40 protein-coding genes, 2 tRNA genes and 2 pseudogenes (1 of these 44 cut by a window edge) are annotated in these 44,054 nt (G+C 67.2%); 26 read left to right on the forward strand and 18 right to left on the reverse strand.

The genetic code is table 11. The features are described from left to right. Both glnA and O4G76_RS15150 read right to left on the reverse strand, forming a co-directional pair. Window positions 1-465 carry the 5' portion of a type I glutamate--ammonia ligase gene (gene glnA, locus O4G76_RS15145; protein WP_085897459.1) on the reverse strand. 942 nt of this gene lie to the left of the window's left edge, so 465 of the gene's 1,407 nt are visible here — the first part of the coding sequence; the start codon lies at window positions 463-465; its stop codon lies off the left edge, out of view. Window positions 466-527: 62 nt separating this feature from the next. Then, on the reverse strand, window positions 528-866 hold the full coding sequence (locus O4G76_RS15150) for a P-II family nitrogen regulator (protein ID WP_021693083.1): 339 nt from the start codon (window positions 864-866) through the stop codon (window positions 528-530). Between the two features lie 212 nt (window positions 867-1,078). Between O4G76_RS15150 and O4G76_RS15155 the strand changes: the two genes are divergently transcribed. From O4G76_RS15155 to tig, 3 genes are all read left to right on the forward strand, one after another. Then, complete coding sequence (locus tag O4G76_RS15155; RefSeq protein ID WP_269398105.1) at window positions 1,079-2,560, forward strand: NAD(P)H-hydrate dehydratase; 1,482 nt, start codon at window positions 1,079-1,081, stop codon at window positions 2,558-2,560. A gap of 104 nt (window positions 2,561-2,664) precedes the next feature. After that, window positions 2,665-2,749 (forward strand) — tRNA-Leu (locus tag O4G76_RS15160). A gap of 28 nt (window positions 2,750-2,777) precedes the next feature. Then, entirely contained in the window at window positions 2,778-4,106 is a 1,329-nt protein-coding gene (gene tig, locus O4G76_RS15165; RefSeq protein WP_269398106.1) for a trigger factor, read from the forward strand. 81 nt (window positions 4,107-4,187) lie between these two features. On the opposite strand, the gene O4G76_RS15170 is transcribed toward tig, so the two are convergent. Next, complete coding sequence (locus tag O4G76_RS15170) at window positions 4,188-4,685, reverse strand: lactoylglutathione lyase family protein (RefSeq protein ID WP_269398107.1); 498 nt, start codon at window positions 4,683-4,685, stop codon at window positions 4,188-4,190. 99 nt (window positions 4,686-4,784) lie between these two features. Between O4G76_RS15170 and O4G76_RS15175 the strand changes: the two genes are divergently transcribed. Beyond that, entirely contained in the window at window positions 4,785-5,681 is an 897-nt protein-coding gene (locus O4G76_RS15175) for a LysR family transcriptional regulator (RefSeq protein ID WP_269398108.1), read from the forward strand. Window positions 5,682-5,750: 69 nt separating this feature from the next. On the opposite strand, the gene O4G76_RS15180 is transcribed toward O4G76_RS15175, so the two are convergent. After that, window positions 5,751-6,323, reverse strand: a complete 573-nt coding sequence (locus O4G76_RS15180; RefSeq protein WP_085897455.1) for a DUF882 domain-containing protein — start codon at window positions 6,321-6,323, stop codon at window positions 5,751-5,753. Between the two features lie 395 nt (window positions 6,324-6,718). Between O4G76_RS15180 and O4G76_RS15185 the strand changes: the two genes are divergently transcribed. From O4G76_RS15185 to O4G76_RS15200, 4 genes are all read left to right on the forward strand, one after another. Further along, window positions 6,719-8,260, forward strand: coding sequence for a murein L,D-transpeptidase (locus O4G76_RS15185; RefSeq protein WP_269398109.1), 1,542 nt, complete (start codon window positions 6,719-6,721; stop codon window positions 8,258-8,260). A 27-nt stretch (window positions 8,261-8,287) separates the two neighbouring features. After that, entirely contained in the window at window positions 8,288-9,358 is a 1,071-nt protein-coding gene (locus O4G76_RS15190) for a UDP-3-O-(3-hydroxymyristoyl)glucosamine N-acyltransferase (protein WP_269398110.1), read from the forward strand. A gap of 81 nt (window positions 9,359-9,439) precedes the next feature. After that, entirely contained in the window at window positions 9,440-9,706 is a 267-nt protein-coding gene (locus tag O4G76_RS15195) for an acyl carrier protein (RefSeq protein ID WP_085897452.1), read from the forward strand. Beyond that, on the forward strand, window positions 9,703-10,923 hold the full coding sequence (locus O4G76_RS15200) for a beta-ketoacyl synthase (protein WP_269398111.1): 1,221 nt from the start codon (window positions 9,703-9,705) through the stop codon (window positions 10,921-10,923). Before O4G76_RS15195 ends, O4G76_RS15200 begins: the two co-directional genes overlap by 4 nt. A gap of 76 nt (window positions 10,924-10,999) precedes the next feature. On the opposite strand, the gene O4G76_RS15205 is transcribed toward O4G76_RS15200, so the two are convergent. Next, complete coding sequence (locus O4G76_RS15205) at window positions 11,000-11,725, reverse strand: invasion associated locus B family protein (RefSeq protein ID WP_306467331.1); 726 nt, start codon at window positions 11,723-11,725, stop codon at window positions 11,000-11,002. 519 nt (window positions 11,726-12,244) lie between these two features. Here O4G76_RS15205 and O4G76_RS15210 point away from each other — a divergent pair. Further along, window positions 12,245-12,670, forward strand: coding sequence for a hypothetical protein (locus tag O4G76_RS15210; protein WP_269398113.1), 426 nt, complete (start codon window positions 12,245-12,247; stop codon window positions 12,668-12,670). Between the two features lie 68 nt (window positions 12,671-12,738). Here the strand turns inward: O4G76_RS15210 and O4G76_RS15215 are convergent, their stop codons facing one another. From O4G76_RS15215 to O4G76_RS15230, 4 genes are read right to left on the reverse strand one after another with little or no spacing between them, the layout of a single operon-like run. Next, window positions 12,739-14,046 (reverse strand): HlyC/CorC family transporter, encoded by a 1,308-nt coding sequence (locus O4G76_RS15215; protein ID WP_269398114.1) that lies wholly within the window; start codon window positions 14,044-14,046, stop codon window positions 12,739-12,741. Window positions 14,047-14,101: 55 nt separating this feature from the next. Then, entirely contained in the window at window positions 14,102-15,043 is a 942-nt protein-coding gene (locus O4G76_RS15220) for a tyrosine recombinase (protein ID WP_269398140.1), read from the reverse strand. A gap of 20 nt (window positions 15,044-15,063) precedes the next feature. After that, window positions 15,064-16,617, reverse strand: coding sequence for a hypothetical protein (locus O4G76_RS15225; protein ID WP_269398115.1), 1,554 nt, complete (start codon window positions 16,615-16,617; stop codon window positions 15,064-15,066). After that, window positions 16,614-16,784: a hypothetical protein gene (locus O4G76_RS15230; RefSeq protein WP_165761491.1), complete on the reverse strand. Its 171-nt coding sequence runs from the start codon at window positions 16,782-16,784 to the stop codon at window positions 16,614-16,616. Before O4G76_RS15230 ends, O4G76_RS15225 begins: the two co-directional genes overlap by 4 nt. 142 nt (window positions 16,785-16,926) lie before the next feature. Here O4G76_RS15230 and O4G76_RS15235 point away from each other — a divergent pair, with 142 nt between their 5' ends. The 3 genes from O4G76_RS15235 (at window position 16,927) to O4G76_RS15245 (ending at window position 19,445) form a co-directional block, all read left to right on the forward strand. After that, window positions 16,927-17,511: a shikimate kinase gene (locus O4G76_RS15235; protein WP_269398116.1), complete on the forward strand. Its 585-nt coding sequence runs from the start codon at window positions 16,927-16,929 to the stop codon at window positions 17,509-17,511. After that, window positions 17,508-18,641, forward strand: a complete 1,134-nt coding sequence (gene aroB / locus O4G76_RS15240; RefSeq protein WP_269398117.1) for a 3-dehydroquinate synthase — start codon at window positions 17,508-17,510, stop codon at window positions 18,639-18,641. The genes O4G76_RS15235 and aroB overlap by 4 nt, the downstream gene beginning before the upstream one ends. A 189-nt stretch (window positions 18,642-18,830) precedes the next feature. Further along, complete coding sequence (locus O4G76_RS15245) at window positions 18,831-19,445, forward strand: outer membrane protein (RefSeq protein WP_269398118.1); 615 nt, start codon at window positions 18,831-18,833, stop codon at window positions 19,443-19,445. 53 nt (window positions 19,446-19,498) lie between these two features. Here the strand turns inward: O4G76_RS15245 and O4G76_RS15250 are convergent, their stop codons facing one another. Next, the gene (locus O4G76_RS15250; protein ID WP_269398119.1) at window positions 19,499-20,716 is read right to left on the reverse strand and encodes a pyridoxal phosphate-dependent aminotransferase; all 1,218 of its coding nucleotides are present in this window, start codon (window positions 20,714-20,716) and stop codon (window positions 19,499-19,501) included. A gap of 211 nt (window positions 20,717-20,927) precedes the next feature. Between O4G76_RS15250 and cysS the strand changes: the two genes are divergently transcribed. Genes cysS through O4G76_RS15265 form a run of 3 tightly spaced genes read left to right on the forward strand, consistent with a single transcriptional unit; the run spans window position 20,928 to window position 24,821 of the window. Continuing rightward, the gene (gene cysS, locus O4G76_RS15255; protein WP_269398120.1) at window positions 20,928-22,382 is read left to right on the forward strand and encodes a cysteine--tRNA ligase; all 1,455 of its coding nucleotides are present in this window, start codon (window positions 20,928-20,930) and stop codon (window positions 22,380-22,382) included. Next, window positions 22,379-24,007: a citramalate synthase gene (cimA, locus tag O4G76_RS15260; protein ID WP_269398121.1), complete on the forward strand. Its 1,629-nt coding sequence runs from the start codon at window positions 22,379-22,381 to the stop codon at window positions 24,005-24,007. Before cysS ends, cimA begins: the two co-directional genes overlap by 4 nt. A gap of 43 nt (window positions 24,008-24,050) precedes the next feature. Beyond that, window positions 24,051-24,821, forward strand: coding sequence for a squalene/phytoene synthase family protein (locus O4G76_RS15265; RefSeq protein WP_269398122.1), 771 nt, complete (start codon window positions 24,051-24,053; stop codon window positions 24,819-24,821). Here O4G76_RS15265 and O4G76_RS15270 read toward each other — a convergent pair. From O4G76_RS15270 to cobA, 3 genes are read right to left on the reverse strand one after another with little or no spacing between them, the layout of a single operon-like run. Further along, the gene (locus O4G76_RS15270; RefSeq protein ID WP_269398123.1) at window positions 24,805-26,037 is read right to left on the reverse strand and encodes an MFS transporter; all 1,233 of its coding nucleotides are present in this window, start codon (window positions 26,035-26,037) and stop codon (window positions 24,805-24,807) included. The two genes, O4G76_RS15265 and O4G76_RS15270, sit on opposite strands and share 17 nt — an antisense overlap. 31 nt (window positions 26,038-26,068) lie before the next feature. Continuing rightward, window positions 26,069-27,340, reverse strand: coding sequence for a cobyrinate a,c-diamide synthase (locus O4G76_RS15275; protein WP_269398124.1), 1,272 nt, complete (start codon window positions 27,338-27,340; stop codon window positions 26,069-26,071). Further along, on the reverse strand, window positions 27,340-28,191 hold the full coding sequence (gene cobA, locus O4G76_RS15280) for a uroporphyrinogen-III C-methyltransferase (protein ID WP_269398125.1): 852 nt from the start codon (window positions 28,189-28,191) through the stop codon (window positions 27,340-27,342). Before cobA ends, O4G76_RS15275 begins: the two co-directional genes overlap by 1 nt. An 84-nt stretch (window positions 28,192-28,275) precedes the next feature. Here cobA and O4G76_RS15285 point away from each other — a divergent pair, with 84 nt between their 5' ends. From O4G76_RS15285 to pgi, 8 genes are all read left to right on the forward strand, one after another. After that, window positions 28,276-29,325, forward strand: coding sequence for a cobalt-precorrin-5B (C(1))-methyltransferase (locus tag O4G76_RS15285; protein ID WP_269398126.1), 1,050 nt, complete (start codon window positions 28,276-28,278; stop codon window positions 29,323-29,325). Beyond that, the gene (locus O4G76_RS15290) at window positions 29,322-30,053 is read left to right on the forward strand and encodes a cobalt-precorrin-6A reductase (RefSeq protein ID WP_269398127.1); all 732 of its coding nucleotides are present in this window, start codon (window positions 29,322-29,324) and stop codon (window positions 30,051-30,053) included. Before O4G76_RS15285 ends, O4G76_RS15290 begins: the two co-directional genes overlap by 4 nt. Beyond that, complete coding sequence (locus O4G76_RS15295) at window positions 30,050-30,679, forward strand: DNA-3-methyladenine glycosylase 2 family protein (RefSeq protein ID WP_269398128.1); 630 nt, start codon at window positions 30,050-30,052, stop codon at window positions 30,677-30,679. Before O4G76_RS15290 ends, O4G76_RS15295 begins: the two co-directional genes overlap by 4 nt. Continuing rightward, window positions 30,676-31,344, forward strand: coding sequence for an alpha/beta hydrolase (locus O4G76_RS15300; RefSeq protein WP_269398129.1), 669 nt, complete (start codon window positions 30,676-30,678; stop codon window positions 31,342-31,344). Before O4G76_RS15295 ends, O4G76_RS15300 begins: the two co-directional genes overlap by 4 nt. Window positions 31,345-31,529: 185 nt before the next feature. After that, the gene (locus O4G76_RS15305) at window positions 31,530-32,114 is read left to right on the forward strand and encodes an HNH endonuclease (protein ID WP_085897506.1); all 585 of its coding nucleotides are present in this window, start codon (window positions 31,530-31,532) and stop codon (window positions 32,112-32,114) included. A 139-nt stretch (window positions 32,115-32,253) separates the two neighbouring features. Continuing rightward, window positions 32,254-33,705, forward strand: a complete 1,452-nt coding sequence (gene zwf, locus O4G76_RS15310) for a glucose-6-phosphate dehydrogenase (RefSeq protein ID WP_269398130.1) — start codon at window positions 32,254-32,256, stop codon at window positions 33,703-33,705. Window positions 33,706-33,764: 59 nt separating this feature from the next. Next, the gene (gene pgl, locus O4G76_RS15315; protein ID WP_269398131.1) at window positions 33,765-34,436 is read left to right on the forward strand and encodes a 6-phosphogluconolactonase; all 672 of its coding nucleotides are present in this window, start codon (window positions 33,765-33,767) and stop codon (window positions 34,434-34,436) included. A gap of 3 nt (window positions 34,437-34,439) precedes the next feature. After that, window positions 34,440-36,041: a glucose-6-phosphate isomerase gene (gene pgi / locus O4G76_RS15320; protein WP_269398132.1), complete on the forward strand. Its 1,602-nt coding sequence runs from the start codon at window positions 34,440-34,442 to the stop codon at window positions 36,039-36,041. Window positions 36,042-36,137: 96 nt separating this feature from the next. Here the strand turns inward: pgi and O4G76_RS15325 are convergent, their stop codons facing one another. The 3 genes from O4G76_RS15325 to O4G76_RS15335 form a co-directional block, all read right to left on the reverse strand. Continuing rightward, window positions 36,138-36,485, reverse strand: coding sequence for a RidA family protein (locus O4G76_RS15325; RefSeq protein WP_269398133.1), 348 nt, complete (start codon window positions 36,483-36,485; stop codon window positions 36,138-36,140). A 36-nt stretch (window positions 36,486-36,521) separates the two neighbouring features. Further along, window positions 36,522-36,595, reverse strand: a tRNA-Gly gene (locus tag O4G76_RS15330). Between the two features lie 66 nt (window positions 36,596-36,661). Further along, a complete protein-coding gene (locus O4G76_RS15335) occupies window positions 36,662-38,707 on the reverse strand; it encodes an ASKHA domain-containing protein (protein WP_269398134.1) in 2,046 nt (681 codons plus the stop codon). 181 nt (window positions 38,708-38,888) lie between these two features. Here O4G76_RS15335 and guaB point away from each other — a divergent pair, with 181 nt between their 5' ends. Then, complete coding sequence (gene guaB / locus O4G76_RS15340) at window positions 38,889-40,337, forward strand: IMP dehydrogenase (protein ID WP_269398135.1); 1,449 nt, start codon at window positions 38,889-38,891, stop codon at window positions 40,335-40,337. A 343-nt stretch (window positions 40,338-40,680) separates the two neighbouring features. Continuing rightward, window positions 40,681-41,709 (forward strand): IS110 family transposase, encoded by a 1,029-nt coding sequence (locus tag O4G76_RS15345; RefSeq protein ID WP_269398136.1) that lies wholly within the window; start codon window positions 40,681-40,683, stop codon window positions 41,707-41,709. 305 nt (window positions 41,710-42,014) lie between these two features. Here the strand turns inward: O4G76_RS15345 and O4G76_RS15350 are convergent. Further along, window positions 42,015-42,428 (reverse strand): annotated as a pseudogene (locus O4G76_RS15350) (transposase); the annotation flags it as partial. Here O4G76_RS15350 and O4G76_RS15355 point away from each other — a divergent pair. Then, window positions 42,429-43,316, forward strand: a pseudogene (locus tag O4G76_RS15355) (IS3 family transposase); the annotation flags it as partial. Between the two features lie 80 nt (window positions 43,317-43,396). On the opposite strand, the gene O4G76_RS15360 reads toward O4G76_RS15355, so the two are convergent. Next, on the reverse strand, window positions 43,397-44,054 hold a 658-nt coding region (locus O4G76_RS15360; RefSeq protein ID WP_269398137.1), incomplete at its 5' end, for a hypothetical protein.

Raw genomic sequence — 44,054 nt, forward strand, 5'->3', positions numbered from 1 at the left:
GATCGCGTCGACCGAGAAGGAGACCTTGTTCGAGGTCACGGCGAAGCGGACGTCGTCGAAAATGAAGAACTCGGCCTCGGGGCCCATATAGGCGGTGTCGCCGATGCCGCTCGACTTCAGGTAGGCTTCGGCCTTCAACGCGGTGCCGCGCGGGTCGCGGTCATAGGGCTCGCCGGTGTCGGGCTCGACCACGGTGCAGTGGAGGCACAGCGTCTTCTCGGCGTAGAACGGGTCGATATAGGCGCTGTCATTGGCGGGCATCAGCTTCATGTCGGACTGGTCGATCGACTTCCAGCCGGCGATCGAGGAGCCGTCGAACATGAAGCCTTCTTCGAGGAAGTCCTCGTCGACGAGGTCGGCGACCACGGTGACGTGCTGCAGCTTGCCCTTGGGGTCGGTGAAACGGATGTCGACGTATTCGACCTCCTCGTCCTTCATCATCTTCAGAAGCTTGGAGCTGTCCATCTCAATGCTTTCCTTGTTTATCTCGTGTTCGTGAAAAGGGGTCGCCCCCCGCGGCGCGCGACTCAGATCGCGTCGTCGCCGAATTCTCCGGTGCGGATGCGGATCGCCTGTTCGACGGGCGAAACGAAGATCTTGCCGTCGCCGATCTTGTCGGTCTTCGCGGCATCGACGATGGCCGCGATCGCGCGCTCGACCTGATCGTCGGGCAGAACCACCTCGATCTTCACCTTCGGCAGAAAATCGACGACGTATTCGGCGCCGCGATAAAGCTCGGTATGGCCCTTCTGGCGTCCAAAGCCTTTCACCTCGACAACGGAGAGGCCCTGCACGCCGGCCTCCTGAAGCGCCTCCTTCACCTCGTCGAGCTTGAACGGCTTGATGATCGCCTCGATCTTCTTCATGTCGCGCGACTCCCTTGCATCCGCGTTCTCAGGGGTGAAACCATGACGCCCCGGCCACCTCAATCGCCGCTCCCGGCCCGGAATGGAGCCAATGCCGAAATTCCAGATCGGTGCCTAAAATTTGTGCATAATGGGTGTATTCGATGCAGTTTGAAAATTCTTGCCCGGCCGACACCCCGGAAACCGCTCGTTCCGTGAGCAGTCTCGACGGAATGGCGGTTCTGACTGCCAGTGAAATGCGCGATGCAGAGGCGCGGGCCGTCTCGGCCGGCACACCGGGCGCGGTGCTCATGGAACGGGCGGGGGCTGCCGTGATTGCCGCGCTGTTCGAGTATTGGCCGCAGCTCTCATCCGGAGGGCGCGTCTGCGTGCTGTGCGGGCCGGGCGGCAATGGCGGTGACGGCTATGCGGTGGCAAGGCAGTTGGCAATGCGCGGCTGGACGGTCCGGCTTCACGCGCTGGCCCCGGCGCGTCATGCGGATGCCGCCGGGCAGGCGCGGCTTTGGTCGGAAATGGGGGCCATCGAGGAGTGGAACCGGGCAGGGGAGTCGGTCGAGGCAGCCGACCTCGTGATCGACGCGCTGTTCGGCATCGGGCTTGCGCGGCCGCTCGGCCCCGAGTTCGACCGGGTGCTGAAGGCCGGGGCGCAGCGGGTGCTGGCGATCGACCTGCCATCCGGCCTGTGTTCCGACAGCGGGCGCGTGATCGGCGAGCGATGCTTCGACGCCGATCTCACGGTGAGCTTTCATACACCGAAGTGCGGCCATATTCTTGCTGAAGGCCCGGCCCGTTGCGGCACGCTGGATATTCGCGGCATCGGCCTCCCGGAGGAGGGCGGGAGCGTCAGGCTGACCCGCAGACCTGAGCGGTTCGGCAAGCGCGCAGGTCACAAATACGGTCACGGCCACGCGCTGGTGCTGTCCGGCGGGGTTGGGCGCGGCGGCGCGGCGCGCATGGCGGCTCGGGCCGCGCTCAGGAGCGGTGCGGGGCTGGTGACGCTGGCCTGCCCGCCCGCGGCCCTGCAGGAAAACGCGGCCCGGCTGGACGCGATCATGCTGCGGTCGCTGCGGAATGCGGAGGCGCTGGAGCAATTGCTGGAGGATTCCAGGCTGAACGCGCTTCTGCTCGGCCCGGGTCTCGGGACCGGCATGCGCGAAGGCGAACTGGTGGGGCGGGCGCTTGCGGCGGGGCGGTCAACGGTGCTCGACGCCGACGCGCTCACGCTCTTGGCCGGGGATGCGGCTTTGCGGGCTGCGCTGCACGAGGGATGCCTGCTCACGCCGCATGATGGCGAATTCGCGCGTCTGGTGCCTGACATCGCCAATCGCATGAGGGGGCCGGTCGCAAGCGGCCCGGCCTACTCGCGGCTCGATGCGGCGCGCGAGGCGGCGGGGCGGTTGGACTGCACGGTGCTGCTCAAGGGGCCGGATACGGTGATCGCGGCACCCGATGGGCGCGCGGTGATCAATGCCGCGGTTCATGGTCGCTCCGCGCCATGGCTTGCTACAGCAGGAGCGGGCGACGTGTTGGCCGGGATCGCGGCGGGGCTGATGGCACGCGGCCGCGACGGTTTCGCCGCGGGGCAGGAGGCGGCGTGGCTGCATGTCGAGGCGGCGCGCCGTTTCGGCCCGGGGCTGATCGCCGAGGACCTGCCCGAGATGCTGCCCGCCGTGATGCGCGAAATGGGACTTTGAGGCCGCTGCGGCAGTCGGCATTTTTTCCCGTGGCGCGCCGCTTCGGGCTTTGCTAGACAACGCCGAGATTTCCGGGGGGCCGTTCCGCTCCCCATGAGAGACATGCGGGTGTGGCGGAACTGGTAGACGCACCAGATTTAGGTTCTGGCGCCGCAAGGCGTGGGGGTTCGAGTCCCTTCACCCGCACCAAGAAACACGACTGAGAAAAGGACGACAGATGCAGGTCACCGAGACCCTCAACGACGGCCTCAAGCGCGGCTACAAGATCACGCTGCCCGCCGCCGAACTGGACGCCAAGGTCCAGGAAAAGCTGGTCGAAGCCCAGCCCGAGGTCGCCATGAAGGGCTTCCGCAAGGGCAAGGTGCCGCTGTCGCTGCTGAAAAAGCAGTTCGGCCCGCGCGTGCTCGGCGAAGCCATGCAGGAGAGCATCGACGGTGCGCTGTCGAACCACCTCGAGGAAAGCGGCGATCGCCCGGCGATGCAGCCCGAGGTGAAGATGGCCAATGACGACTGGAAGGAAGGCGACGACGTCGAAGTCACCGTCTCCTACGAGAAGCTGCCCGAGATCCCCGAGACCGATTTCTCCGACATCTCGATCGAGCGGCTGAAGGTCTCGGCCGACGATGCCGCGATCGACGAGGCGCTGGGCAACCTCGCCGAGACCGCGCAGAACTTCGAGGACAAGGACGGCGAGGCCGAAGAGGGCGATCAGGTCGTGATCGACTTCACCGGCAAGATCGACGGCGAAGCCTTCGAGGGCGGCGCTGCCGAGGACTATCCGCTGGTGCTCGGCTCGAACTCCTTCATCCCCGGCTTCGAGGATGGCCTCAAGGGCGTGAAGGCCGGCGACGAGAAGAACGTCGAGGTCAACTTCCCCGAGGACTACCAGGCCCAGAACCTCGCCGGCAAAGCCGCGGTGTTCGAGTGCAAGGTCAAGGCGGTGAAGGCCCCGCAGAAGGCCGAGATCGACGACGAGCTCGCGAAGAAGTTCGGCGCCGAGGATCTCGCCGCGCTGAAGGCGCAGATCGCCGAGCGTCTCGAGGCCGAGTATTCGGGTGCCTCGCGTGCTGTCGCCAAGCGCAAGCTGCTCGACATCCTCGACGAGAAGGTCTCGTTCGACCTGCCGCCGTCGCTCGTCGAGGCCGAGGCGAACCAGATCGCGCATCAGCTCTACCACGAGGAGCACCCCGAGGATCACGGCCACGACCACGGCAAGATCGAGCCGACCGAGGAGCACACAAAGCTCGCCGAGCGTCGCGTGAAGCTTGGCCTGTTGCTGGCCGAGATCGGCCAGAAGGCCGATGTGAAGGTCACCGACCAGGAGCTGACGCAGGCGATCCTCAACCAGGCGCGCCAGTATCGTGGCCAGGAGCGGCAGTTCTTCGAATTCGTGCAGAACAACCCGCAGATGCGCCAGCAGATCCAGGCCCCGATCTTCGAGGACAAGGTCATCGACCATATCTTCGAGCAGGCCAAGGTCGAGGAGAAGGAAGTCTCCAAGGACGATCTGCAAAAGGCCGTCGAGGCGCTCGACGACGAGGCCTGAGCCTCTCGATCGGACCCGGACTAGAAAAGGGCCGCCCCTTGGGGGCGGCCCTTGCCGTTTCCGCGCCCGATGCCGGGCGCCTCAGCTATAGGCGCCGGCCGAGTAGGTCAGCTCGTAGCTGTGGCTGTAGACCTCGAACACGATGCCGAACGGATCCTCGACGTAGCACATGCGGTAGGGCTTTTCGCCCGGGAAGTATTCGCGGATCGGCATCCGCTGCTTGCCGCCGGCGGCGACGATCCGTTCGACCAAGCCTTCGACATCCGGGTCCTGGATCGCGAAGTGAAAGGTGCCGTGACGGCGGAAATCGAGATTGTCATCGGGGGCGCGGTTGCCATCCATTTCGAACAGCTCGAGCCCGATCCGGTCGGCCGTGGCCATATGTGCGATCCGCAGCCGATTCCAGCCGGGCCCGAACACGTCCGTGCACATGCGGCCGATATCGCTGTCATCCTCGACCACTTCGGTCGGCTCCATGATCACGTAAAGGCCGAGTACATCACGGTAGAAGGTCAGCGCGGCGTCGAGATCCGGCACCGACAGGCCGATATGCGAAAAGCTTCTGGGATAGGGCGTCATTCATGTCTCCATCGAAAGGCATGAGAGGTAGTTAGGCTTGTCTACAGCGTTTGAAAAATTATCATTCGAGATGGTTTTGATAACTTATAGTGATGATGCATGCTGAATGCGCTTTGGCTGGAGACCTTCGCCACATTGGCCGAGACCGGGCATTTCACCCGCGCCGCCGCCCGGCTGAACATGACCCAGCCGGGTGTGTCGCAGCATCTTCGCAAGCTCGAAGCCCAGATCGGGCGGCCCTTGTTGAGCCGACATGGAAAGGGGTTCACGCTGACACCCGCCGGGGAGGCGGTGTTCGACATGGCCCGCGCGCGGCGCGAGGAGGAGCGCCAGCTGCGCGAAGCCATCCGCGCCGATGATCCGGAGGCGGGCGAGGTGGCGGTGGCCTGTTCCGGCAGCTTTGCCATGGCTCTGCAGCCCGCCTTCTGGTCGCTGCTGAGCGCCGCGCCGCAACTTCGCCTGCGGCTCGAGGCCATGCCGCAGCGGGGCGTGATCGACGGCGTCGCCGAGGGACGGTTCGATCTCGGCGTAGTCGATCACGAGCCCGGCGATCCCCGGCTGGAGGCTGAGCGGATCGGCCGCGAGGCGTTGTGCCTCCTGTTGCCTGCCGGGGTCACAGATACCCGTTTCGGGGCATTGGAGGAGCTGGGATTCATCGCCCATCCCGATGGATGGCTTTATGCCGAAGAGCTGTTTTCCCTGAATTACCCTACGGACTTCCGGGGTGCCGAACAGCTTGCCGTGCGGGCTTTCCTCAACCAGATCGGTCAGATCCCGGCGCCGGTCGCGCAGGGTGTCGGCTATACCTTGCTGCCGCGCAGCGGGTACGAGGCATTCGTTGATCGCGACCGCATCGCCGTGGCGGAACTGGACCGCCCGCGACATCGCGATCTGTGGCTGCTGCGCCGCCGGGGCCGGGAGTTGCCGGCCCGGGTCGAACGGGTCGCCAAGCTGGTCACCGAGGTCGCGGCGCGGCTCGAAGCCGCGGAGGGCTGAAGCGAAGAAGGCGCCCCGAACGGGACGCCCCTTCAAACCTGTGCAGCAGGTCCAGAAACTCGAGTTGGCTCAGCTGCCCCAGCTGCGGACCGGGCCGCAGTCCATGTGGACGAAGTTCGAGCCGGAATACTTGCCGACGCCGCCCGCCTTGCAGGCGGCTGCCGCGCGCGCCATCTGGCTCACCGAACGGCCCGAGAGCCGCAGGTCGGCCGCCTGGCCCTTGAGGTGAAGCGAGTTCTTGGCGACGCCGGAGGAGCGGCTGCGCAGCATCGCGTTGGTGGCCGGCGAGCGGTAGCCCGACAGCAGCATGTAGGGTTCGTTGACTTCGAGAAGGCTGTGGCTGGCGGCCATGATGTCGACGGTCCGGGTGTCGATATCCATCATCTGGTTGTTGCGCCAGTCGCGCATGAAGACGTTGATCTCGCGGATCGCCTCGGCGATGTACTCGCCCTCGATCCAGTAGATCGTGTCGATCTTTTCGCCGGTCCGCTCCGAATACATCGAAAGCCTGCGCACATCGCCCGCGCGCCTCAGAAAGCCGGCCGCATTCGAGTAGGTGGGTGCTGCGGTGACTGCCGTGGCCGCGAACGCGCCAAGGAGACCGCGGCGGGTCATGCCCGCCGAGCGAATTTTATCAATCATGTGAGCGCCTGTCCCGTCGCTTACCTGTGGGCCCGCATTTTCACGGACATTTTTTTGCCATCCATCCCCAGATGCAGACCCTCTATCGCACGGGAGGACGACTCGACCAAGTGTGGTTATCGGATAACATAGTGAAGAAAGCCCCAATCGGCGGGAACTTGCGCAAATGCCGCTCGGTTGAGCCCCGGTTCGGTCGATTTGCTGCGCTTTTGCCACGCCGCAGGGCTCTTATCGGCGAACCGATGGCCGGACAGAATGCCGGTGCCTATTTCTTCCCAGAGGTCCTGTCCGGATCCGTCCCGAACTCACGGTGTCTAATGTTGCCCCTGTCCCGCCCCCCTTTGGTGCCCCGTCTGCGCCATCTGGCCCTGCCCATCGGTATCACGTTGAGTGTCATGCAGCCCGTTGCCGGACAGGCTCAGGTCAGCGTGTTCCGGCAGGCCGTGGCCGAGAGTGTCGCCGGCCAGTCCGATCTCGCGCCCAGCTACAGGACGCGTGGCTTTACGGGCATCTGGACCGGTGCCGATGCCGCCGCGATCACCCGGCGCAACGCTTTGCTGGCGGCACTGTCCGATGCCGACGCGCATGGCCTGCCGGTCTCGCGCTATGATCCGGAAGGTCTGATCCGCAAGCTCCGCGCCGCACGAAGCGCCGAGGACCGCGCCGCGATGGATGTCGAGCTGACCCGGGTCTTCCTGCGGTACGCACGGGATGTGCAAAGCGGCATGCTCGAGCCCGGTCGCGTGGTCGAGATGATCCGCCGCGAGGTGCCGCTGCGTGATCCTGCAGAGACGCTTGCGAGCTTTCTCGAAGCCGATCCCGTGGCCTTCCTGCGAGACCTCGCGCCGGCATCGCCGGAATATGGCCGTTTGATGCGGGCCCGCGCCGAACTGCAGCGCGCCTTGGACGCAGGTGGCTGGGGCGCGCGGCTCTCCGAGGCCAAGATCGAGGCCGGTGACAGTGGCGCCGATGTCGTGGCACTGCGCGACCGGTTGATCGCCATGGGCCATCTGGCTCCTACGAGCAGCGCGGTCATGGACGAGGCGCTCGTCGCGGCGGTCCGGGATTTCCAGAGCCGCAACGGCCTCCTGGTCGATGGCGTCGTCGGGCCGGGGACACGCGCCGAGCTCAACCGCTCGGTCGAGGAACGGTTGCAGTCCGTGCTGGTCGCGATGGAGCGCGAGCGCTGGATCAACATGGAGCGCGGGGAGCGCCACGTGCTGGTGAACCTCACCGATTTCAGCGCCACCATCATCGACGACGGCCGCGAAACCTTCCGCACGGCCTCGGTGATCGGCGCGGAAGTGCCCGACCGTCAAACGCCAGAATTTTCGGACGTCATGGAATACATGGTGATCAATCCGAGCTGGTACGTGCCGCGCTCCATCGTGGTGGGCGAATACCTGCCGCAGCTCAAGCGCAACCGCCACGCCGCGAGCCAGATCCTGATCACCGACCGGTCGGGTCGGGAAATCAGCCGCAATTCAATCGACTTCTCGCGCTACAACGAGCGCAACTTTCCCTTCTCGATGCGCCAGCCCCCCTCCAATTCGAATGCGCTGGGACTGGTGAAATTCCTGTTTCCCAACCGCTACAACATCTACCTGCACGACACGCCGGCCAAGTCGCTGTTCGGGCGCGAGCGCCGCGCCTTCAGCCATGGCTGCGTGCGGCTGAGCGAACCGTTCGATTTCGCCTATGCGCTGCTGGCCGCGCAGGAGGAGGATCCGGTCGGCTTCTTCCAGTCTCGCCTCGCCACTGGGCGCGAGACGCGGGTGAACCTCGAGGCGCCGGTGCCGGTGCATCTGATCTACCGCACGGCCTTTACCGACGAGGAGGGGCGGCTGCATTTCCGCCGCGATGTCTACGAGCGGGACGCCGCGATCTGGGCGGCGCTTGCCCGCGAAGGGGTGGCGATCTCGCGCCCCGCAAGCTAGATCCCTCGAAAACCCGAGGGAACCGTCATGGATTTTACGCTGAGCGAGATCGCCACCGCGCTGAACGCCGAGCTTCAGGGCGATGGCAGCCTGCGTGTCACCGGTGCCGCCGAACCCGGGCAGGCGGGCGAGGATGACCTCGCGCTGGCGATGTCACCGAAATGGGCCGAGGCGCTGCAACAGGGACGCGCGCGTGCCGCGCTGGTCTGGCCCGGGGCCGACTGGCGCGAGATGGGGCTGCAGGGCGCCATCGTCGCCCCGCGTGGCCGTCTCGCCATGGCGGGTCTGACCCAGCTTCTCGATGCCCCCGGGGCCGAGACCGGCATTCATCCTTCTGCGGTGGTCGACGCTTCCGCCGAGATCGGCGAAGGGGTCTTTGTCGGTCCGCTGGCGGTGATCGGCGCGGGCGCGGTGATCGGCCCGAACTGCCGGATCATGGCACAGGCGTCGATCGGGCCCGGTGTGCGGCTGGGGCAGGGCGCGCTCATCCATTCGGGCGCACGGCTGGGGCGCAATGTGGTGGCGGGCGACCGGCTCATCGTGCAGCCGAATGCGGTGATCGGTGGCGACGGATTCTCCTTCGTCACCGAAAGCGAAAGCCACGTCGAATCCGCGCGTGCCGAGCTGGGACAGGGCAAGGTTTCGCAAGAGGCCGATCCGACCTGGCATCGGATCCACAGCCTCGGCTCGGTGATCCTCGGCGACGATGTCGAGATCGGCGCCTGCGCCACGATCGATGCGGGTACGATCCGCCCGACCCGCGTGGGCAACGGCTCCAAGATCGACAACCTCGTGCAGGTCGGCCATAACTGCGTGATCGGCGACCACTGTCTGCTCTGCGGTCACGTCGGACTTGCCGGCTCGGTGAACATCGGCGACCGGTCAGTGCTCGGTGGCAAGGTGGGCGTGTCCGACAATCTCAATATCGGTGCCGACGTCGTCCTCACCGGCGGTTCGATCGTGTTGTCGAACGTGCCCGCCGGGCGTGTGATGATGGGCTATCCCGCCACCAAGATCGACAGTCAGGTCGAAAGCTACAAGGCGCTGCGCCGACTGCCGCGGCTGATGCGTGATCTCGCGGCATCTCGCAAGGGCTGATACCGGCGCTTCATGGTTTCAATGCGGCGTCGCAGCGATTAGATCGGGGTGAGGAGAAGCACTGTAGGGGATGCGGGTCGGATGGAATTGCGCGACAAGGTGATTGCGATCATCGCCGAGCAGGCAATGCTCGAGCCGGGCGACGTATCGCTCGACAACAGCCCGGCCGATCTCGGAATCGACAGCCTCGGTCTGGTGGAGAGCATCTTCGCGATCGAGGAGACCTTCGACATCTCGGTGCCGTTCAACGCCAATGCGCCCGAGGAAAGCGAGTTCGACATTTCCTCGGTCGCCGCCATCGTCGCGGCTGTGGAGCGTCTCGTTCAAAAGCAGCACGCCAGCGCATGACCGGTGGCGCCCGACGCGTCGTCATCACCGGCGCCGGAACCATCAACAGTCTCGGCCATGATGTGCCCTCGACGCTGGAGGCGATGCGCGAGGGTCGCTGCGGCATCGGTCCGCTCGATCTGCGGGATGTCGAGCGGCTGTCGGTCCAGATCGGCGGACAGGTAAAGGGCTATGATGAGCAGGCCCACTTCAACCGCCAGCAGATCGCCCTATACGACCGCTTCACCCAGTTCACGCTGCTCGCCGCGCGGCAGGCCATGGCGCAGTCCGGCATCAGTTTCTCCGACGAGGAAAGCGAGATGTCCGGCGTGGTGCTCGGCACCGCCGGGGGTGGGGTGAACACTTGGGACGAGAACTACCGCACCGTCTATGAAGAAGGGAAGAACCGGGTCCACCCCTTCGTCGTGCCGAAGCTGATGAACAACGCGGCCGCAAGCCATGTCAGCATGGAGTACAACCTGCGCGGCCCGAGCTTTACCGTGGCCACGGCCTGTTCCAGTTCGAACCACGCGATGGGCCTGGCCTTCCAGATGATCCGGTCGGGCATGTGTCGCGCGATGCTGACGGGCGGCTCCGAGGCGATGCTGTGCTTTGGCGGCGTGAAGGCATGGGAAGGGCTCAGGGTGATGTCCAAGGATGCCTGCCGCCCGTTCAGCGCCAACCGCAACGGCATGGTGCAGGGCGAGGGCGCGGCGGTGTTCGTGTTCGAGGAATTCGAGCATGCCCGCGCGCGCGGTGCCGAGATTCTGTGCGAGGTCGCGGGCTTTGGCATGACGGCGGATGCGGCCGATATCGTCATGCCCTCGGCCCAGGGCGCCGAGCGTGCGATGCGGGGCGCGATGCGCGAGGCCGGGCTAGCGCCCGAACAGATCGGCTACATCAATGCGCATGGCACCGGCACGGCGGCGAATGACAAGAGCGAATGCGCCTCCGTCTCGCATGTCTTCGGGCCAGCGGCCGACCGGCTGATGATTTCCTCGACCAAGTCGATGCATGGCCATCTGATCGGCGGCACCGGTGCGGTGGAGCTTCTGGCCTGCATCATGGCGCTGCGCGACGGCGTCATCGCGCCGACCATCGGCTATGAGGAGCCGGATCCGGAATGCGCGCTCGACGTGGTGCCGAACACGGCGCGCGAGGCGAAGGTGAGCGCGGTGCTGTCCAATGCCTTCGCCTTCGGCGGTCTCAACGCGGTGCTGGCTCTGCGCGCGGCCTGAACCCTGCCAGCGTAAAGAGAAAAAGGCGCGGCCTCCGGGAGACCGCGCCCTTTCCATATTCGTTGCCCTTCTTGCGTTACTGCGCCCGGGCAGTGACGGCTCCGAAGCCCGCGGTGAAGCCGGACAGCGACATGTCGAGACGCACCTCCTGATCCGGCGCGGCGGCGGGGACGATGCGCAGCGTGCCGGCGCGGCCGCCCTTGAAGGCGCCGAGCTGCTGGTCCGACAGGCCGAAGCGGGCGACGCAGCCCGCGCGGTTGCAGAAGCTGAACGGGTAGCGCGCGGTCTGGCCGCTATCGACCGTGAGCGAGAGCTGCTCGGTGAGAAGGGTTTCCAGCGGCACCACGACGGTGACGCCTGCCGCCGCCTGCGCCTCGGCCGCCAGCGGCAGCACGGTGACTTCGGCCACGGCATTGCCGTCACCATCCTCGAGCAGCTGGTAGAGCTGGCAGGGCTCGGCCTCGCCCTCGGCGACGCGCATGCAGCGCAGCGACCAGTCGCCATGGGTCTCGGCCACGTAGGGCTGGCCGGGGCGCTCGGTCCCGGCTTCGGCCGGGGCGGCGGGGGCCTGCAGGTCCGCTGGCGCAGCCGGCGACTCGGCCTGCGCGGGGGCCTCGGTCTCGGCTGGCGCGGCCGGAGTCGCGGGCGCTTCCGGCGCCGCGGGAGCCTCGGTCGAGGTCTCGGCTGGCGCCTCGGTGGTGGTGGTCCGGGTGTTCGCCTGCGCGGTTTCGTCCTGCGCGGCCAGCGGCGTGGAAAGGGCCAGCAGCGCGGCGCTGGCCAGAAGTGTCAGTCGGTTCGGCATGTCGCGATCCCGTTTGTCAGTGTCCACGGGGGCTTAGCATGGCGTGGCGCGACTGTCAGGCGGGAAAGGGTCGGGAATCATGCGGGTTTCCGCCAAGATGAAAAAGGGGCCGCGATGCGACCCCCTTCCCATGTTCTCCCTGTCGGACTTGGCCGACTAATTGCCGGGACGCTACGAGAAGGCGATCCCGACGTCAACCGGTATCGCAGCGCAACCCCCGGGCGGGGCGCAAAAAAACCGCGCCCGAAGGCGCGGCAAGTCTGACAGGGAGGACGTCGGGCGACATGCCCGACACCTACATCATGCCACGGAATGGTTACCGGCGCTTTACGAGAATCGTGGCATGAGATGGATCGGCGCGACGGCTGTGTCCTCGGGGTCGAAACCGGTCGTCTTGCATCTTTGGGTGGCGCGTACGGAATAATACAAAACTTGAAAGGTAGCAGTGCTGACGGAACGGAAACAATAGTGTAACGTTTGCGCCACGGGAGTGAGGTTTTTCATAATGGGAGGTACCGCATGGATTCGAAGGTCGAGGAACTCTGGGCTTTGGAAAAGCGGCGCTGGCTCGATGGCGCCGAGTTCTACGAACGCCAGCTTGCCCCCGATGCCGCGATGGTCATTCCCTATCCGTCGGGGCTTCAGGACCGTGTCGCCGCGCTGAGCGGTCAGTGCCCGGCCCGGCAGTGGGAGGCAGTGGAGCTGCATGACCAGAGCGTCACCCGGCACGGCGAAACCGTTCTCCTGAGCTACCGCGTGGTGGCTTGGCGCGATTGCTGCCCCGAACCGCTGCGCGCCAGCTGCGCGTCCACCTATCTCGACGATGACGGCACCTGGTTGAGGCTTTCCCACGAGCGCGAGCCGCTCGATGTTGATGATACGAAGGGTAAGGTGTCCGTTCTCAAGCGCCCCACGCGCGTCGTCGCGCATCTTGGGGCCGCGTAAGGGATCTTTTCCGAAGCCCGAACTTCGAGGCCGGCTCGCATGTGCGAGCTGGCCTTGTCCTTTTCGGCTCAAGCGGCGTCGAGGGGCCGGATCTTGAGCGTCGCGAGGCGGTTCTCCTCCTTCGCGATCACCTCGAAGCGGAAGCCGTGGAAGCTGAACACCTGGCCTTCGGTCGGGATCATCTGCGCCTCGTGGATCACCAGTCCCGCGATGGTGTTGGCCTCTTCGTCGGGCAGGTTCCAGTCCTGTCGCCGGTTCAGGTCGCGGATCGTCATCGAGCCGTCGATCACGTAGGCGCCATCCTCGGTCATCGCGATCGGCTCTTCGCGCTCGGCGTCGAATTCGTCCGAGATCTCGCCGACGATCTCTTCGAGGATATCCTCCAGGGTGATCAGCCCGCGCAACGCGCCATACTCGTCCACCACGAGGGCGAAATGCGTATGCCGCTTGAGGAACTGGCGCATCTGGTCGTCGAGCGTGGTGGTTTCGGGGATGAAATAGGGCGTCATCGCGACATCCATGATGTCGAAGCTCTCCAGCTCTGCGGTGTCCACCGCCCCGTCGGCCATCATCTTGTGCATGGCGCGCAGCAGGTCCTTGGCGTGCAGGATGCCGACGATGTTCTCCGGCTCGTCGCGATAGAGCGGCAGCCGCGTATGCGGGCTCTCCAGACAGAGCGTGAGGATCTCGGTGGCGGGCAGGTTGGCGTCGATCATCGCGATGTTGGAGCGATGCAGCATCACCTCCTCGACCGTGCGTTCGCCGAGATCCAGCGCACCGAGGATGCGGTCGCGATCCTCGCGGTCGACCACCCCTTCCTCATGGCCGAGCGACAGCGCGCCGGCGATTTCCTCGCGTACCGCCAACACCTTGGTGTCGGGGTCGGTGCGCACCCCGAACATCCGCAGGAGCGCGCGGACGAGCACCTGCACCGCCGAGACGACGGGCGCGAAGATCAGGATCACGAGGCCGATCGGTCGGGCGACACGGCTTGCGAAGGTTTCGGCATTGGTGATCGCGTAGGTCTTGGGCAGCACTTCGGCGAAGATCAGCACCAGAAGCGTCATGACCAATGTGGCCGCCGCGACGCCGCTATCGCCGAAGACGCGGGTGAGAAGGGCGGTGGCCAAAGAGGTGGCGAGGATGTTGACGACGTTGTTGCCAAGGAGCACCGAGCCGATCAGCCGCTCGTTATCCTCGGTGACATGCAGCGCCTGCGCCGCGCCCTTGGAACCGCGATCTGCGGCGGAGCGCAGCTTGCCCCGCGATGCGGCGGTGAGTGCAGTCTCCGAGCCCGAGAAAAAGGCCGAGGCCACCAGCAGGAGAAGGATCGCGACGCTGGTGATCCAGAAAGCGGCGTCTAGGGCGGTGTCCATGGGGTCCTTCGCGAAATGATTGATCCCCTGAGTTATGGACGAGAGGGGCGCTTGTTCAACCCTTGCCGGGCGGGACTTGTCGCGGAGTGGCCCGGGCCAGGGGGTGGTGTTCGTGCACCAGCGCGCTCAATCGCTCGCTTTGGACATGTGTGTAGATCTCGGTGGTGGACAGATCCGCGTGGCCAAGCAACGCTTGGATCGCCCGCAGATCGGCACCGCCCGCCAGCAAATGGCTGGCAAAGGCATGGCGCAGCACGTGCGGCGTCACCTGATCGGGCGAAAGACCGGCGGCGATCGCCAGTTCCTTGACCATCACGAAAAAGCTCTGGCGCGTCAGGTGCCCGTTGCGGCCGCGCGCCGGAAACAGGAATTTCGAAGCGGGCTTGCCAGCGGCGCTGGCCGCCGCCTCGGCTTCGTCGCGCCGGGCCAGCCAGGCCGCGACGGCGGCGCGGGCGGGGCGGGACAGCGGCACCATGCGCTCGCGCCCGCCCTTGCCGCGCACCAGCAGCATCTCGGGATCGCCGCGCAGAGACGCCACCGGCAGGCTCACGAGTTCGGAGACGCGCAGGCCCGTGGCGTATAGCAGCTCCATCAGGCAAGTGGCGCGCAACGGATCGCGCGGGTGGTCGCGGGCGGCCAGGAGCAGCGCCTCCACCTCCTCGCGCGACAGCGTGCCCGGCAATCGGCGGCTGCGCCCCGGCCCCTTGAGACGGATCGCCGGATTGTCCTCGCGCCAGCCTTCCTCGAAGGCGAAACGGTAGAGCTGTCGGATCGATGAGAGTCGCCTCGCCCGGGTCGCGGCCGAAAGCCCCTCGGCCTCGCAGGAAACGAGGTAGTCCTCGACCATCGCCTGCGTGGCCGTGGCGAAATGCGCGTCGCGATACGCCAGCCAGCCCGAGAAATCCGACAGGTCGCGGCCATAGGCGAGAAGCGTGTTGCGGGCGGCGTCTAGCTCGGCGGCCTGCGCCTCCAGAAAGGCGGAGATCCAATGGGCCATCGGCACCGACGCCGCATCGCTCACGCGTCGCGCTCCAGAATGAGCATCTGCAGTGCGATGCGGCGCGCCGGGTCCTCGAGCCCGACCGCGCGCAGCGCCGCCAGGCCCTCGCTCAGCGCGCCGGTATCGCCGGCCCGGCCCTCGTCGATCAACGAGATCGCCCGCAGGATCACCTCGCCGACCCGGCCTTCATCGATCATCTGCACCAGTGCCTCGGACGGCTGCTCCGCCTCGAACCCGTTCAAAAGCGCCAGCGCGATCGGGTCGTCCTCGGGGGCGAGGTCGGATCGCGTCCCCTCGGGCAGGCCGCGCGCCAAGGCGACGAGCATCTCCTCCTCCGCATCGCGCGCCTCGTGTTCCAAGGCCACGGCCTCGTAGTCGGGACCGAGCAGGCCGATGGTGAAGGCGGTTTCGGCAACGTCCTTTGGCAGGTCCATCTCGGCGATCTGCGGGCCGAAATGCTGGGCGAAGGCCGTGCCGAGGCGCGCCTCGCGCATGATTTCCCAGACCTCCGGCAATTTCTCGGCCACGGCCATCGCGTCGGCCTTTCGCAGCGCGGCGTCAAAGGCCTGAATGGCGCTCGCACGGTCCCAGATTCCACCGGACGCGGCTGGCACCCGGTCGGTATAGATGCCGAACAGCCGCGTCGGCTCGATGGCACCGTGTCGCGCCAGCCGCTCCGCCGCCTCGATCTGAGCGCGCCACGCCTTGGTCTGTCGCAGATCCGCGTGGCTGAAGGCGCGGGGCAGGGAGCCAGAGGGCATCGCCTCGCCGACCGCTTCGCGCAGGCGATAGACCAGCGGCGTCACACGTTCGGGCTCTGCCAGCGGCGGCTCGCCCTCGTAGAGATCGGGGTCGAGAAAACGCGACAGCATCGCGTCCTCGGCATCGGTCACCTCGCCCAGCGCGCGGGCGGAGTTCAGCGTCAGGGCCGCCGCCTGCCAGTCGCCGTCACGGGCAAGACAGAAGATTTGCGCGGGGCGGGTGGGGGCGATGGTCGGCTTGTTGCGCATCGCGTGGCAGGCTTGGGTCTCCTCGCCGGTGAGCAGCGCGGTGTCGAACCAGCGCCGGAAGCGGTCCGGATCGTCGGGGCCGGCCTCGACCAGCATCTCTGCCGCAGGTTCGAGAGCGCCCATTTCGAGCAGCCGGTCGATCCGGGCGAGGAACAGGGTGCCGAGGGCATCGGCATCCACGGGCGGGTCGGCCTCGGCGACCATCAGCAGCCGCATGAGCTGTTCGATGGCGGGCAGGGTGTCGAGCTTCTGCGCGGCGATCAGCGCCGCCAGCCGCTCCTGCTCGCTGGCCGACCACAGCCCGCGGGGCAGCCCCGAAATGCGTGGCGCGACGAGGCCGACCGCGTCCGGCGAACGCGAATCGAGCGGCTGCACCGAGACCTGCGGCGCGGCCGCGCTTTCGGCCACGGGCGGCTCGACCGTCGGAGCGGGGGGCGGATTCGGGGCGACGGAACGCGACAGCCAGTCGATCGCCGACAGCGGTTCTCCGCCGGTCTCGGCATCCTGCGCCAGCAGCGGCTGACCCAGAACCAGCGCGAGAAGGAGGCCCGCCTTCCTCACCGCCCGATCTCGATGGTGACGGGCTTCACCACCTCCGACACAGGGGCCGCGAAATCGGCGGGGAACAGCATCGGCCCCACATAGGCGTAGGCCAGCAGGCCCAGAGCCGCCAGCACCACGAGGATCAACGCCGCCTTCACCAGCGCCCAGATCAGTCGTCTCAACATCCCGCTCGTCCTCTTGCCCCGGGTCACGGGCGGCCGCGCGCCGCCTCTTACGAGCGATTCATAACTGGTCTTTCGGCCGAGATCACGTCATTCAGGGCAGGAATTTGCGAGGGCCCGCAGGTCGGGCCGCGACGGGGGCATTATGGCGGCAGGAAAGGCGCGCAGGAGCGGTGACGGCAGCGCGATGCGTTTGCGCCGGCCGGTGGTGCTGGTCGGCATGATGGGCTCCGGCAAGACCGCGATCGGCCGCGCCCTCTCGGCCCGGCTTGGTTGCGGCTTCGTCGACAGCGACACGGCCATCGAAGAGGCCGCCAAATGCTCCATCGCCGAAATCTTCGCTCGCGACGGCGAAGCGTTCTTTCGGGCCCGCGAGAGCGAGGTGCTGGAACGGTTGCTCGAGGCCGGACCACGCGTCGTTTCGACCGGCGGCGGTGCGTTTCTTGCTCCGCGCAATCGCGATGCGATCGCGGCGCGGGGCGCCGCGCTCTGGCTCGACGCGGATCTCGACCTGCTCTGGGAGCGGGTCCGTCACAAATCCACCCGGCCGCTGCTGCGCACCCCCGACCCGCGCGGCACGCTGTCCCGGCTGCTCGACGAGCGGCGCCCGATCTATGCCGAGGCGCCGATGCGCCTCGTCGCCCGGCCCGGCGATTCGATCGAGGTCACGACCGACCGCGTGATCGAGACACTCGCGCAGCGGCCCGATATACTGGAGACCCGCCCATGAACGCTTTCGCCACCGCCTCGCGCATCGCCACGGTTCGCGTCGATCTGCCGGGCCGTGCCTATGACATCCATGTCGGGGCCGGGCTCGTGGCGCAGGCCGGGCAACGGCTCAAGCCGCTGCTGCGGCGCGGGCGGGTCGCGATCATCACCGACGAAACCGTGGCGCGGGAGCATCTGGGCGCGCTCGAGGCGGGGCTCGCGGTCGAAGGAATCGAGTCGGTCAGTCTCGCGCTGCCGCCGGGCGAGGGCACCAAGTCCTGGGAAGGGCTGGCCCGTGCCACCGAATGGCTGATCGAGGAGCGGGTCGAACGCGGCGATCTGGTCGTGGCCTTCGGTGGCGGCGTGATCGGCGATCTCGCGGGCTTCGCCGCGGCCATCACCCGGCGCGGCATCCGCTTCGCGCAGATCCCGACCACCCTGCTGGCGCAAGTCGACAGCTCTGTCGGTGGCAAGACCGGCATCAACACTGCGCAGGGCAAGAACCTTGCCGGGGCATTTCATCAGCCGGTCGTGGTGCTCGCCGACATCTCCCTTCTCGACACGTTGCCCGAGCGCGAATTCCTTTCGGGCTATGGCGAGGTGGTGAAATACGGCCTGCTGGGCGACGCGGCCTTCTTCGAATGGCTGGAGGCCAATGGTGCCAGCCTGCGCGACGGCGACGCCGCGGCACGGCTCGAGGCGGTGCGCCGGTCCTGCGAGATGAAGGCCGAGATCGTGATGCGCGACGAAACCGAGCAGGGGGACCGGGCCCTTCTTAATCTCGGCCATACCTTCTGCCACGCCCTCGAGGCGGCGACGGGCTATTCCGACCGGCTCCGGCATGGCGAAGGCGTGGCGATCGGCTGCGCGCTGGCCTTCGACCTGTCCGCCCGGCTCGGGCTCTGCGCGCAGGAAGACCCGTCCCGGGTCCGCGCGCATCTGGCCGAAATGGGCATGCGCGCCGATCTCAGGGCGATTCCCGGCGATCTGCCGCCGGCCGAAGCGCTGCTCGGGCTGATGCGGCAGGACAAGAAGGTGCAGGATGGCAGGCTGCGCTTCGTGTTGGCGCGCGGTATCGGTCAAGCCTTCGTCACCTCCGACGTGCAACCTGAGGCAGTGCTCGGCGTGCTGCGCGACAGCGCCCGGCACTGATCCGCTCAGAACCTCAGCAGGGTTCCGCCGATCGGCTGCGACAGGGCTGTGCATTTTTCTGCAATGGGCTCGAACTTCCGCTTCGTTCATGTGTTCTAGGCCGGACGCGCCGGACATTTTCCGGCCGTTCGCCTTGGACGCCACCTCCCAAACACGTGCGTCCAGGGACAGAAGGAACAGGAGCTACAAATGAAATTCTCGACTTCCTCCCTCGCCGTTGTTCTCGGCCTCGCAGCTGCCCCCGCCTTCGCCGGCGGTCTGGCCATGCCCGTCGCCGACCCCGTCGCCCCCGCGGCCCCCGTGGCCGTCGCCCCCGTCGTCGCGCCCAGCGCCGACTGGACCGGCTTCTACGCCGGTGGCCAGCTCGGCTACGGCCAGTCCGAGTCCGATGACCTCGGCTTCGACGAAGATGGCGCCGTCTATGGTGGCCAGGTCGGCTACAACTACGATTTCGGCCGCTTCGTGATGGGTGGCGAACTCTCCTATGTCGGCACCGAGATCGGTGACGAGGACGCCGGCGCCGAGATCGACGGCGTTGCCGCTGCCAAGCTGCGCGCCGGTTACGACGCGGGCGCCTTCATGCCCTACGTGACCGCCGGCTACGCCAGCGCCTACACCGCCGACGAAGTCGCCGGCGACGACCAGTTCGACGGCTACGTCTATGGTGCCGGCGTGGACTACAAGGTCACCGAGAACATCGTGGTGGGCGGCGAGATCCTCCAGCACGAGTTCGAGGATCTGGGCGAAACCGACAACGATCTCGACGCGACCACCGCCGCCGCGCGCGTGTCCTACCAGTTCTGATCCGGAACCGGCCCGGCGTCATGCCGGGCCGGCTTCGATCGGAACATGACCGTTCAGGCGGTTCGGGGGGTCGGTTCCGACCCCCTTTTTCGTGCCAGCTGCGCCGCGAGAGCAAGCAGTTCTTCCAAGGCATGCTCGAGCCGTGCATCGTCGACGGTGAGGGCGACCCGCACATGGCCCGCCGCCGCCCGTCCGAAGCTTTCGCCCGGCATCACGGCGATTTGCCGCTCCTCGAGCAACCGATCGGCAAATCCCTCGCCGTCGAGGCCGGTCGCGCGGATGTCGAGAAAGGCGTACATCGCGCCCTGCATTGGCACCGCGCGCACCACCTGCTGCGCCGCCAGCAGCCGCGCCGCGATGTCACGCCGTCGCCGGAACGGCGCTGCCACCTCCGTCTCGAACCCCACGCCCATCCGCAGCGCCTCCAGCGCCGCGTCTTGGATGAAGCCGGGGATGCCGTAGGTCATGTGAGTGGCAAGGTCCTCGAGCGCCGCGACCGCCTCGCTGGGTCCGACGATCCAGCCGACCCGGCTTCCGGTCATCGCATGACCCTTGGACATCGATCCCACGACCAGGGTGCGCTTGGCCATGCCGGGCAGGGCGCGCGGGCTGATATGCTCGCCTTCCCAGACCTGACCCTCATAGACCTCGTCCGAGATCAGCCACAGGTCACGCCGTGTGCAGAGTTCCGCGATCTCGGCCAGCGCCTCGCGCCCATAGACGGCGCCGGTGGGGTTGTTGGGGGTGTTGAGAAGCAACGAGCGCACCCGCCCGTCGAAGCCTGCGATCGCGGCCTCGATATCGGCCACGCGAGGCACGAAGCCGTCGCGCGCACGCGCTTCGACCGGGAGCGCCACCGCGCCCGCGCCGCGGATCGTGCCGGGATAGGTAGCGTAGTAGGGATCGATGTAGAGCGCGCCGTCGCCGACATCGCAGGTCGCGTGGTGCGCCATGAACAACCCGGCCTGCCCGCCGGGCACGACGAGCACCTCCTCGGGGGTGGTCTCGATGCCGCTCTGAACCGTCACGCGCGCCGCGATCTCGGCGCGCAGATCGGGAATGCCCGGTACAGCGGCATAGCCGGTATGACCGCCGCGGGCCGCCGCATCCATGGCGTCGAGGATCCGCGGATCGGTGCGGATGTCATGCTCGCCGATGGTCAGTTCGATGACGGGGCGGCCTTGGGCGATCATCCGGCGGGCCTTGCGGAAAAGGTCCCAGCCATCCGAGCCGCCGCCGGTGATATGCGTGATGCGATGCGAAACTGTCATGGCGCCCAAAAGGCCGTGCGGATGCGGTGCTGTCAATCGCCCGAGACGCTGGACGCGGCGCGGCCCGGCTGCTAGATCGCATGCCATGACGAGCACGAGCAACATCATCGGCTGCATCATTTCCTGCTGACTTGCGTCACGCGGGCCGCTCTCACGTTTCCCCGATGGAACACAGGATCAGCCCGCCGGCGTCACCGCCTGCGAGGCCCACATGACGACGATCCGCCTGCACGACACCAAGACCCGCCGCAAGGTGGAGTTCACGCCGATCGATCCGGACAACGTCCGGCTCTATGTCTGCGGGCCGACGGTCTATGACCGGGCGCATCTGGGCAATGCCCGCCCGGTGCTGGTGTTCGATCTGCTCTACCGGCTGCTGCGCGAGGTCTATGGCCGCGACCACGTGACCTATGCGCGCAACTTCACCGACGTCGACGACAAGATCAACGCCCGCGCCGCGGCCACCGGCCGCCCGATCCGCGAGATCACCGAGGAAACGGTGCTCTGGTACCATCAGGACATGGACGCGCTCGGTGCGCTGCGCCCCGATCACGAGCCGCGCGCCACCGATTATATCGGCCAGATGGTCGCGATGATCGAACGCCTCGCGCTGTCGGGCCACGCCTATGCCGCCGAAGGCCACGTGATGTTCTCGGTGGCGAGCTATGCCGAATATGGCCGCCTCTCGGGACGCGATGTCGAGGACATGCTCGCCGGGGCCCGGGTCGAGGTCGCGCCCTACAAGCGCGACCCGATGGATTTCGTGCTGTGGAAGCCCTCGACTGGTGACGAGCCGGGCTGGGACGGGCCGGTGATCGAGGGCCAGAGCGTCGGGCGCGGGCGGCCGGGATGGCATATCGAATGCTCGGCCATGTCGTACCAGCTCTTCGGCGAAAGCTTCGACATCCACGGCGGCGGCATCGACCTGCAGTTTCCGCACCACGAGAACGAGATCGCGCAGTCCGCCTGCGCCCATCCCGAGGGCGACTTCGCGCGGATCTGGATGCATAACGAGATGCTGCAGGTCGAGGGCAAGAAGATGTCCAAGTCGCTGGGCAACTTCTTCACCGTGCGCGACCTGTTGGATCGGGGCATTGCGGGCGAGGTGATCCGCCTCGTCACGCTGGGCACGCATTACCGCAAGCCGATGGATTGGACCGAGGAAAAACGTGCCGAGGCCGAGGCGACGCTGGCCAAGTGGTACGGGGTCCTGCACGCGCATGGCTTCACTGCGAAGATGGTGCGCGATCTCAAGACCTCGGGCGACTGGGCCATGGACGATGAGTTCCTCGGCGTACTCGCGAACGATCTCAACACCCCCGGTGCGATCGCCCGGATGCATGTGCTCGCGCAGGCCCGGACGCCTGCCAAGCTGGTGCCCTTCGCCGTCGCGCTCGAACTGATGGGGCTGATCGAGGATTGGGACGCGTTGGCCGAACTGGCCGGCGCCGATGCCGGGCCCGAGGTCGCGCCCGAGGTCGATGCCGCCGTGACCGCGCTTCTCGCGCAGCGGGCGCAGGCGCGCGCCGCCAAGAACTGGGCCGAGGCCGACCGCATCCGCGATATCCTCAACGCCGCCGGCGTGCAGGTCACCGACATGGGCGGGCAGGCAAGCTGGCAGCCCGGGCCCGGCTTCGACGCCGCCAAGCTGGGGGAACAATCGTGACCGACCGGCTCTATCTCTACGACACGACGCTGCGCGACGGGCAGCAGACACAAGGCGTCCAGTTCTCGACCCGCGAGAAGATCCAGATCGCCGAGGCGCTCGACGCGCTCGGCATCGACCAGATCGAGGGCGGCTGGCCCGGCGCCAATCCCACGGACAGCGAGTTCTTCGAGACCGCCCCGGCGACGCGCGCGCCGATGACCGCCTTTGGCATGACCAAGCGCGCCGGGCGCTCCGCCGCCAATGACGAGGTGCTGGCCGCGGTGCTGAACGCCAACACGCCGTCGGTCTGCATCGTCGGCAAGGCGCATGATTTCCACGTCACCACGGCGCTCGGCATCACGCTCGACGAGAACCTCGCCAATATCCGCGACTCCATCGCCCATATCGTGGCGCAGGGGCGCGAGGCGCTGTTCGACGCCGAGCATTTCTTCGACGGCTGGAAGGCGAACCCGAATTACAGCCTCGCCGCGATCCGCGCTGCCTACGAGGCCGGGGCCCGCTGGGTCGTGCTGTGCGATACCAATGGCGGCTCGATGCCGCACGAGATTGCCACCATCACCCGAGAGGTGATCGCGGCCGGCATCCCCGGAGATCATCTCGGCATCCATTGCCACGACGATACCGGTCAGGCCGTGGCCTGTTCGCTCGCCGCCGTCGAAGCGGGCGCCCGGCAGATTCAGGGCACGCTCAACGGGCTTGGTGAGCGCTGCGGCAATGCCAATCTGACCACGCTGATCCCCACGCTGCTGCTCAAGGAGCCCTACGCCTCGGCCTATGAGACGGGGGTGAGCTTCGAGGCGTTGAAGGGGCTGCGCCATGCCTCGCGGCTCCTCGACGACATTCTCAACCGGGTGCCGATGAAGCAGGCGCCATATGTCGGCGCCTCGGCCTTCGCGCACAAGGCAGGGCTGCACGCCTCGGCCATCGCCAAGAACCCTTCGACCTATGAGCATGTCGAACCCTCGCTGGTCGGCAACAGCCGCATCGTGCCGATGTCGAACCAGGCCGGGCAGTCGAACCTGCGCGAACGTCTCGCCCGCGCGGGCATCGAGGTGGAAAAGGGCGATCCGGCGCTGGCCCGCATCCTCGACCGGATCAAGGAACAGGAATCGCGCGGCTATTCCTACGACACGGCGCAGGCCAGCTTCGAGCTTCTGGCGCTGGACGAGCTGGGGCGCCTGCCGGACTTCTTCGAGGTCAAGCGCTATCGCGTGACCGTCGAGCGCCGCCGCAACAAGCGCGGCAAAATGGTGTCGCTCTCGGAGGCGGTCGTCGTGGTGAAGATCGGCGGCGAGAAGGTGATGAGCGTGTCGGAAAGCGCCGGGCCGGACGGTTCGGATCGCGGCCCGGTCAACGCGCTCAGCCGGGCGCTGGGCAAGGATCTCGGCCCTTACCAATCGGTGATCGACGACGTGCATCTGGTGGACTTCAAGGTGCGCATCACCGATGGCGGCACCGAGGCGGTCACCCGCGTCATCATCGACAGCGAGGATGGCGACGGCAACCGCTGGTCCACGGTCGGCGTCTCGGCCAACATCGTCGATGCCAGCTTCGACGCGCTGGTCGACGCCATCCGATGGAAGCTGGTGCGCGACAAGGCCGAGCCGGTCGCGCGGCGCTGAGGTCGTGACCGCGTATTTCAGGAAAGATGAACAGGGGAATCGCATGAGCCTCGAAGCCTGCGCGCGGCTGGTCGAACGCGGCGATCCCGAGCGGTTTCGCGCCGCGATGGCTGCTCCCGTGGCTGCGCGCGAAAAGCTGTTTCCGCTCTATGCCTTCAACCTCGAAGTGGCGCGCGCGCCCTTCGTGACCAAGGAGCCGATGATCGCCGAGATGCGGCTGCAATGGTGGCGCGACGTGGTCGAGCAGATCGCCGGCGACGGGCCGGTGCGCGCGCATGAGGTGGCGACGCCTCTGGCACAGGTGGCGCGGGAGGCGGATCTGCCGGAGGCCGCGCTTGACAGGCTTGTCGCGGCCCGGCGCTGGGACATCTATGCCGATCCGTTCGAGGATCAGGCCGAGCTTGATGCGCATCTCGATGCCACTGCCGGGGCGCTGATGTGGCTCTCGGCCAAGGCGCTGGGCGCGAAGGCTGAGGAAGAGGCCGCGATCCGTCGCTTGGGCTTCGGTCACGGCGTTGCGCTGTGGCTCGTCGCGATCCCGGGCTTCGAGGAGCGCGGCAAGCGTCCGCTCGTCGACGGGCGGCCGGAGGCGGTGGCGCAATTTGCCCGGCGCGGACTAGACGCTCTGCGCGAGGCCCGAGGCGCGCGCTTGACCAAACCGGCGATCCCGGCGCTGCGCGCGGCGTGGCAGGCCGAGGGCATCCTTCGGCGGGCGGTGGCCGATCCCGGGCGCGCGGCCCGCGGCGCGCTGGTCCCCGGGCCTGCGGCAAGCGCGGCGGCGCTGGCGTTGAAGGCGGCTACGGGGCGCTGGTGACCGCGCGGCGACGCCAGCGCAGCCAGACGAGCGCGCCGCCCGCCAGCGCCAGCCCCGGGAACATCGCCGTGTTGACCGAAAGCCAGCCCTGGGCGGGGAGCCCGCCCGAGCAGTTCATCAGTCCGCCCGAAGAGAGCGAGGCGAAGGTGACGAAGCCGAAGACCATCGTGTCGTTGAGGCCCTGAACCAGCCCGCGTTCTTCGGGCCGGTGCTCTGCGGTCAGCATCGCCGTCGCGCCGATGAAGCCGAAATTCCAGCCCAGCCCCAACAGGATCAGGTCGCCGTAGAACATCGGCAGGCCGGTGCCGGCCAGCCCGGTCAGCCCGGCAAGCCCAAGAAGCGCCAGCCCGGCCCCGACGACGTTCGCCGCGCCGAAGCGGGCGATCAGGTGGCCCGTGAAGAAGGAGGGGAAATACATCGCCAGCACATGCGCCGAGACGATGTCGTTGGCGTGGCCGCGCCCGTGCCCGGTGCCGACCACCGCCAGAGGCGTCGAGGTCATCACGAGGTTCATGAGCCCGAACGCCATCATGCCGCACAGGATCGCCACCAGAATACCGGGTTCGCGCAGCAGCGTCCGACGGGACCGGGCATGGGTCGGAGCGACCGTCGGGTCAGATGTCGTGCCGCGCGGCAGGTCGAGCCCGAGAAACAGCGTCAGCCCCACGAGGTTGAGCGCCACGACCGCGAGGTAGCTGCCCAGGAACGGCACCACGAGGGCGTCGAGCACGACCTTGTTGAGTTGCGGACCAATGATCGCGGCGCCAAGCCCGCCCGCCATGACCCAGGAAATCGCCTTCGGCCGAAAGCTCTCCGAGGCCGAATCAGCGGCGGCAAAGCGGTAGAAGCCCTGCGCCGACATGTAGATACCGGTGACGTAGGAGCCGAGCAGCAGCACCGCGAAGGAGCCCATCAGAAGGCCCAGCGCGCCCAGCGCGGCGCCAAGCGCACCGGCAAGCCCGCCGATCACGAAGCCCGCGCGACGGCCGCGTCGCTGCATCAGCGGCGAAATCCATGGTGCGGTGGTCATCGAGCCAAAAACGATCAGCGAGATCGGCAGCGTCGCGAGGCAGGGGTTGGGCGACAGCTCTGCCCCCACCAGCCCGCCGATCACGAAGAGGATCGGCATCTGCGCGCCCAGCACCGCCTGCGCTGCGGCAAGGATCGCGGTGTTGCGCTTGGCGCGGCGGTCGTCGGTGATGGGTGCGTTTGTCATGCATTACCGGTAGCGGTCACCGGCGCTCCTGTCACCTGCGATCGATCAGATGCGCGAAGGAGCCGCAGACCCGCCCTGCGCGCAGTCCCATCGGCGGCAGAACCGTTCCCTCGGCGTCGCGGGCGGTGAAGAGCGCATCGCCCCGGGCGGCAAGCGTCGTGGCATAGTGAAACTCGTGCGCCGACCAGTCGCCGGCGAATGGCCCCCGATCCGCGGTGACGTTCCTGTACCCCAGATGCAACCGCCGCTGTGCGAAGGAGGTCGAAAGATCGAGCAGCCCGGCCATGCGGTGTACCGTACCCTCGGCGTCTGTCAGTCCTTGGCCAAGCGCCATGTATCCGCCGCATTCTCCATAAATATCAGTATTATGAGATGCGACGCGAAGGCTCTGCATGAAGTTCTGGGCGGCCGCCAATCGACCGGCGTGAAGCTCCGGGTACCCACCGGGCAACACCACGAGATCCGCCTCGGGCACCGCTTCGTCGGCGAGCGGTGAGAACGGTAGGATCTCTGCCCCGGCCGCCCGCCAGTCCTCTAGGAGATGCGGGTAGGCGAAGGCGAAGGCGGCATCCCGCGCCACCGCGATGCGCTGCGCGGGGGGGGGCACGGAGGGGGCGGATACCTGCGGGCGCGGTGCGGCCGTCTCGGACAGCGCGAGCAGCGCATCCATATCGAGATGCCGCTCGACCATCCCCGCCGCCATGTCGAGGAAATTCTCGAGATCGGGGCGCTCATGCGCCTGCACCAGACCCAGGTGTCGCGATGGATGCGCCAGAGCGGCATCACGCGGCAGCGCGCCCAGCACCGGTATCAAGGTCGGCGTCAGCGCCCTGCGCAGCATCGCTTCATGTCGAGCGGATCCCACCCGGTTCAGGATCACGCCGCCGATCCGCAACCTAGGATCGAATCCCGCAAAGCCCGCCACGAGCGGGGCCACGGATTGCGCCATGCGTGCCGCATCGACCACCAGAACGACCGGCAGATCGAAGAGCCGCGCCAGATCGGCGCTGGCGCCGCGCCCATCCGGGGGAGCGCCATCGAACAGCCCCATGGCGCCCTCGACCACCAGCAGGTCGCGGTCGCCGGCCAGCGCGCGCAGTCGCTGCTCGCCCATGGCCCATGCATCGAGATTGAAGCACTGCGCACCGCAGGCCGCCTCGTGAAACCGCGGATCGATGTAATCGGGCCCTGATTTCGCGCCTCTGACCGCCACACCGCGCCGCCACAGCGCCCGCAGCAGCCCGAGGGTCACCGTGGTCTTGCCCGAGCCGGAGGACGGCGCGGCGATCAGCAGGCCGGACATCAGCCCTGCTCGGCGGGCCGTCCGCGTCCCAGCGGGTCGAGGTCGCGCGGCGTCTCGCCCGCGATCTGCCCCTGCCAATCGAGCACCTGCCGCATCAGCGCGGCGCGGCCGATGCAGATGATGGCCGGGGGCTCGAGCCGGGTATGGGCGATGTCCCCGGCCATCCGGTCGAGCCGGGTTTCGAGCACCTTCTGCGACGGGGTCGTGGCGCCCGCTACCACCGCAACGGGCTCGGCCGGGTCGCGTCCGGCGCCCAGCAGCGCCTGCGCGATCTGTGCAGCATGCTTGATCCCCATGTAGATCACGATGACCTGGCTGCCGCGCGAGATGGCACCCCAATCGATCGAGGAGGGCGCGGAGCCGGACTGGTCGTGCCCCGTGACGAAGGTCACCGATTGGTTCACGTCGCGATGCGTCACCGGGATGCCGGCATAGGCCAGCCCGCCGATACCGGCGCTGATGCCGGGAATGATGCGCAGCTGCACCCCGTGCTGCACCAGCGTTTGCGCTTCCTCCCCGCCGCGACCGAAGACGAAGGGGTCGCCGCCCTTGAGCCGCAGCACCCGCCGTCCGGCGCGGGCCAGCTCGACCAGCCTGAGAGAGATGTCGCGCTGCTTGGCCGAGGGTTTGCCACCGCGCTTGCCAGCATAGATCTTTTCGGCCTCCGGCGCCCAGTCGAGGATGCGCTCGTCGACCAGCGCGTCATAGACGATGGCGTCGGCCTGTCGCAGCGCGTTGAGCGCATGCAGGGTCAAGAGGCCTGGATCGCCCGGACCCGCGCCACAGAGCCAGACCCAGCCGGGTTCGAGAATGGGCCAGTGATGGGCGGGGAGGGAGATCGAGTCGGTCATGTCAGCGTTATTGCCCTGCGACCGGCGCGAGGGAAGCCCCGGCCGCGCTTTCCTCCCGCCTTCCACGCGCCTAATGTCGCGCGCATGAGCACGCCTGCCCCTCTTCGCCGCGGCTGGACCACCGGCGCCTGCGCAACCGCGGCGACGCGGGCGGCGCTGTTGCGGCTCTGGGGCGGTGACTGGCCCGAGACGGTGTCGATCACCCTGCCGCGCGGCGAGAGGCCGGTTTTCGACGTGGCGCATCGCGCCGAAGGACCGGGCTGGGCCGAGGCCGGGATCGTCAAGGATGCTGGCGACGATCCGGATGTGACGCATGGCGCGCTGATCGTGGCCCGGGTGCACGAAGCGGCGGGCGGGGTGAGCTTCCGCGCGGGCGAGGGGGTGGGCATAGTGACCAAGCCCGGCCTGCCGGTGCCGCCAGGAGAGCCGGCGATCAACCCGGTGCCACGCGCGATGATGGAGGAGGCGGTGGTCGAGATCGCCGCCGATCTCGCCCGCGCGCCCGATGTCGAGATCACCATCTCGGTTCCCGGCGGGGCGGCCTTGGCCGAAAGGACCTGGAACCCGCGGCTGGGGATCACGGGGGGCATTTCGATCCTCGGCACCACCGGCATCGTGCGGCCGTTTTCCTGTGCCGCCTGGATCGCCTCGATCCATCGCGGCGTCGACGTGGCGCGCGCGGCGGGGCTCTCCCACGTTGCGGGCTGCACCGGCGCGACCTCCGAGCGGGTGGTGCAGGCGCTGCATCGCCTGCCGGATCACGCGATGCTCGACATGGGCGATTTCGCCGGCGGGCTGCTGAAATACCTCGTGAAACACCCGGTCCCGCGCGTCACGATCGGCGGCGGCATCGGCAAGATCACCAAGCTCGCCCAAGGGGCGGTCGATCTGCATTCCGCCCGCAGCCAGGTCGATTTCGCGGCGCTGGCGACGCTGAGTGGCGTGGCCGACATCGCCGGGGCCAATACGGCGTTGGAGGCCGCGCGCCTGGCGCCCGATCTTGGCCAGCGCGTGGCCGAGGCGGCGCTGGCCCGGCTATCGGAACGGTTCGGAAACGCCGCTGACGGCAGCCGTATCGCCTTCGACGTGGTGGTGATCGACCGGGGCGGTGCGGTTCTGGGCCGGGCTTCATGACGGTTCTCGTCCTTGCCGGAACGCGGGAGGGGCGCGAGATCGCGGCGGGTCTGGCCGCGCGCGCGATCCCGGTGCTGGCGTCGCTGGCAGGGCGGACCCGCCGGCCGCTGGAGCCGGGTGTGCCGCTGCGGACGGGTGGTTTCGGCGGCGCGCAGGGCTTCCGCGATACCGTGGCGGCGCAGGGCATCACGGCGGTGATCGACGCGACCCATCCCTTCGCCGAGGAAATTACCGCGCGCACCGCGCGCCTCTGCCGCGAGGACGGGCTGCCGCATCTGATCCTCCGCAGGCCGGGCTGGAAGCCGCAGCCCGGCGATGACTGGACACGTATCGTGCGCGAGGCCGATCTGGCCGCGCATGTACCACGCGGTGCGACGGTGTTCCTCGCCACCGGGCCGCAGCGGCTCGAGGCATTCACCGGGCTCGAGGGGCGCCGGGTTTTGTGTCGTCGGATCGATCCGGCCCCGGGGCCGTTCCCTTATGACAACGGCGATTGGGTGGTTTCGCGCCCGCCATTTTCGGTCGAGGACGAAACGGCGCTATTCGCACTCTTGGGCGTGGACGTGTTGGCGACCAAGGATTCGGGCGGCGAGGACGGCCGGGCCAAGCTCGAGGCGGCGCGCGCGCTGGGGCTTCGGGTCGTGCTTCTCGACCGGCCGCGCCTGCCCGAGGGCGCGCGCGTGGTCGAGACGATGGAAGAGGCGCTGCATTGGGCGGAGGGACTGTGACCGAACGCATCATCACCCACGAGGATCACGTGGCCGAAGGGGCGGCATGGCTCGCCGCCAACACCGATCACTTCGGACGGTTGCTCGAGATCACCGGGCCGCTGCCGCTGCGCCGGACGCCGGACGGCTTCGCGCAGCTTTGCTCCGCCATCGTCAGCCAGCAGGTCTCGACCGCCTCGGCGCGGGCGATCCGGGGGCGGTTGGAGGCGGCTGACCTGCTGCGGCCCGAAACCATCGCCGCCGCCGACGAGGAGGCGCTGCGCGGCTGCGGGCTGTCGCGGCAGAAGATGCGCTACCTGCGGGCCTTGGCCGCTTCGGGAATCGATTTCGACGCGCTGCGCACCGCCCCCACGGAGGAGGTCGTCTCGACCCTCACCGCCGTGACCGGCATCGGCGTCTGGACCGCCGAGATCTATGCGATGTTCGCGCTGGGTCGGGCCGATGTCTTCGCGCCGGGCGACCTGGCACTGCAGGAGGGAGCGCGGCACCTGCTGGGGCTGAACGAGCGGCCCCGGGAACGGGCATTGCGCGAGATCGCGCAGCAATGGTCGCCATGGCGTGCGGTTGCGGCGCGCGGGCTGTGGGAATACTACCACCACGTGAAGGGCAGGGAAGGAATCCTATGACGCGCGCATTGCAATCGGGCCGGGTGGAGCCGCTCAGCGGCGAGATGCGCTCCGCCGTGATCTTCCTGCATGGTTACGGCGCCAACGGCGCCGATCTTCTGGGCCTCGCCGAGCCGCTGGCAGAGCACATGCCGGACACGCTGTTCCTTGCCCCGGACGCGCCCGAGGCCTGCATCGGTGCGCCGATGGGCTTCCAGTGGTTCCCGATCCCCTGGATCGACGGGTCGAGCGAGGAAGAGAGCCGCCAAGGGCTCGCCCGCGCCGCCGAGGATCTCAACGCGTTTCTCGATGGCGTCATGGTCGACGAAGACCTGTTGCCCGAGCAGGTGATGGTCGTGGGCTTTTCCCAAGGTACCATGATGGCGCTGCACGTGCTGCCGCGCCGCGAGGATCCGATCGCCGGGCTGGTGGCCTTCTCGGGCCGGCTGCTCGAGCCCGAGCTTCTGGCCGATGAGGTGCAGAACCGGCTGCCGATCCTTCTCGTGCATGGCGACATGGACGAGGTGGTGCCGCCGCAGTCGCTGCCCGAAGCGGCGCAGGCGCTGCAGGAGGCCGGCTGGACCGACCTCTATGCCCATGTGATGAAGGGCACCGCCCATGGAATCGCGCCCGACGGGCTCGAGGTGGCGCTGGCCTTCATGCGCGAACGTCTCGGTATCGCCTGACATTCGGGCGAAATCCTCCGCACCCTGTCACTTCGTTGTCATTCGCCGCTGGCATCAAGGTTGCGGCGGTGACACGACCTTGAGACTTGCCAGCTTCCTGCCGCCAGATATAGTCGAATAACGGCAGGAGCGGGGCTCCCGCTCTGGTCGTCCGAATGGGCAGCGAGAGCGAGGACGGACTCACGATGCAAGGCGATTTCAGGACCGAGTTCGTGCGCGATCCGGTGGCGCTCCGGCAGCATCCGGCGCTGGTGCTCAACGCGGATTACCGTCCGCTCTCCTATTATCCGCTTTCGCTCTGGCCCTGGCAGGAGGCGATCAAGGCGGTGTTTCTCGACCGGGTCGACATCGTCGCGGAGTACGAGGCGGTGGTGCACAGCCCGTCCACGGTGATCCGAATACCCTCGGTCGTCGTCCTCAGAGATTACGTCAAACCCCAGAAGCGCGTGGCATTCACGCGCTTCAATCTTTTTCTGAGGGACGGTTTCCGCTGCCAGTATTGCGGATCGAAGGGCGATCTTACCTTCGACCACGTGATCCCCCGCGCGCGCGGCGGCGTCACGAGCTGGGAGAACGTGGTCGCGGCCTGCGCGCGCTGCAACCTGCGCAAGGGCTCGAAGAGCCTGCGCCAGTCGGGGATGAGCCTGCAGCGCCCGCCGCGCCGCCCCGGCGCCGAGGAATTGCGAGATACCGGGCGCCGCTTTCCGCCGAACCACCTGCATGAAAGCTGGGTCGACTACCTGTACTGGGACGCAGAACTGGAAGCTTGATCGCGCGTTGGGCCGCAATGTCGGGCGATCGGGTTGCGGCTTGGTCGCCGATGCCTAGACTGCGCGCGCACGGGCCGCTAAGAGGGCGGCGTTAGCGCTAACTGCACGGCCTATGCAGGCCGCCCAGACGGAGACAGCCATGGTATCGCGCGTCATCCCGGTCGACAGCTTCGACCTCGTCATCTTCGGCGGCACCGGCGATCTCGCCCGGCGCAAGATCCTGCCGGGACTGTTCCGCCGCTTCCGCTCGGGTCAGATGCCCGCCGAGGCGCGGATCATCGGGGCCGCGCGCTCGGAGATGGACGATGCGGGCTACCGGCAGATGATCCGCGACGCGATCGCCGAGTTCGGCTCGGACGAGAAGAACGATGCCGCCGGCATCGACGAGTTCATCGAGCGTCTGCACTACGTGGCGATCGACGCCACCGGAGAGGGCGGCTGGCACCAGCTGCGCGACCTGATGCGCGAGGGCGTGATCCGCGCCTTCTATTTCTCGGTCGCCCCGTCGCTGTTCGGCGCCTTGGCCGAGCGGCTGCACCAGCACGGCATCGCCGACGACACGAGCCGGATCGTCGTGGAAAAGCCCTTCGGCCGCGATCTCGACACCGCGAAGGCGCTGAACGCGACCTTGGCCGAGCATTTCGACGAGAGCCAGATCTACAGGATCGACCATTATCTCGGGAAGGAAACGGTCCAGAACCTGATGGCGGTGCGCTTCGGCAACGTGCTGTTCGAGCCGCTGTGGAATTCGCATTACATCGACCACATCCAGATCACCGTGGCCGAAACCGTGGGCGTCACCGGTCGCGGCAGCTACTACGACAAGTCGGGCGCGATGCGCGACATGGTGCAGAACCACCTGATGCAGCTTCTGTGCCTGATCGCCATGGAGCCGCCCTCGGTCTACGATGCCGACACGGTGCGCGACGAGAAGCTCAAGGTGATCCGGGCGCTGCAGCCGGTCGAGCCGCATCAGATCGTGCGCGGCCAGTACGAGGCCTCCGCCGAGGGGCCGTCCTATCGCGAGGATGCCGAGAACCCGCGCAGCTTCACCGAGAGCTTTCTCGCGCTCAAGTGCCATATCGCCAACTGGCGCTGGGCCAAGGTGCCGTTCTACATCCGCACCGGCAAGCGCATGAAGGCGCGCTCCTCCGAGATCGCCGTCGTCTTCAAGGATCTCGGCCATACCATCTTCGAGGGCGACACGGCGCGGCACCGCAACATCCTGTCGATCCGGCTGCAGCCGAACGAGGGGATGGACCTGCAGGTGACGATCAAGGAGCCGGGCCCTGGCGGCATGCGGCTCGTCGACGTGCCGCTCGACATGAGCTTCGCCGATGCGCTGGGCCCCGATCAGGACGCCCCCGACGCCTATGAGCGGCTGATCATGGACGTGATCCGTGGCAACCAGACGCTGTTCATGCGCGGCGACGAGGTCGAGGCCGCTTGGGCCTGGACCGATCCGATCATCAAGGGCTGGGAGGCACGCAACGACGTGCCCAAGCTCTACGACGCCGGAACCGCCGGGCCCGAGGACGCGATGATGCTGATGCATCGTGACGGCCGCCGCTGGCGCGAGATCAAGAGCTGAAGGGCTCGGGTGCCGCGGCTCCGCCGTGCCACCGATACGAAACCGAAAGGAAACACGGCATGGAATTCGTCGAATACGCCGATTCCGAGATGATGATGATCGACCTCGCCGACCGGCTGGCGAGCGAGCTGCGCGCGGCGATCGCCGCCGATGGCCGCGCCAGCCTCGCGGTGCCCGGCGGCACCACGCCGGGCCCTGTCTTCGACACGCTCTCGGCGATCAAGCTCGACTGGGACAAGGTTCACGTGATGCTCACCGACGAGCGCTGGGTGCCGGAGAGCTCCGAGCGGTCGAACACCGGGCTGCTGAAGCGGCGTCTCTTCACCGGCGAGGCGGCGGCGGCGCATTACCTGCCGCTCTATGCCGAGGCCGAGCGCCCAGAGGAAAAGCTCGACGCGCTGCAAGAGACGCTGGCGCCGCATCTGCCCCTCTCGGTGGTGCTGCTCGGCATGGGCGCCGACATGCACACGGCCTCGATCTTCCCGGGCGCCGACCGACTCGACGCGGCGCTGCATGGCGATGAGGCGCTGGTGGCGATGCGCGCACCGGGTGCGCCGGAGCCGCGCATCACGCTTTCGGCGAAGGTGCTGAACGACGCGATGCGCCGCCACATCGTGATCATCGGCGCCGAAAAGCGCGCCGCGTTGGAGAAAGCGCAGGGGCTGAGCCCGGAGGAGGCGCCGGTGGCGGCGATCCTCAAGGGCGCGACCGTGCATTGGGCGGAGAGCTGAAAGATGTGGAACGAGCTGAAGACCAAGTCCGAGGCCATTGCCGACCGGCGCATCGAGACGCTGTTCGAGGATCCCGACCGGGCGCGCGACTTTTCGGTCAGCGCGCTGGGCATGCTGTTCGATTATGCCAAGACCAATATCGACGCCGAGACGCGCGAGGCGCTGATCGCCCTGCTCGACAAGGCCGATCTGGCGGCCCGACGCGAGGCGATGTTCTCCGGCGCGGCGATCAACGAGACCGAGGGGCGGGCGGTGCTGCACACGGCGCTGCGCAACCTCGACGGCGCGCCCGTGAGGGTCGAGGGCAAGGACGTCATGCCCGAGGTGCTCGATACGCTGGGGCGGATGGAGGGCTTTGCCCGCGCCGTGCGCTCGGGCGAGTTCAAGGGACAGGGCGGCGCCATCACCGACGTGGTCAATATCGGCATCGGCGGTTCGGATCTCGGGCCCGCGATGGCAGCCCGCGCGCTCGCGCCCTATCATGACGGCCCACGCTGCCACTTCGTTTCGAACGTCGACCCGGCCGACATCGCCGACGTGCTCGCGGCCTGCGATCCGACGACGACTCTGGTGATCGTCGCCTCCAAGACCTTCACCACCATCGAGACCATGACCAACGCCCGCACCGCCAAGGCGTGGATGGGGCAGGCGGTCTCGGATACCGGCGCACAGTTCGCCGCGCTCTCCACCGCCGCCGACAAGACAGCCGATTTCGGCATCGCGCCCGAACGGGTGTTCGGTTTCGAGGATTGGGTCGGCGGGCGCTACTCCATGTGGGGGCCGATCGGGCTGTCGCTGATGCTCGCCATCGGGCCGGAGGCGTTCCGCGCCTTCCTGCGTGGCGGCGAGGCGATGGACCGGCATTTCCGTGCCGCCGCGTGGCACGAGAACCTGCCGGCGATGCTGGCGCTGGTGGGGCTGTGGCACAACCAGGTGCTGGGTCATGCCACCCGTGCCGTGCTGCCTTACGACAACCGCCTCGCCCGGCTGCCCGCCTATCTCCAGCAGCTGGAGATGGAGAGCAACGGCAAGCGGGTCTCGATGGATGGCGAGACGCTGTCCTTCCACAGCGGCCCGGTGGTCTGGGGCGAGCCCGGCACCAACGGCCAGCACGCGTTTTACCAGCTGATCCACCAGGGTACCCGGGTGGTTCCGTGCGAGTTCCTCGTCGCCGCCGAGGGCCACGAGGAGGGGCTGGAGCACCAGCACCGGCTGCTGGTCGCCAACTGCCTCGCGCAGTCCGAGGCACTGATGAAGGGGCGCGATCTCGACGATGCGCGGGGCAAGGTCGCCGGCAAGTTCGAAGGCGACGAGCTGGAGCGCCAGGCAAAGCATCGGGTGTTCCCCGGCAACCGCCCCTCGACCACGCTGGCCTACCCGAAGCTCGATCCCGAGACACTGGGCAAGATCATCGCGCTGTACGAACACCGGGTCTTCGTCGAGGGCGTCGTGCTCGGCATCAACTCCTACGACCAGTGGGGCGTGGAACTGGGCAAGGAGCTCGCCACGGCGCTGCAACCGATCGTCGATGGCGAGGAGAGCCCAGACAGCAAGGATGGCTCCACGGCGCAGCTCGTGGGCTTCCTGCGCGCCAACGGCCTCTGAGGTCCGGCGTCGCTGATTGAAAGGGGCGGTCGCGATGATGACCGCCCCTTGTCGTTTCTGCGGATTTGCAGGCGTTGCGCTTGGCCAGCGCCGTCTTCAGACGGCGGCGGTGACGATGATCTCGACGCGGTAATCGGGCGAGGCGAGCTTGGATTCGCCGGTATAGCGCGCCGGGGCGTGCTCCTTGGGGACCCAGCCGTCCCAGACCTCGTTCATCGCGGCGAAATCGGCGATGTCGGCGAGCCAGATCTGCGCGGTCAGGATGCGGGTCTTGTCGGTGCCGGCCAACGCCAGGAGACGGTCGATCTCGGCCAGCGTGGCGCGGGTCTGCTCACCGGCATCGGCGCCGGGGGCTTCGACCTGGCCCGCCAGATAGGCGATGCCGTTATGCACGACGACTTGGCTCATGCGGCCGTTGGATTCGAAGCGGGTGATGTCTGTCATGGAAGGCTCCCTGTGGTGACGACCGGCGGGAGTGGATGGAGCGGGTAACGGGAATCGAACCCGTAACTGAAGCTTGGGAAGCTTTCGTGATACCTTTTCACCATACCCGCGCGCTCAGGCCCCGAGGTAGCCAAGCCCGCGGGTATCGTCAAGCCGGTTTCGCGGCCCGGAACGGTTCAGTCGCGGGCCCGCCTACGACGCCGTGCGCCACCCTCGCCGCTACCGCCCTGATTAAAGCTGGGCTCGGGCAATGGCTGCGTCTCGCGCAGCCCCGCGAAGGGGGCCGTGGCGTGCGGGATCGCGTTCGCGGCGACGAAGTGCTCCTGAAACCGCGGTTCGATCGCGGTTTCGACCTTGGTGATCTGCCGGACCAGCGCCTCCGCCTCGCGCCGTGCCGCGACCGAACACAGCGCGATCCGCGCGCCGGTGCCCGCCGCGTTGCCGGCGCTCGTCACCTTCTCGACCGCGACGTCGGGGATCATGCCCAGCACCAAGGCGTGCTTGGGGCTGATATGCGCGCCGAAGGCGCCCGCGAGCACCACCCGGTCCACCGCCTCGACCTCGCGCTCGTCCATCAGCAGTCGCGCGCCCGCGTAGAGCGCCGATTTGGCGAGCTGGATCGCGCGGATGTCGCCTTGCGTCACGGTGATGCGCGGCCCGCCCGCCTCCGAGCCGTCATGGATCAGATAGGCATGGGTACGGCCCTCGGCGATCATCCGGTCGGTGCCGGTCTGCTCGGCCGAGCCGATCAGCCCCTTGGCGTCGACCAGCCCGGCGATGCGCATCTCGGCCACCGCCTCGATGATGCCCGATCCGCAGATGCCGGTGACGCCACCCGGGCCGACCGCGTCCCAGAACCCCGGCTCGTCGGACCAGGTCTCGCAGCCGATGACGCGGAAGCGCGGCGCCTTGGTCTCGGGGTCGATGCGGATCGCCTCGATCGCGCCCGGCGCCGCGCGCTGGCCGGAACTGATTTGCGCCCCCTCGAAGGCCGGGCCGGTGGGCGATGAGCAGGCCAGCACCCGCGCCCGGTCGCCCAGGAGCAGTTCGGCATTGGTGCCGACATCGACGATGAGCACGAGATCGTCCGACTGGTCGGGCCGCTCGGACAGCGCCACGGCGGCGGCGTCGGCGCCGACATGGCCCGCGATGCAGGGCAGCACGTAGACCTGCGCGCCGGGATTCAGCGCCGAGAGGTCCAGATCGCGGGCGGGCAGGGCCACGGCGTCGGAGGTGGCGAGCGCGAAGGGGGCCTGTCCCAGCTCGACCGGATCGATGCCCAGAAGCAGGTGGTGCATCACCGGGTTGCAGACGAAGACCGTCTCGACGATGTCACGCGGCTCGATCCCGGCCTCGGCGGCCAGCTCTCGCGCCAGATCGTCGATCGCGAGCCGCACGGCGGAGGTCATCTCCGCCGCGCCGCCCTCGTTCATCATCGAATAGCTGACGCGGCTCATCAGGTCCTCGCCGAAACGGATCTGCGGGTTCATCACCCCGGCGGAGGCCTCGACATGACCGTCCTCGAGCGAGGTCAGATGCGCGGCGACGGTGGTCGAGCCGAGATCGACGGCCAGCCCCCAAAGCGGCTCCGCGCGAAAGCCCGGCCAGAGATCGATGATATGGTGCGGCCCGTTCTCGTCGGCACGGTGCAGCGCGACGGTCACCTCCCATTCGCCCTTCCGGAGCGCCTGCTGCAACTTGGCCAGAACCGGCGGGGCGGCGATCACCTCGTCGATGCGCCACTGGCCGCGCAGCGCCTCGGCAAGACGTTCGAGATCGCCCTTTGGCTCGTGCATGTCGGGCTCGGACACCGTCACGAAATACTTGCGCGTTGCCGGGTCCATGACGATGGGCCGGGCATCGGCGTTCTTGCGCACCACCTGCCGGTGCACCTGGCTCTCGGGCGGCACGTCGAGCACCACGTCCGAAAGGATCTGCGCCTGGCAGCCGAGGCGGCGACCGGGCTTCAGGCCACGGATCCGGTCGTAGCGTTCCTCGACCGCGTTGATCTCGCTCAGCGCGTCCTCGGCCACCGTCACGCCATGCTTGGAGAACTGGCCGCGCCCCGGGCTGACTTGGCACTTGGAGCAGATGCCCCGGCCGCCGCAGACGCTGTCGAGATCGACGCCGAGCCGCCGTGCGGCACTTAGCACCGTGGTGCCCTGGGCCACGCGGCCGCGTTTGCCCGACGGGGTGAAGATGACGAGCGGATCCTGGGTCATGGCGGGCCTTTCGGGGCGGCGGGGTCGTTTGCGCGGACCATAGGCGATTGCGCCCGGAGGAAAAGGGCATCCGGGCGGCAGATCATGCGGTCAAAGCGACGCGGCCGTTTCGCCCTTTCCCCTCGGGAAGATCGGTGCGATAGGGACGTGCCAAACGAAGCATCCCAAAGGAGTGGTCCCGATGGAGATTCGCGAGGCTCTGACCTTCGATGACGTTCTGCTGGTTCCCGCCGCCTCGAGCGTCATGCCGTCCACGGCCGATACCCGCACAAAGGTGACGCGCGACATCGCGATGAACATCCCGCTCCTGTCGAGCGCGATGGATACCGTGACCGAGGCGCGCATGGCGATCTGCATGGCGCAGTCCGGCGGCATCGGCGTGGTGCACCGCAATCTCGGCGTCCAGGAGCAGGCCGACCAGATCCGCCAGGTCAAACGCTTCGTTTCGGGCATCGTCTACAACCCGATCACCCTGACGCCCGATCAGACGCTCGCGGATGCCCGGCGGTTGATGGAGCAGTACAGCGTTACCGGTTTTCCGGTGGTGGGCGAGGGCGGCCGCGTCGTCGGCATCGTCACCAACCGCGACATGCGCTTCGCCGCCGATGACCGCACGCCGGTCAAGGCGATGATGACCGCTGACAACCTCGCCATGCTGACCGAGCCGGCCGATCTAGACGAGGCGCGCAACCTGATGAAGGAGCGGCGGATCGAGAAGCTGCTCGTCACCGACGCCGAAGGCCGCCTGACCGGCCTCCTGACGCTCAAGGACAGCGAACAGGCGGTGCTGAACCCCTCGGCCTGCAAGGATCGCCTCGGCCGTCTGCGCGTCGCCGCGGCCTCGACCGTCGGTGATGCCGGGTTCGAACGCTCGATGGCGTTGGTCGAGGCCGGGGTCGACATCGTCGTGATCGATACCGCGCATGGGCATTCCGAAGGAGTCGCCGAGGCAGTGCGCCGTCTCAAGCGCGAGGCGGGCGACGTGCAGATCATGGCCGGCAACGTCGCCACGGGCGACGCCACGCGCGCGCTGATCGATGCTGGCGCCGACGCGATCAAGGTCGGCATCGGGCCGGGCTCGATCTGCACTACGCGGATGGTGGCGGGTGTGGGCGTGCCGCAGCTCACCGCGATCATGGATTGCGCCGAGGCTGCCGGTGACGTGCCGGTGATCGCCGATGGCGGCATCAAGTTCTCGGGCGACTTCGCCAAGGCGATCGCCGCGGGCGCCAGCTGCGCCATGGTCGGCAGCATGATCGCGGGCACCGACGAGAGCCCGGGCGAGGTGATCCTCTATCAGGGCCGGACCTTCAAATCCTATCGTGGCATGGGCTCCCTGGGCGCGATGGCACGCGGATCGGCCGACCGCTACTTCCAGAAGGATGCGGCTTCCGACAAGCTGGTACCCGAGGGCATCGAGGGCCAGGTGCCGTACAAGGGCACGGCGACGGCGGTGATCCATCAGCTCGTCGGCGGCTTGCGCGCCGCGATGGGCTATACCGGCCATCCGACCGTTGCCGCGATGCGGGGCAACTGCAACTTCGTGAAGATCACCGGCGCGGGCCTCAAGGAGAGCCACGTGCACGACGTGCAGATCACGCGGGAGTCGCCGAACTATCGTATCGGATAATTAGTAGGTTATATCGTTTTTGGGCAGGTTTGCATCGGTGGAACTGGTGCGAACCCACCCAGAACAGGCCCAGAACTGGACAGTGCATCAGTTCTTCAACTGATGCAGAAAAGGATAGAGGTCGCTTAGGACTGATGCAGCTGGGTTGGGTAGGCATCGCATGATAAGCGAAAAGAAATCTCCTGGCTTTTCAAGGAACCCGGACGCTGGCCTGGTATGAGCCCGCTGCGGTAGATCTCGTTCCGGCATGTCCTCCGTCAGCACGGCGATGATGATGTAACCGCCCCCCGACGGCATCGGTGTGCCAAGGTGGGTTTGCAACATTCCACATTGGAGGGCGGTCATGTCGGAAGTTACCATAATCGGTCTGGATCTGGCGAAGAACGTGTTTCAGGTGCATGGAGCTGATAGCTCCGGCCATGCGGTCCTTCGCAAGAAGTTGCGCCGGGATCAGACCCTGTCCTTTTTCAGCCAGCTGCCCCTGTGTGTTGTCGCCATGGAAGCCTGCGGCGGCGCCCACTTCTGGGCGCGTGAGATCGGCAAGCTGGGCCACGAGGTGCGTCTGATCCCGCCGACGTATGTGAAGCCCTTCGTCAAACGCCAAAAGAACGATGCGGCTGATGCCGAGGCGATCTGCGAGGCCGCGCAGGGTCCGTCGATGCGCTTCGTGCCGGTAAAGAGCGAAGAGACCCAGGGTGCGGCCATGGTCTTCCGCGTCCGGGAGCTTCTGATCCGACAGCGCACCCAAGCGATCAATGCCCTGCGCGGCCATCTGGCCGAGTTCGGGGCGGTGGTGCCGCAAGGGGCCACCAACGCCGGGCGCCTGGTGGCCCTGGTGAAGGATCGGGACAGCGGCCTACCCGACGACGCACGAGGCACACTGGAAGTTCTGGTCGGAACGCTGGCCCAGCTCGACGCCCAGATCGGAAAGCTCGACGCGGAGATTGCCCGTCGCGCCAAGGAGAACGACGTCGCGCGACGGCTGATGACGGTCCCGGGCATCGGCCCGCTGATCGCCACGGCAATTGCGGTTCTGGCGCCCCCGCCAGAGACATTCCGAAGAGGTCGAGATTTCGCCGCCTGGCTCGGCCTGGTGCCGCGACAGCATTCGACGGGCGGCAAGCAGCGCTTGGGCGCCACCACGAAGATGGGGGAGCGGTCTTTACGACGTCTTCTCATCATCGGCGCCAACAGCGTCATCATCAAACGACACGTTCACAAGGAGGCGCAGCCGGGCACTTGGCTGGGCGGCCTGCTGACGCGCAAGCCGCCGATGTTGGTGCGAGTGGCGCTGGCCAACAAGATGGCGCGGATCGTCTGGGCTTTGATGGCTCGAGGCGGCGTCTACAGGTCTCCGGTCGCGATGACGTAAGCCAGCGTCGGCCACGAGGGCGTCGGAGCGAAAGAGGGCAAGGAGTTGTATGGCGCAACGGTCGTGAGACGGGATCGGGAAAACCAGAGCGCAACAAAGTGCCTTCGAGCACGCGGCGATGATTTGGACCCGACCTGCGCACACCATACGGGCCGGCGGCATGTAGGGCCGCATCAGAGGCCGGACACATGTCAGCACCCGACGACGCGCCAAGATCAGCTTTGAATATACCTCTTGCGCCCGGGGCGGTTACACATGTTGCGCAAATCAGCCCCGAGCATGACTGCACCCTTTCCCGCCATTCTTCAGCGGACGGCTTCGATCTCGGCCCTGCCGAGGGCCGAATAGCGGTTCATGATGGCGATGCGGATTTGGATTTCGGCAGTCTGGCGGTCAGGGTCTCGTGACATGATCCTCTCGCCGAAGAGCTTCAGGCAGTTCATCCGGGCTTCGACGCGACTTCGGACTTGGTAGCCGGTCCGCTTCTTCCAGAGCGCTCGCCCCAGATGCCGGGTCGCTCCCAGGATCTCGTTTCGTGCGATGGCGGTGACACAGTCTTCTTTCCAGACGCGACCGTTGCGACGGATCGGTATGACAGCATCCGCGCCTCGGTCGATGATCGCACCATGGCATTGTCGTGTATCGTAAGCGCCATCTGCGGTGACCATGCCGATCGTCTCCTCCGGCGGGATCTGCGCCAGCAGCTCCGGCAGCAGTGGGAGCATTGCCCAGAGCACGGGGTCGAGCCAATCTGCAAGGTGCTGCCGATCGCCCCCTCTACCTACTATGACCATCTGGCAAAACGGGTCGACTCGGCCCGGCTATCTGAGCGTGCCAAGCTGGATGCAGAGCTGCGTCCCGAGATTGCGCGCGTGTTCGATGCCAGCTTCCGCGCCTACGGCGTCCGCGAGGTGTGGCGCCGGCTGGAGCGGGAGGGCTTGGACGTGGCGCGCTGCGAGGTGGCGCGACTGATGAGGTCCATGGAGCTACAGGGCATCATCCGCGGCAAGCCGATCGAGACGACCCGATCGGACAAGGCCGCCCCTTGCCCGCTCGACAAGGTGAACCGCCAGTTCCGGGCGCCGGCGCCCAACCGGCTATTGGTGAGCAACTTCGCCTATGTCGCGATCTGGCAGGGCTTCGTTTATGTGGCCTTCGTCATCGACGCATATGCCAGACGGATTATCGGCTGGCGTGTGAGCCGCACGCCCCATACGAGCTTCGTCCTTGATGCCTTGGAGCAGGCGGTCAAACAGCGCCGGCCGGTGAAAGGAGCCGGGCTACTCCACCATTCCGTCAGAGGCTTGCAATACCTTGCCATTCGCTACACCGAGCGCCTTGGCGAGGCTGGTATCGAACCTTCTGTAGGCAGCGTGGGTGACAGCTATGGCAACGCACTGGCCGAGACCATGAATGGCCTCCTCAAGGCCGAAGTCATTCACCGCAGGGAGCCATGGCGCAGCGCCGAAGCGGTAGAATATGCGACCCTCGAATGGGTCGATTGGTTCAATAACCGCCGCCTGCTTGAGCCCATCGGTAATATCCCTCCAGTGGAAGCCGAGGCGAAATACTACGCGGCTCTGGAAACATCGAGCATGGCCGCGTAGCTGAAACCAAACAGCCTCCTTGCGGCGCATCACGCGCGGCAAAGAGACTATTGAAAGTGGCGGTATTGCTCGAAGATGCGTTAACTGGGCTTTCCTGACGGAGCAAGCACAACGAGGTCCGCCAGAACAGCACGTATGTCCTCGCGGATCTCCGGATTCCGCAGCTCAGCAAAGAGCTGACCGACCCCACTCTGTTCGCTGGTAAGACGCTCCAAGTCCGCGCGCGCAATCCGAAGTTCTTCGCGCACCTGCGCAAGTTCCTCAGCGAGCATGTTCCGCTCTTTTTCAAGGGCCTTCGTAACCACTTCCTTCTCGGCGAGTGTTCCCTCAAGTACTGTCATGCAGTTCTGCGCGTTCCGTTTGTCAGCCCGAAGCTCATCGCATTCTTGTTTGGCAAGGGCCAGCGACCCGACATGCTGCTGGGCAACGACCAACAGCAAATCCTTCTCGGTAGCAGCCACTGCTGCGGATACCGCAGCAGCGATCCCCTCAGGCAGCTTTGCAAGGAGTGCTCGGCTATCGGCCTCGCGGATCTCGGTATGAGCGGCTTCGACAAGGCTTTCGAGCGTCTCCTGCCGGATCGAGCCCTTCACGCCATGCTCACTGCACAGCCGCTCTTTGATGTAGGGTGCGTCGAGAGCGGCGGCAGGAAGGCCGCTGGTGTAGACCGTCAACCTCTTTGGCCGGCACCGACAACCAAGATGGCCGGTTCTGACCGCTACGAACGGAACTGTTAGC

This window comes from Limimaricola sp. G21655-S1 (assembly GCF_027213785.1).
Taxonomy (GTDB): domain Bacteria; phylum Pseudomonadota; class Alphaproteobacteria; order Rhodobacterales; family Rhodobacteraceae; genus Limimaricola.

Excerpts from the sequence above, each read along its gene's own strand:
- O4G76_RS15150 (WP_021693083.1), bottom strand. The coding sequence starts at position 866 with ATGAAGAAGATCGAGGCGATCATCAAGCCGTTCAAGCTCGACGAGGTG.
- O4G76_RS15155 (WP_269398105.1), top strand. The coding sequence starts at position 1,079 with ATGGCGGTTCTGACTGCCAGTGAAATGCGCGATGCAGAGGCGCGGGCC.
- tig (WP_269398106.1), top strand. The coding sequence starts at position 2,778 with ATGCAGGTCACCGAGACCCTCAACGACGGCCTCAAGCGCGGCTACAAG.
- O4G76_RS15170 (WP_269398107.1), bottom strand. The coding sequence starts at position 4,685 with ATGACGCCCTATCCCAGAAGCTTTTCGCATATCGGCCTGTCGGTGCCG.
- O4G76_RS15175 (WP_269398108.1), top strand. The coding sequence starts at position 4,785 with ATGCTGAATGCGCTTTGGCTGGAGACCTTCGCCACATTGGCCGAGACC.
- O4G76_RS15180 (WP_085897455.1), bottom strand. The coding sequence starts at position 6,323 with ATGATTGATAAAATTCGCTCGGCGGGCATGACCCGCCGCGGTCTCCTT.
- O4G76_RS15185 (WP_269398109.1), top strand. The coding sequence starts at position 6,719 with ATGCAGCCCGTTGCCGGACAGGCTCAGGTCAGCGTGTTCCGGCAGGCC.
- O4G76_RS15190 (WP_269398110.1), top strand. The coding sequence starts at position 8,288 with ATGGATTTTACGCTGAGCGAGATCGCCACCGCGCTGAACGCCGAGCTT.
- O4G76_RS15195 (WP_085897452.1), top strand. The coding sequence starts at position 9,440 with ATGGAATTGCGCGACAAGGTGATTGCGATCATCGCCGAGCAGGCAATG.
- O4G76_RS15200 (WP_269398111.1), top strand. The coding sequence starts at position 9,703 with ATGACCGGTGGCGCCCGACGCGTCGTCATCACCGGCGCCGGAACCATC.
- O4G76_RS15205 (WP_306467331.1), bottom strand. The coding sequence starts at position 11,725 with ATGCCGAACCGACTGACACTTCTGGCCAGCGCCGCGCTGCTGGCCCTT.
- O4G76_RS15210 (WP_269398113.1), top strand. The coding sequence starts at position 12,245 with ATGGATTCGAAGGTCGAGGAACTCTGGGCTTTGGAAAAGCGGCGCTGG.
- O4G76_RS15215 (WP_269398114.1), bottom strand. The coding sequence starts at position 14,046 with ATGGACACCGCCCTAGACGCCGCTTTCTGGATCACCAGCGTCGCGATC.
- O4G76_RS15220 (WP_269398140.1), bottom strand. The coding sequence starts at position 15,043 with ATGGCCCATTGGATCTCCGCCTTTCTGGAGGCGCAGGCCGCCGAGCTA.
- O4G76_RS15230 (WP_165761491.1), bottom strand. The coding sequence starts at position 16,784 with ATGTTGAGACGACTGATCTGGGCGCTGGTGAAGGCGGCGTTGATCCTC.
- O4G76_RS15235 (WP_269398116.1), top strand. The coding sequence starts at position 16,927 with ATGGCGGCAGGAAAGGCGCGCAGGAGCGGTGACGGCAGCGCGATGCGT.
- aroB (WP_269398117.1), top strand. The coding sequence starts at position 17,508 with ATGAACGCTTTCGCCACCGCCTCGCGCATCGCCACGGTTCGCGTCGAT.
- O4G76_RS15245 (WP_269398118.1), top strand. The coding sequence starts at position 18,831 with ATGAAATTCTCGACTTCCTCCCTCGCCGTTGTTCTCGGCCTCGCAGCT.
- O4G76_RS15250 (WP_269398119.1), bottom strand. The coding sequence starts at position 20,716 with ATGACAGTTTCGCATCGCATCACGCATATCACCGGCGGCGGCTCGGAT.
- cysS (WP_269398120.1), top strand. The coding sequence starts at position 20,928 with ATGACGACGATCCGCCTGCACGACACCAAGACCCGCCGCAAGGTGGAG.
- O4G76_RS15265 (WP_269398122.1), top strand. The coding sequence starts at position 24,051 with ATGAGCCTCGAAGCCTGCGCGCGGCTGGTCGAACGCGGCGATCCCGAG.
- O4G76_RS15270 (WP_269398123.1), bottom strand. The coding sequence starts at position 26,037 with ATGACAAACGCACCCATCACCGACGACCGCCGCGCCAAGCGCAACACC.
- O4G76_RS15275 (WP_269398124.1), bottom strand. The coding sequence starts at position 27,340 with ATGTCCGGCCTGCTGATCGCCGCGCCGTCCTCCGGCTCGGGCAAGACC.
- cobA (WP_269398125.1), bottom strand. The coding sequence starts at position 28,191 with ATGACCGACTCGATCTCCCTCCCCGCCCATCACTGGCCCATTCTCGAA.
- O4G76_RS15285 (WP_269398126.1), top strand. The coding sequence starts at position 28,276 with ATGAGCACGCCTGCCCCTCTTCGCCGCGGCTGGACCACCGGCGCCTGC.
- O4G76_RS15290 (WP_269398127.1), top strand. The coding sequence starts at position 29,322 with ATGACGGTTCTCGTCCTTGCCGGAACGCGGGAGGGGCGCGAGATCGCG.
- O4G76_RS15300 (WP_269398129.1), top strand. The coding sequence starts at position 30,676 with ATGACGCGCGCATTGCAATCGGGCCGGGTGGAGCCGCTCAGCGGCGAG.
- O4G76_RS15305 (WP_085897506.1), top strand. The coding sequence starts at position 31,530 with ATGCAAGGCGATTTCAGGACCGAGTTCGTGCGCGATCCGGTGGCGCTC.
- zwf (WP_269398130.1), top strand. The coding sequence starts at position 32,254 with ATGGTATCGCGCGTCATCCCGGTCGACAGCTTCGACCTCGTCATCTTC.
- pgl (WP_269398131.1), top strand. The coding sequence starts at position 33,765 with ATGGAATTCGTCGAATACGCCGATTCCGAGATGATGATGATCGACCTC.
- pgi (WP_269398132.1), top strand. The coding sequence starts at position 34,440 with ATGTGGAACGAGCTGAAGACCAAGTCCGAGGCCATTGCCGACCGGCGC.
- O4G76_RS15325 (WP_269398133.1), bottom strand. The coding sequence starts at position 36,485 with ATGACAGACATCACCCGCTTCGAATCCAACGGCCGCATGAGCCAAGTC.
- O4G76_RS15335 (WP_269398134.1), bottom strand. The coding sequence starts at position 38,707 with ATGACCCAGGATCCGCTCGTCATCTTCACCCCGTCGGGCAAACGCGGC.
- guaB (WP_269398135.1), top strand. The coding sequence starts at position 38,889 with ATGGAGATTCGCGAGGCTCTGACCTTCGATGACGTTCTGCTGGTTCCC.
- O4G76_RS15345 (WP_269398136.1), top strand. The coding sequence starts at position 40,681 with ATGTCGGAAGTTACCATAATCGGTCTGGATCTGGCGAAGAACGTGTTT.